Origin of the sequence: Micromonospora sp. NPDC005194 (assembly GCF_040608335.1) — a bacterium.
Taxonomy (GTDB): domain Bacteria; phylum Actinomycetota; class Actinomycetes; order Mycobacteriales; family Micromonosporaceae; genus Micromonospora.
The window spans coordinates 1-48,641 of the sequence record NZ_JBEXIA010000043.1 but is presented as its reverse complement, the minus strand read 5'-3'; the positions used below and the strand labels follow the sequence as shown (position 1 = coordinate 48,641).

The following is a 48,641-nucleotide window of genomic DNA, read 5'->3' as shown; positions in this document are numbered from 1 at the left end:
GGCGAGCAGCCGCGCCAGCGGGTCGGCCGCCGCCTGCGAGGCGGCGGGCGCGCGGGACCGCTCGCCCGCGTCGAGGTCGAGGGCCGCGTCGACGTGGAGTGCCGCGTCGGAGTCGACGGCTGCGTCGACGTGGAGTGCCCCGTCGGAGTCGACGGCTGCGTCGAAGTCCGCAGACGTGCCAGCGCGGAGGGACGCCTCGGGGTAGACGGCCGCGTCGATGCGGGTGGCGTCGAGCAGCCGTTCGGTCTCGGCACGGCCGGCGTGCCGGTCCGGCCGGTACGGGTTCATCCGGAATCCCCTCACGTCAGCCGTCCGCCTGCTCGGCGTGTGACGTCCGCCGGGATCGGCTGGTGCGTCCGCGAGGTGGCGGAACCACCTCAGCGCCGACCGACGGTGCGACGCCGTCGGCGCCGAGGGCCGGCGCCGCAGTCGCGCCCGGCGCGTTCGGCACGGACACCCCGCCCGGCGCGGACACCCCGCCCGGCGCGTTCGGCACGGACACCCCGCGCGGCGCGGCAGGCGCAGGCCGCGTGGTCGGCGCGGACACCCGGCCCGGCGTGCCGGGCGCCCCGGTCGTGACGGCACCGTCGGATGGCGGTGCGGTCACCGTCTGCCGGTCCAGCAGGGTGGCCAGCCGCCGCAGCCCACGGTGGGCGGCGGTCCGGACGGCCCCGGCCCGACGCCCCAGCACCCGACCGGCCGACTCCGCGTCCAACCCGATCACGGCCCGCAACAGCACCGCCTCGGCCTCGCGCGGAGGCAGCGTGGCGATCAGCGCCAGGGCGGCCTCGGTGCTGATCGTCTCGCCGGCCCGCTCGGCGGTGTCGCCGTCGCCGGCCAACTCGGTGAGCGCCTGCACCGGGACCGGCAGCGACGGTCGTCGACGCAGCCGGCGCAGATGGTCCATGGCCCGGTTACGGGCGATGGTGACCGTCCAGGCGCGGAACTCACCGCCGGTGAAGTTGGGCAGGTCCCGGGAGATCTGCAACCACGTCTCCGACGCCACGTCTTCGGCGTCCGCCCCGACCAGGGCGGTCAGGTAGCGCAGCAGGCCCGGCTGCAGGCTGCGGTACAGGAAGCGGAAGGCGTCCTCGTCCCCGGCCTGCGCGGCGGTGACCGCCTCGGACAGCTCGCCGGTCATCCGCGGCTCACGGGTGGCTCGGGACGGCGGCCCGGCCCGACGCGCCACGCCTGCGTCCGCGCGCGAACCGTCGACCCCGCCGGCTCCCGCACGCGCACCGCCCTCCACCGAATTCGCTTCGCGCCCGCGTCCGGGCCGGCCGGGGCGTCCGCACCGGCGCGATGGCTCTCGGCTCTCGACGCACGGCCGGCCGGGCGGCCCCGAGCCGGGCTAACGGTAAAAGGGGACCATCCGAGCGACAAGTCGGGGTCGCGTCACGGAAGAGTGACAATTATCAAGCCGCCAGACCGGCGTGCCGCCGTAACAGGTGTGAACCGCAGGACGCTCCCCGGGCCGGTAGGCGGCCCGGGGCGGTGATCCGGCAAGCGTACGCCGGGATGTGTCGGGTTTTGTCACCCGCCGTCGTCGAGCCGTCACAGATCCGACCGCGTCCATAGAGGTCAGACCGGACGGACCGGCGGGTACGACCACGCGGCCGATCAACCGCAGCGCGCCGTTGCCCGCCACTCTGGGTACGGTAATGCTGTGTTGTCATCGGAGGTCGTGCTCAGCGGGCGGTACCGCCTGGACGAACGTGTCGCCACCGGCGGCATGGGCGACGTCTGGCGTGCCTCGGACCTGGTCCTCGGCCGACAGGTCGCGGTCAAGGTCCTGCTGCCGGCGCTGGTCTCCGATCCGGACTTCATCGCCCGTTTCCGGGCCGAGGCACGGATCATGGCGGCTCTGCGGCACCCCGGCATCGTGCAGGTGTACGACTGCGGCGAGGACGACCTGCCCGACGGCGGTCGGGCGGACTACCTGGTCATGGAGTTCGTCGAGGGTGAGCCGCTGTCCAAGCGGATCGAGGCGGCCGGCCGGCTCGACGTGGCCGAGACGATGTCGATCGTGGCCCAGGCGGCGCACGCGCTGAGCGCGGCGCACCGGGGCGGCATCGTGCACCGCGACGTCAAGCCCAGCAACCTGCTGGTCCAGGAGGACGGCACGGTCGTCCTCGTCGACTTCGGCGTCGCCCGTTCCACAAACGTGACCAGCATCACCAGCACCAACGCGGTACCCGGCACCGCTCTCTACATGGCGCCCGAGCAGGCCGCCGGTCGTCCGGTCAGCGGTGCCACCGACATCTACGCGCTCGGCGCGGTCGCCTACTGCTGCCTCACCGGCGGTCCACCGTTCACCGGGGACAACCCCCTCCAGGTCGCCGTCCGGCACCTGGACGACGAGCCGCCGGAGCTGCCGCACGACATCCCGGAGGCGGTCCGCGCCCTGGTGTCGCGGGCCCTCGCCAAGGATCCGCTCGACCGCTTCACCAGCGGCTCGGCCATGGCCGAGGCCGCCCGCACCGCGGTCACCGGCGGCGAGCCGCCGACGGCGATGGCGGCGTCGGTTCCGCTGCGCGAGGCCGGACCGGGTACCCGCACCGACGTGCCGGTCGGCGCGGCGGTGGCGAGCACGGCGGATGCCGGGCGTCAGCGACGTCGCGGGCCACTGGTCGGCGCGGCGGCCGCGATGCTGGTCGCCCTGATCAGCCTCGGGGCGGCACTGGGTGCGGCGCGCAACACCGGCGACGACGAGCCGGCCGTCAACCTGCCGACGACCTCCGTGACGCAGGGGCCGACCCAGCAGGCGGAGCTGCCGGCGGCGAACGAGCAGAGCACGGACGACCCGGAGCGCCCGAACCGGCCGACCGTCCCGGACGCCACCGCGTCGGCGTCGGTCACCGCCACGCCGAGCGTGCAGCCCTCCCAGTCGTCCAGCCCGCCGTCGGCGACGCCGAGCGCGACCACCGCGCCCCCGCCCAGCGACCCGCCGAAGTCCGACCCGCCGCCGAGCAACCCGCCCCCGACCGAGCCGGTCCCCACCACGGCGCCGCCGACCGGCCCGGAGGACCCGGTGGGCGGCTGACCAGCCGTCGCACCAGCACCGATATCCCCAAAACGGACTTACACGGCCGAAGACCCCTCTAGGCTCTCCGCAGGTCATTTCCACCATCTGCCGCGGGAGCCCGGGTGAGCGCTGAGAAGCTGGTCGTGATCGGCCAGGGGTACGTCGGACTGCCGCTGGCCATGCGCGCCGTCGAGGCGGGCCTGGACGTCGTCGGCCTCGACGTCGACGCCGACCGGGTGAAGCGGCTCGCGTCCGGTGAGTCCTTCGTCGAGGACATCCCCACCGACCGGCTGGGCCGCGCGCTGGGCAGCGGTCGGTACCGCCCCAGCACGGAGTACACCGACGCCGAGGGTTTCGACATCTGCGTCATCACCGTGCCCACCCCGCTGCGCGACGGCACCCCGGACCTGAGCTTCGTCGAGCAGGCCGGCGTCGGCATCGGCCCGTACGTGCGGCCGGGCTGCACGGTGATCCTGGAGTCCACCACCTATCCGGGCACCACCGAGGAGCTGCTCCGACCGCTGCTGGAGTCGGCCAGCGGGCTGACCAGCCCCGGCGACTTCCACCTCGGCTACAGCCCCGAGCGGATCGACCCGGGCAACCCGACCTGGCGACTGGAGAACACCCCGAAGGTGGTCTCCGGTGTCGACTCGGTGTCGTTGGCCCGGGTGCAGGGGTTCTACCAGCGCCTCGTGGAGCGCACCGTCGCGGTGGACTCCACGAGGGTCGCCGAGCTGACCAAGCTGATCGAGAACACGTTCCGCCAGGTCAACATCGCGCTGATCAACGAGCTGACCATGCTCTCGCACCACCTGGACATCGACGTCTGGCAGGCGATCGACGCCGCCGAGACCAAGCCGTTCGGGTTCCTGCCGTTCCGGCCCGGCCCCGGTGTCGGCGGGCACTGCCTGCCGATCGACCCGTGCTACCTGTCCTGGCAGGTCAAACGGCGCCTCGGCCGGCAGTTCCGGTTCATCGAGCTGGCCAACGACGTCAACCACGAGATGCCCGAGCACGTCGCGCAGCGGATCATGGCGGGGCTGAACCGGGCTGGCCGGGCGGTGAGCGGCGCCCGACTGCTGCTGCTCGGGCTCGCGTACAAGAAGAACACCGGCGACATGCGGGACTCCCCCGCCGTCGACGTGGCCCGCCGGTTGCAGGCCCTCGGCGCCGAGGTCTACGCGGTGGAGCCGTACGCGGAGGCCCACCACATTCCCGCCGGGGTCACCATCGTCGAGCTCACCGAGCGGGAGGTGCGGGCCGCGGACGCGGTGGTGGTCGTCACCGACCACGACAGCTTCGACTACGACCTGGTGGTCCGGCACGCCCGCTACGTCTTCGACACCCGCAACCGGTGCGTCGGCGAGATGGTCGAGCGCCTCTAGACCCGGCACCGCTGGCCGGTCCCGCCGCCGGGGAAGACGGCGGGACCGGCCGGCGGATGTCCGCCCGAAGGCCGCGAGACGGAGACGGCCGAGATCACTGGCCGGCGAGCGCCTCGACGACGGGCCGCGACAGCGCCCGACGGGCCGGCAGCACCGACGCCAGCAGGGCGGCCAGCACTGCCACGCCGAGGATCAGGCCGAGCTGACCGAGCGGCAGCACCACGTGGAAGTCACCGCCGAGACGGGCCAGCAGCGCCATCGCGGCGGCGCTGACACCGGTGCCCAGCCCGATGCCGAGCACCGCGCCGACCAGCGCCATCAGGACCGCCTCCGCCGCGAGCATGGCCCGCATCCGGGCCCGGGTCAGCCCGACCGCCCGCAGCACCGCGTTCTCCCGGGTGCGCTCGACCACCGACAGGCTCAGCGTGTTCGCCACGCCGACCAGCGCGATCACCACGGCCAGGCCGAGCAGCGCGGTGACGAAGGCCAACAGCATGTCCACCGTGCCGGTGAGCATCTTCTTGTACGCGCCCTGGTCCATCAGGTTCACCGTCGGATAGCGGGCCAGCACCGCCTCGATCGCGTCGCGGGCCTCTTCGGCGCTCACGCCGCTGGCGGGGTCGATCTCGGCCAGGAAGCCCCGCTCGCGGGGAAAGAGCGCGGCGAAGTCCGCGTCGTCCACCTCGATGACATGCCCCTCGGGCGCCGCGCTGGCGACCATGGCCGGCGCGTCGTCGGCGACCACCGCTGCCACCCGGAACGGCCGCCCCGCGATGGTGACGGCGGAGCCGACCTGCCAGCCGCGCGCCTGCGCCAACTCCCGGTGCACCAGGACCTGCCCCGGCCCGAGCCGCCCGACATCGCCGGCCAGCACCCCGGTCAGCGTCCGCCCCACCAGCGCCGGGTGGGCGGCGCGGACCTCGATGTCGCCGGTGACGGTGCTGCGCTGCTCGTGCACCACGCCCAGCTCGGGGCGCGCGGCCAGCTCACCGGCGAGCGCGGCGGGCAGGTTCTGGCCGATGCCGCTGACCACGAAGTCCGTCCCGATCTCGGCGTCGACGCTGCGTTCGATGCCGTCCTTGGTGCTGCGCGCGCCGACCACGAACGCCGACACCAGTCCGATCCCGATCACCAGGGCGGTCGCCGTGGCGGCGATCCGGCGCGGATTGCGCACGGCGTTGGCCACCGCGAGGCCCACGGTCATCCCGAACAGCCGCCGGGCCGGCCAGCCGATCACCCGGACCAGCGCCGGGACGAGCACCGGCCCGAACAGGACGATCCCGAAGAACGCCAACACGCCGCCGACGGCCACGAGCAGCACCTGACCGGCGCTGGCAGCGCCGGCGAGGGCCGCCACGCCGGCACCGAGCACCACCGCGCCGAAGATCAGGCGCAGCCGACCGGCGCCCCGACTGGGCTGCACCGCGGCGTCGGTGAGCGCGGCCACCGGGGCGACAGTGGTCCCCCGCCAGGCGGGCAGCAGGGCGGACGCCACGGTGAGCGCGGTGCCGAGCAGCAGACTGGTCAGCACGGTCGAGCCGGCGACGGTCAGCCCACCGGAGATCGGCACGTCCAGCCGGGTCATCAGCAGCCGCATACCGGCGGCGAGAGCCACCCCGAGCAGCACCCCGAGCACGGACGCGACGAACCCGACCAGCGCCGACTCCAGCAGGGCGGCCCGGAAGACCTGCCCCCGGGTCGCGCCCACCAGGCGCAGCAGCGCGGTCCGCCGGGTGCGCTGCGCCAGCACGATCGCGAAGGTGTTGGCGATCACGAAGCCGGCCACCACCACCGCGACCCCGACGAAGATGAGCAGCAGCATCATGAACTGGTTCAGGTCCCGAACCGCGTCGTCGACGGCCTCGTCGAGGATCTGCTGACGGCCCTTCACGCTGGCGTCGGCACCCCCGACGACCGCGCGCAGCCGGTCGGCCAGCACCGTCTCGGACGTTCCCGGCCGTGCCGCCACCATGATCCGGCCATAGCCGCGCGCACCGCTGACCGCGAGCGCGTCCGGACCGACCAGGCCGATGAACGGCCCGCCGACGTCACGCACGCTGCCCGCCACGTCGACCGTACCGACCAGGGTGTACGGGCGGGCCGCCCCGCCGGTGCCGCCGATCTGGACCGGGGCGCCGAGGGTGAAGCCCTCCTCGGCCACGGTGGGCGCGTCGAGCACCACCTCGCCCGCGCGGTCGGGCAGGCGGCCGGACACCACGTCGTACGAGCGCAGGGCGGCCTCGGTGGGGATGGCGGCGAGCACGGCGTAGCCGAGCACCGGCCGGCCGTCGGCGCCGAGAAGCCCTCCGGCCCCGGTCAGCTCCCCGGCCGCGGCGGCCACGCCGTCGACGGCGCGGACCCTGTCGACCAGGCTCGCCGGCAGCGCCTTGTCGCCGCTCGGGTAGACGCCGAGGTCGGTGTGCCGGTCGAAGGTCCCGGCCCGCTCGTACGCGCCGGCGCGCATCCCGTCGACGAAGATCAGCGTGCCGGCGATGAACGCGACGCCGAGCACGACGGCCAGCGCGGAGAGCAGCATGCGCAGCGCCTCGGCGCGCAGCGAGCGCAGGGTCAATCGGATCATGTGCGGGCTCCCGGTGCAGGCGCGGATCGGACCCCTCCGACGCTATGGCCGGTCCGATCCGATCGATCTCCACCTGCGCGCTCGACCCGCGTACGCCCGAGGTAGCGCTCGGCCCGCCGGCCGTACGACCCGGGTCGTACGGCGGGTCACCGGCCGGGCGTGACCAGGCCGCTCTCGTACGCCAGCACGACCGCCTGGACCCGGTCGCGCAGGTGCAGCTTCGCCAGGATCCGCCCGACGTGGGTCTTCACCGTGGCCTCGGCCACGTGCACCTTGGCGGCGATCTCGGCGTTGGACAGGCCCTGCGCGACCAGCAGCAGCACCTCCCGCTCCCGCTCGGTGAGCTGGGCCAGCCGGGGGTCGGCGGTCGGGCCGGCGCCGAGCTGACCGGCGAAGCGGTCCAGCAGCCGCCGCGTGATCGACGGGGCGACCACCGAGTCGCCCCGCGCCACCACCCGGATCGCGTCCAGCAGCTCCTCCGGCGGGACGTTCTTGAGCAGGAAGCCGCTGGCGCCGGCCTGTAGCGCGGCGAACGCGTCCGCCTCGGTGTCGAAGGTGGTCAGCACCAGCACCCGGGGCGGGCCCGACGGCCGGTCGGCGCAGAGCCGGCGGGTCGCCTCCACCCCGTCCATGGTGGGCATCCGGATGTCCATCACCACCACGTCGGCATCGGTGCGGGCCAGCACCCGCAGGGCGTCCGCGCCGTCGATGGCCTCCCCGACCACCTCCAGGTCGGGCTGGGAGCTCAGCACCATCCGGAACCCGGCGCGCACCAGCGCCTGGTCGTCCACGATCACCACCCGGACCGTCATGCCGCGATCACCTCCGCCGAGGGTTCCGACGGTAGCGGTAGCCGGACCTGGACCTGCCAACCCCCGGTCGGCTGGGCGCCGGCGGTGAGGCTGCCGTCGTACACCGCCACCCGCTCGCGCATGCCGAGCAGACCGTGACCGCCGGACGGCGCCGGGCTGACCACCGGGCGGCCCCGGCCGTCGTCGACGACCCGGACCACGACGGCGTCGGCGGTGTACGTCAGGGTGACGTCGACGGCGGCCCCGACGCCGGCGTGTTTGAGTGCGTTGGTCAGCGCCTCCTGCACCACGCGGTAGACGGTCAGTTCCAGGCCCGGAGGCAGGGCCGGCGGCTGACCGGTGCCGCCGTCGCGGATGCGCAGCCCGGCGTCGCGGAAGCGGGCCAGCAGGTCGGGCAGCTCGGCCACGGCCAGCCGGCGGTGCTCCGGGTCGGCGGCCACCACCGACCCGCCCGCTCCGGACGGGCCCGCGTCGCGCAGGACCCCGACCAGCCGGCGCATCTCCTCCAGCGCCGAACGGCCGGTGTCGGCGACCACCTTCACGGCCGTGCGGGCCTGCTCGGGGTCACGGTCGAGCATGAACCGGGCCCCGTCCGCCTGGACGATCATCACCGCCATGCTGTGCGCCACCACGTCGTGCAACTCGCGGGCGATCCGGGTGCGCTCCTCGGCGACCGCCACCCGGGACTCGGCCTCCCGCTCGCGTTCCAGGGTGGCGGCCCGTTCCTCGAGGCTGAGCACGTAGAGGCGGCGGGTCCGCACGTTCAGCGCGACGAGCCAGACCGCGCCGGTGACCAGCGCGTACCACAGCGCGGTCACCCACCAGTCGATGACGCCGGGGGTCTGCGCGGCGGCGAGCAGCACGCCCACGGCGGCGACCGCGCCGGCCAGCACCCCGTCGCGCAGGCGCCTGCCATACTTCACGACGCTGTAGAGCGCGATGAGGACGGCGACGTCGAAGGCGAGCGGACCCCACCGGGCGATCACCTGGACCAGGGCGAGCGCCGCCACGACGACGGTCACCGCGCCCGGGTGGGTGCGGCGGAACAGCAGCGCCACCGCCATGCCCACGCCGACGCCGGTGGCGGCCCAACCGCCGGGCTGGGCCACCGCCGAGGCGAGGCCGACGAACGCCACCACGGCGGAGACGGCCACGTCGAAGGCGACGCCGCGCAGGGGGCGGCCGAACAGCGTGCGTCTCACGGTCACCCAGCGTACGTGTCGTGGCTGGTGGCGGCCGGCCGGCAGCCGGTCAGGGCGGGGTCAGCTCGCGCAGGCGGGTGATCTCGATGGCCTGCTCGGTGGCGAGTGAGGTGGCCAGCTCGTTGAGGGTCGCATCGACGCCGACCGACAGCAGGTCGGTGGCCATGGTGACGGCGCCCTGGTGGTGGTCGGTCATCATCGCGATGAAGAGCCTGTCGAACTCGACGCCCCGGGCGGCGGTCAGCTGCCTCATCGCCTCGGGTGACTGCATTCCCCGCATGCCGGCGTGGTCGTGACCGGGCGCCGTCTCGGGCAGCCCGCGGGTGGCGAGCCAGCCGCGCAGGACCTTGATCTCCGGGCCCTGGCCGGCGCGGATCCGGTCGGCGTAGGCGCGGATCCGAGGATCGGCAGCCCGCTCCTGGGCCAGCGTGCTCATCTCCAGCGCCTGCTCGTGGTGCGGGATCATCATCTGGACGAAGACGGTGTCCAGGCCGTTGTAGCGGGGTGGGCTGTCGTCGCGCAGCTCCTGGGCGGACCGGGCGACGGCCGGCTCCCCCGGGCGGCCGGGCACGAGCACCGGCGGGGGTGGCGGACCGGTCGGGCTGGTCGTCGGTGACGGTGACGCCGAACCGCGTTCGGCGGTCGGACGGCCGGGGTCGCCGGCGGCGCGGACAGCCAGCACCGTCAGCACCACAATGATGGCCGCCGATATGACGACGGCCAGTAACCGAGCACGTCGGACGGTCATGCCACACCCCCCTCAGGTCGAGGTCGCAGCGATCCTATCCATTGACGAGTCGAGTTAGATGTGACCCAGATCACATCGATGATCTCCGTGTCTCGGTAAGGTACCGACAACGTCATCCCCCCTTTCGAAGGGCGCCGCCGATGATCAAGTTGGCCACCGCACGGCTCCGACAACTCCGCATCGTCAGCCTGGCCGCAACGGGCCTGCTGCTGACCAGCGTCGCCGTGGCGACGCCGAGCAGCGCCCAGGAGGCAGCACCGGCCGCGGCACCACAGGCCGCCGCCGCCGACATCCCGGGCGTCGACGAGATCCGCAGCAGCCCCAACCTGCGGCAGATCGCCAACATCCCCAAGCAGGCGCCGTTCGACACGACGGCCGCGCTCAACAGCGACATGGCGTTCCAGGGCAGGTACGCCTTCGCCGGCAACTACAACGGGTTCGTCGTCTACGACATCTCCCGGCCCAGCGCCCCCAAGATCACCGCTCAGGTGTCCTGCCCGGGCTCGCAGAACGACATCTCCGTCTACGGTGACCTGCTCTTCGTCTCCACCGACTCGTCGCGCAGCGACGACTCGTGCGCGAGCGTCGCCCAGCCCGCCTCCGTGAAGGAGTCGTGGGAGGGCATCAAGGTCTTCGACATCAGCGACAAGGCCAACCCGCGCTACATCAAGTCCGTGGAGACCGCCTGCGGGTCGCACACCCACACGCTGGTGCCGGGCAAGGACCGCAAGAACGTCTACCTGTACGTCTCGTCGTACAGCCCGCGGGCCGAGTTCCCCGACTGCCAGCCGCCGCACGACTCCATCTCCATCATCAAGGTGCCGGTGAAGAAGCCGACCCAGGCGGCCGTCATCTCGACGCCGAACCTCTTCCCGGACGGCGGTTTCCCGGGCAGCGAGACCGGCTCGGCGACCACCGGCTGCCACGACATCACCGCGTACCCGTCGAAGGACATCGCCGCCGGCGCCTGCATGGGTGACGGCATCCTGCTCGACATCAAGAACCGCGAAGCGCCCCGGGTGATCACCCAGGTCCGCGACACGGTCAACTTCGCCTTCTGGCACTCGGCCACCTTCAACAACGCCGGCACCAAGGTCGTCTTCACCGACGAGCTGGGCGGCGGCGGGGCGGCCACCTGCAACGAGACCGTCGGCCCCAACCGGGGAGCGGACGCCATCTACGACATCACCGGCCGCGGTGACGCTCGGACGCTGGCGTTCCGCAGCTACTACAAGATCCCCCGGACGAACGCCGAGACCGAGAACTGCGTGGCGCACAACGGCTCGCTGATCCCGGTGCTCGGGCGGGACATCATGGTGCAGGCGTGGTACCAGGGCGGCATCTCCGTCTGGGACTTCACCGACTCGCGCCACCCCAAGGAGATCGCGTACTGGGAGCGGGGCCCGCTGTCCGCCACCCAGGCCGTCACGGGCGGCGCCTGGTCGACGTACTACTACAACGGCAACATCTACTCCAACGACATCCAGAAGGGCCTGGACGTCCTGGAGCTGAACGACTGGCGGACCTGGACGGCCAACCTGACCCGGTTCCAGGAGCTGAACGTGCAGACCCAGCCCGGTTACCTGAGCTGGTAGCACCGACCGCGCGACCCGGGCCCGGCCTCTCGTCGAGGGGCCGGGCCCGGCCACGTCAGCCGCGTGGATCAGGCGCCTGCCCGGCAGGCCGGCGCCCCGATCGGGGGCAGCCCGGTGGGGCCCGTCACCTGGGCGGGGGCGGCCGGCCGGGCCGGCGGGTGATGTGCCAACGTGGTCAGCTGTGAAGTCTGCCGCCGGCGCGCCGCCCGCCCCGCCCGAGCCGACCGCGCGCTGGCGCCCCCACCCGCTCGACCTGGTGGCGGTCGTCCTCGCGGTGGCCGGTGCGGCCTGCGCGCTGAGCGGGCTGCTGCCCCGCGCCGAGACCACGGCGACCCTGCACCGCATCCTGCCGCTGCTGCTCTTCCTCGGCACCGTGATCGTGCTGGCCGAGCTGACCGCCGTGGCCGGCGTCTTCGACGTGCTGGCCAGCCGGCTGGCCATCGCCGCCCGCGGCCGCTGGGCGGCGCTGTTCCTGCTCTGCGGTGGCCTCGCCACGGTGACCACCCTCGTGCTCAACCTCGACACCACAGCCGTGCTGCTCACCCCGGTGCTGCTGGCGCTGGCGCGCACCCTGCGGGTCCCGGCCGCGCCGCTCGCGGTCACCACGGTCTGGCTGGCGAACACCGCCAGCCTGCTGCTGCCGGTGTCCAACCTGACGAACCTGCTGGCCGCCGACCGGGTCGGCCTCACGCCACTGGCGTACGCCGAGCGGATGGCGCTGCCGCAGCTCGCCGCCGTGGCGGTCACGATGGTGCTGCTCTGGTACGGCTGGTGGCGGCGCGAACGGCCGGCCGGCGGACGCTTCGTCCCGCCGGAGCGGCACGTGCCGCCCGACCCGGTGCTGCACCGCACCGCGCTCGCCGGTTGCCTGCTCTTCGTCGCCGGCATCCTCGCCGGGGTGGAGATCGGGCTCGCCTCCAGCGTCGCGCTCGCGCTGGTGCTGGTGGGCTTCGTGGTCCGCTCCCCGGCGACGCTGCGCCCCGGGCTGGTGCCCGTACGGCTGCTGCTCTTCGTCGTCGGCCTGTTTTTGGTGGTGCAGACCCTCGGCCGGCACGGGCTGGACGACCTGGTGGCCGGCCTGGTCGGGGCCGACGGTGGAGCGGCCGGCGCGCTGCGTGCCGGCGGCACCGGGGCGCTGCTGGCCAACGCGGTGAACAACCTGCCGGCGTACCTGGCCGGTGAGTCGGTGCTGCCCGGCGCCGACCACACCCGCCTGCTGGCCCTGCTGATCGGCACGAACGTCGGCCCGCTGGCCGCGCCGTGGGCGTCGCTGGCCACCCTGCTGTGGTTCGAACGGTGTCGGGCGGCCGGTGTGGCGGTGCCGGTGAAGCGGTTCGTGCTGACCAGCACCCTGCTCGCCGTCGTGGGCACGCTCGCGGCGGTCGGCGCGCTGCTGCTGGTCAGCTGAGGACCGTCACCCGGCGGCCCGCTCCACCACGAACATGAAGCAGCCGTAGACCACGTTGCGGCTGTGCAGCTGGTGCACCTGCGGGTCGGCGAACAGCTCCGCGATCACCGCCTCCGGGTCCGTGCCGTCATGCAGCCGGCCGCCGCAGATCCGTCCCTGCCGGTCGTACGCCCGCAGGACCTGGGGACGTCTCCGCCAGGCCGACGGATGGCCGCCGCCGTGATCCGGACCGGAGCAGGCGGCGGCGTGCGCGAAGATCGGCCCGATCTCCCGGTATGCGACGGCGGCGATCGGCGGGGCGTAGCCGAAGAGCAGCAGCGCCTCCCCCGCCTCGGCGTCGCGCAGGCAACAGCGCAGCGGCTCCCCGCCGCCGGCCAGGCGCCCTTCGACGAGATGGCCGGCGGCGTCGCGGCCGGTCCGACGGACGAGGTCGAGCGCCGCGGCCGGCACGGCCTGGACGCGGAAGGTGGTGGTGGTGGTGGTCATGCGTCCAGCCTGGCCCGGCGGCGGCGCGGGTGCTGGCGGCGATCGGACCTGGCGCTGGGGACGGTCCGGGCTCCGGCCGCCGACGCGCCGCCGTCGGGACGGCAGCGCGACCGTCAGGCGCGGTAGACGGCGAGCTGAAGCTCGGTGACGCCCTGCTCCGGGGAGTCCTGGCAATAGTCCAGGTACACCTCACGGGCGAATCCGTCGGTGCGGTAGCCGTTCTCCTCGATCCACCGGGCAAGCACCTCGACGCTCTGCTCGACGTCGTCCATGGCGCCGTGATGGACGATCGTCGCGGCCGTGCCCACCGCGGGCAGATCACGTACCGCCAGGTCAGGACCTGCCGACACGCCGGCGCCGACGGTCACCCCGGCGTGCACGACGACCGCGTCGCCGTCGTCGTCGCCGGCGGGTTCGTACCAGGCGATGGCCGGGCCCGTCGGCGTGATCCCGGCCTCGGCCAGCCGGCGGAACAGCTCCGGGTAGAGCGGCTGGATCACCGGACCGATGTCCTGGCTCTCATAACTGGGCGCGACGGCGGTCAGCTCCGCGAGGCGAACCGGCGCGATGTCCTTGAGGACGACATCCTGGGCGGTCATTTGACCCTCCGACTCGATCATCCGGAGCCTCGCCTCGACGGCCGCGAGCCGGACGGTGTCGGCGGCCAGTTGCGCCGTCAGCTGGCCGCGACGCAACCGCAGCATGCCCCGCAGCTCGGCCACGTCGACGGCGTCGTCCAGGATCGCCCGCACCTGCTCGAGCGTGAGACCCAGGTCCTTGAGGGCGAGCACCCGGTTGAGCCGACGCAGCTGGTCCGCCCGGTAGAAGCGGTAGCCGGTGTGCGCGTCGACGCTGGCCGGGCGGAGCAGGCCGATGCTGTCGTAGTGGCGCAGCATCCGCACCGACACGCGGCCCAGTCGGGCGAAGTCTCCGATGGTGAACATGGTCCCCTCACGCTCGTCCCTGACACGGTGTCAGAGTCAAGCGTCGGGTGGGGTGCTCAGCCGACGGGTGAGCGGCGGGGCGGGCGGGGCCCGACCAGTCGGCGGACCATCGGCGCGGCGTTCCACCTCGCCGCCCCGACCAGGTCGCGGGCGTGTTCCAGGACCGTGTAGTCGGGCCGGTTCATCCCGTCGGCGATGGCCCGGTCCAGGTCGTTGCCGCAGCGGCTGAGCACGGTATCGAAGTCACGGCGGACCGGTTCCAGCAGGTCGTAGCCGAACGACCGGTGCATCCGCGCGAACAGCGGCTTGTAGAGCCGGACCCGCTCGTGCAGCCCGGAGGAGTACGACATGGGGTTCTTCGGCCGCCGCAGGACGTAGTCGGGCAGCACGTCGGCGAACGCCCGCCGCACGATCCACTTCTCCTGGCCGTCGCGCACCTTCAGGTCCAGGGGCAGACGCATCGCCAACTCCACCACGCTGAGGTCGAGGAACGGCACCCGCGCCTCCACCGCGTGCCCCATGGCGGTCCGGTCGACCCGCTGCAACTCGGTACGGCACAGGTTACGGATGCGGTGCAGGAACAGCCGACGCGACGCGATCGGGTCGACCTGGCGGTACATCGGGTACCCGCCGAACAGCTCGTCGGAGCCGTCGCCGGTGAGCACCACCTTCACGCCGAGGTCGCGCAGCCGCCGGAAGATCGGCACCGAGACGACGGCGTTGATGATGTCGCCGTACTCGGTCAGCTCGGAGATCCGGATGGCCTCGCGGACGTCGGCCAGCCGGATGTCGCGTGGGCGCAGCTCGACCACCACGTGCGGCACGTCGAGGTCGGCGGCGAGCCGCCGGGCGTACGCCACGTCGGGGCTGTCCGGCACGCCGACCGTCACCGCCACGCAGTCCGGGTGGATGTCCCGCACCTGCCGCAGCGTCAACGAGCTGTCCAGCCCGCCGGAGAGCACCACCCCGACGGTCAGATCGGTCTCCACCCGCATCCGGATGGCGTCGGTCAGGGCAGCCCGGACGAGCAGGGTGGCCTCGTCCGGGTCGTCGATGACCGGCAGACCCGCGCCGATGGTGAGCAGGTCGACGTACGGGCGCAGCCGCACGGGCCCGTCCGGCTCGGCCCAGCCGTGGTGTCCGGGCGGCACCTCGGCGACCGGGGCGTGGTGCCCGACGAGCGCCTTCACCTCGGAGGCGAGGTGCAGGCAGCCGGGTCGCCGGGACCAGTACAGCGGTTTCACCCCGAGCGGGTCGCGGGCCAGGTACGCCCGACCGCTGGCGCGTTCGACGACCGCGAAGGCGTACTCGCCGCGCAGCCGCGTCACCGCGGATTCGCCCCACTGTTGGAACGCGGCCAGCAGCACCTCGGTGTCGCTGTCGGTGCGGAACACCTGCCCGAGCCGGGTGAGCTGCGCGCGCAACTCCCGGTGGTTGAAGATCTCGCCGTTGAAGCAGAGCAGCCAGCGCTCGTCGGTCGACGTCCAGGGCTGCACGGCCCGGTCACGGTCGACGACGCGCAGTCGGCGGGTGCCGGCGAGCAGCCCGCGTTCCAAGCGGGTCTCGGTGACCTCGCCGCGCGGGGCGAGGACGGCGAGCATCCGCCGGAAGGTCGCGGGGTCGGCCTCGGGGCCGAGGCTCAACGCGATGCCACACACGGGCTCAGACCCCCATCTCGGCCTCGTACGCCCGGCGCAGACGACGCCGGGCGGAGGGTGCGAGACACAGGTGCCAGGCCTGTCCCTCGTCGATCACGTTCAGCTCGCCGGCGTCCTGGCGGGCCAACAGCAGCTCCGCGAGGGTGTCGCGTGCGCCGAACCGCTCGAACCAGGCCAGCTCGACGTCGGCCGAGTAGCCGAGGCAGTGCCCGCTGGGCAGCATGGCGGCGTAGCCCAGGCGACGCAGCCGGTACTGGTGCTCGGTGCTGCGCACGAGGCTGGTCACCCACAGCGGCGGGGTGGCCGGCGGTGTGGCGGCGGCGAACTCCCGGCCGAGTTCGTTGAGCAGGGCCACCACCTCCCGGCGGGCCCGACGGAACAGCAGCCCGGCGGTGCGCGGGCTCGCGTCGGGTAGCAGTCGCCGACGCAGTCCGCGCGCGGCGCGGCCCAGGACGGTGGTGGGCTGCTCCTGGTACCGGAAGCGCAGCAGGTCCCGGCGGCGCAGCCACTCCAGGTCGACAAGGTCGGCGCTGCCGTTGACCTGGTCGTCGGTGACGAAGATCGGGGCGTCCTGCCACCACAGCACGTCGATGCGGGAGAGCAGGTAGATCCGGACCAGCGCGGTGAGGTCCCGCGCCGAGGTGCGTTCGTTCGGCTGGTAGCGGGCCATCTCCAGCAGCAACGTCTCGCGCGCGCCGAGCAGACCCTGCGGGGTCGCGTCGAGCACGGCCGCCAGGGCCGGCTCGCGCAGCCGCTCGTCGATGAGCACCTGGCGGGCCCGGGTGCTGGTGGCGTCGGCCAGGGCGCCCACCTCGACCAGCAGGTCGGCCACCGCCGCCCGGTAGGCGGCGAGGTCGGGCGCGGCGGCGGGCAGCCGGCGGGCGGCGGCGCTGGGTGGCCGGCGGCGGGCGGGGGCGGCGGGCGACGCGGGCGGTCCGGGCTGCTGCCCCGGACTACGGCTGGGCACTCGCATGACGGGGTCCCTTTCTCCGGCCACGGCGCTGGGTAAATCACCCTGAAATACACCGTAATCATCGGGACCGGCAGAGACCGAACAATCCTCCGATTTACCCCTGAACGGACGCGACCACCATCGCAGGCCGGCGGGGCCCGTCAGTCGCCCGGCACCAGGTCCTGCACCTCGGCGTACGACGGCAGCCCCGGCGGTGCGGTGAACCCTCCGGCGCGGACGGCGTCGGCGGCGGTGACCGCGGCACCCAGCGCGGCCCGGAACAGCAGGGAGCCGGTGCTGACCCGGGCCACGCCGGCCCGGCCAAGCTCGGTCAGTCCGGGCCCGCCCGGCTGGTACAGCGCGTTGACCGGCGCGTCGAGCCGCTCGGTGAGCAGGCGCAGCGTCGCCTCGTCGACGACGCCCGGCACGAAGATGCCGTCCGCGCCGGCCGCCCGGTAGGCGCGAGCGCGGGCGAGGGCCTGCGGCAGCGGGTCGGCCACGTTCAGCCACCACGGGTCGGTGCGCGCGTTCACGAACAGGTCCGGCACCGCCGCCTTCACCGCCGCGATCCTCTCCGCGACGCACTCGGGATCGGCAAGCGTGCCGTCGGAGCGCCCGTCCTCCAGGTTGATCCCGACCACACCGAGGCCGGCCAACTCCGCCACGTACCCGGCGACCTGGGCCGGGTCGTCGCTGAACCCGGCCTCCACGTCGACGCTGAGCAGCACCGGCAACCGGGCCAGCCGGCGAGCCAGGGCCAGGGTCTCCTCGGCGGTGGCCGCCACGCCGTCGGGAAGGCCCGCGGTCGCGGCGACCCCGAGGCTGGTGGTGCCGACCGCCGGATGGCCACGCGCGGCGAGCGCCGCCGCCGAGGCGTGGTCCCAGGCGTTGGGCAACAGCAGGGGACGGCCGGTGTGGTGCAGGGCATGGAACGCGGCACGGCGCTCGATCATCGGACGCTCACCTCCACGGTGGTCGGGACGCGCAGGGTCGGGTGCGGCTCGTGGCGCAGCGGAGTCGGGGTGCGCCGACAGCGTTCCCGCAGCACGTCGAGCACCCCGCCGGCCAGCGCGAGGGCATGCCGGTCACCGGGGCAGCCGCGCTCCCCCGCGCCGAAGGTGAGCAGACCGGCGCCCGGCCGGCCGGGTCGGAACGTCTCCGGCTCGGCGAACGCCCGCGGGTCACGGTTGGCCGCGTCGAAGCGCAGCAGCACCGCGCTGCCGGCCGGCAGGTCGCGTCCGCCCAGTCGTACCGCGTCGACGGTGACCCGTCGGGTGGCCCGGACCGGGGGGTCGAGGCGCAGCACCTCGGTCAGCAGGTCGGCGGTCCTCGCCGTGATCGGGACGGCCGGGCTCAGCAGGTGGTGGGCGGCGGCGCCGATCAGGCCGGCGGTCGCGTCGCACGCCTGGACCAGCAGACCGATGAGGTTCGCCCGTACCTCCAGCGGGGCCGGCGGGCAGAGCGCCAGCAGCGCCGCCACCGCTCGGTCGGCCCGCTCGGCCAGCGCCGGATCAACCCCCGGGTGGTACGCCGCGGCGACGACCGCGACCGCCGTCCCGGCGGCTGCCGGATCGACGAGACCGAGCTGGACGGCCAGCACCCGCAGTGGCACCGGCCGGGCCAGTTCACGCATCACGTCAAGGTGGTCACCCGCCCGGTCGAGGAGGGCGACGGTCAGCCGGGCCGCCTCGTGCCGCAGCTCGTCCGGGTTCAGCTCGGCCAGCGCGGTCACCCCGATCGCGCGGCGCTCGGCGTGCCGCTGAGGCGGGCTGAACCTGCTCACCGAGGCGCGCAGCCAGGCGAGCGTGCCGGGCGGACCGCTGTCGACGGCTGGCACCCGGAACGCCGGGTCGGTCAGCGCCGCCCGGACGTCGGCGTGCCGGGTCACCCACCACCCGCTGCCCGGCTCGAAGGCGGGCGGGCCGCACGCCGGCGTTCCCGCAACGGGCGCGATGTCAGGCCAGACGTCGATCACCGCCCGACCGTAGAGCCCGAACCGTTCGCTCCCCACCGAACCGTCCCGCACCGCATCACACCGAACAGAATCGTGCGTGATCCGGGATGTGGTGCCGTGCCGGAGCGCGGCGGCCGGCGGGTCAGGCTCGGCCGCTGGACGGCGCCGGGGCCGTGCCGGGAACGAGGGTGCTGACGGGCACGCCCAGGCTCTCGGCCAGGGCTGCGCGGCCGACCGGGGTGAGGCGTACCGCCCGGCCGACGCCCTGGGTGATCCAGCCCAGATCGGAGAACTGGCGGCAAAGTGCCGCGCCGAGCGCTCCGGCGAGGTGCGGCCGACGCTCCGTCCAGTCCAGGCAGTCGCGGACCACCGGTCGGCGAGTGGCGCGCAGCACGTCCACCGGTACGCCCAACTCGGTCACCCAGGCCCACCCGTCACGCGTCAGCGCCAACCCACTGGACCGGTCCAGCCGGCCGGCGGCCAGCAGTGCGTCGTACATCAGCACGCCCAGCCGCCCGGCGAGGTGGTCGTAGCAGGTCCGGGCGTACGCCAGGGCGGCGGTGGCACGCGCCGCGCGCAGTGACGTGGTCGGCGCGGGCGGGGTCGACGCGTGCCCGGCAAGGTCCTCGATCAGCTGGGCCACCGACGGCCCGGCCAGGCGCAGGTAGCGGTGCCGGCCCTGCCGTTCCTCGACGAGCAGCCCACCCCGGACCAGGCGGGTGAGGTGGTCGCTGGCTGTCGACGGGGCGACGCCGGCACGTCGGGCCAGCTCGCCGGCCGTCCAGGCCCGCCCGTCGAGCAGCGCCACGCAGATGCCCGCTCGGGTGCCGTCGGCCAACAGGGCGGCCAGCTCGGCCATTCCCCGGCCGTCGGTGCCAGTACTCATCGACCCAGTCTAGGGAGACGCCACCGCAGACTCTTTACAACGTTGTATCCAACGTTGTAAGAACGGAGGGCACACCGCCCACTCCCCCGAGGCAGGTCCACATGCGACATCTCCGCCGCGGCGGCGCGCTCGCCGCCGTGCTCGGTCTGCTCCTGGCCGTGTCCCCGTCCACGTCGGCCGCCGGATCCGACGGCCCGTCCCGCTACCGCAATCCGATCTCCGCCGACGTCGGCGACACCTTCGCCGACCCCGTGATCGTCCGCGGCGACGACGGCTTCTGGTACGCCTACGGCACCACCGACCCGTTGCGCGAGGGCGAGGGCGTCTTCCACCGGGTGCCCACCGCCCGCTCGGCCGACCTGGTCGACTGGACGTACGTCGGTGACGCGTTCGGCCCCGACCAGCGCCCGCCCTACGCGGCGCCCGGCGCGGCGTACTGGGCGCCGGACGTCCGCCGCCTCGGCGACCGCTGGGTCATGTACGTGACGGTCACCGACACCACCGTCTCCACCGAGGGCAGCGACTACGCGATCGGGGCGGCCACCGCCCCCACCCCCGCCGGGCCGTGGACGTTCGCCGACCAGCCCGTCGTCGCCCCGCGCCCCGGCGGCGGTGGCGGCTGGCTGTGGACCATCGACCCGAGCCAGTTCACCGACGTCGACGGCCGCAGCTACCTCTACTACGGCAGCTACTACGGCGGCATCTCGGTCACCGAACTCAGCCCGGACGGCCTGCGCGCGGTCGGCGCACCGACGCTGGTGGCGATCGACAACAAGTTCGAGGGCAGCTACGTGCTGCGCCACGACGGCTGGTACTACCTGTTCGCCTCCACCGCGAACTGCTGCGCCGGCCCGGCCACCGGCTACTCCGTCCAGGTCGGACGCGCACGCAGCCCGCGCGGCCCGTTCACCGACCGCGACGGCGTCGCCCTGACCGCGTCCCGGGCCGGTGGCACGCCGGTGCTCACCCAGAATGGCAACCGCTGGATCGGCACCGGGCACAACGGGTTCCTCACCGACCTGTCCGGCCAGGACTGGATCGTCTACCACGCCATCGACCGGGCCGACCCGTACCTCGACGAGCCCTTCGGCATCAACGAGCGACCCATGCTGCTCGACCGGCTGGACTGGATCGACGGCTGGCCGACGGTCAACGCCGGCGCGGGCCCGTCCGAGGGCACCCGACCCGCACCGGTCACCACCGGCCGCTTCGACGAACGCTTCGACACCGCGGGCCTCGCCGGCTGGCAGCGCGCCGGCCAGTGGCGGGTCACCGACGGCCGGCTCAGCGGCAGCGGCGCGCTCACCAGCCGTACCACAGTCGGCGGGGACGTGCGCGCGGAGGCCGACCTGCGGCTCACCGGCGCGACCAGCGCCGGGGTCACCCTCGGCGATCGGGTCGAGGTCCGGGTGGACGCCGCCGCCGGCCGGCTGGTCGCCCGCGACGGCCGCCGCCAGGCCAGCGCGCCGCTGCCCGCCGGGCTCGACCTGGGCGATCGACACAACCTGGCCATCGAGGTACGCGGACAGCAGCTCACGGCCGAGCTGAGCCCTGCCCGCCTCGGTGACCAGCTCGCCGTGGTGTCCCTGCGGCTGGACCGCCCGGTCGCCGGCCGACCCGGGCTGACGGCCACCGGCGGCACGGCCGAGTTCGACAACGTCAGCGTGGCGCGGCTGTACCAGCCGGCCAGGCGGGCCGTGCCCGAGCCCCGGGTCGGTGCGCCGCTGCCGGCGTACTCCGACGAGTTCGGCGGCGGGCTCGACGGCGACTGGCAGTGGGTACGCGCGGACCCGGCGGCCACCGTCGCCGACGGGGCGCTGCGCTGGCCCGTGCAGGCCGCCGACCTGACCGGCACCGGCAACACGGCCGGCGTGCTGCTGCGCGACGCTCCGCAGGGTGACTACGTCGCCGAGACGAAGGTGACGCTGGACCTGGGCGAGGAGACGGTCCGCAACTACCAGCAGGCCGGGCTGGTCGCCTACGTCGACGACGACCGGTTCGCCCGGCTGACCCAGGTGGCGATCTGGAACACCCGGCAGGTCGAGTACGGCTACGAGCTGCCCTTCGCCGGCCAGCCGGTGTACGGCGGCAGCATCGTCGGCACACCGGCCACCACCACCTGGCTACGCCTCGCACACCACGTCGACCGGGCCACCGGGGAGCACGAGTTCCGGGCCGGCTCCAGCTCAGACGGGCGTACCTGGACGTGGGGCGCGGTGTGGACGTTCCCGGCCGACACCACCCCCCGGATCGGGCTGGTCGCGCACGGCGGCGCCGAGCCGGCCGTCACCGCCGAATTCGACTACCTGCGCTTCTACCGCTGACGCGACGGCCTGGTCGGCCGCACGCGGGAGCGCCGCGGCAATCGGTGGCAGTTCAGCAGTGCGACCCTCGGCGTGTCGTACTGCTCAGCTGCCACCGATCGCGCTCATCCGAGCGATGTCACCGTCCGGTCCGTACCGTCGTAGCTGCGGGCGGCGACGAACGCGCCCGTCGGGCGCTGCCCACCGGTCACGGCGCGGGCCATCCGCAGGTCCGCGTCGCGGAACCGCAGCGCCAGGCTGAGGTGCGGCACCCACGCTCCCGGGGCGTGCCAGGGGCGGTGCCCGTCGGCCTGGTCGAGGACGTCCCAGACGGCGGCGTGCAGCGCGGTCAACGCCGGCGTGGGCCGTACGAGCCAGACCAGCGGGGCGCTGCCGTCGAGGACGACGACCCGGTCGAGCGTCACCGGCACCGGCAGCGCGGCGTCGAACAACTCGGCCAGGCGGTGCTCGACACCGGGCGGGAACTCGTCCACGGCCGCCATGGTCAGATGCGGCCGGTTCGTCGGATGGATGTTGCGGGCCAGGCTGGGCAACCCGGCGGCCGCCAACCGCACCCAGACCGTCCGGATCGCGGCGTCCAACCCGGGCGAGCAGACCAATTCCACCGTACGCACGCAGACACGCTAGCCCGAACGCGTCACCGGCCCCGGCCGTACAGGTGACTGGCCCCGCCGGCGGCCGTCGGGTTGACCGCGCCCGTGAGCCGCGCTCGGATCGTCAGGTCGAACGCGGCGACGGCGGTGATGGTCGCCGCGCCCAGCAGACCCACCGCCAGTGGCGGGAGTTGTGCCGCCACCGGGCTCAGGATCAGGCAGCCCACCACGGCCGTGAGGCAGTACTTGGTCAGCTGGCCAAACACCCATGCCTCGAAGATCAGCCGCCCGACGAGGAAGAGCACCGGACCGACCAGGATCGCGACCACGTCACCGGCCGACATCTTCCCGCCGGGCGCCTTCAGCATCAACTCCCCGCCGATGCCGGTGAGCAGGATGCCCGCCACCATCAGCAGGTGGGTGTAGCCGGCCCGCAGGTTGACCCGGTACGGGTCGGCGGAATCGTTGATCTTCACGGCGAGGTTGCTCGTCGTTCGATAGAAGTAGGTCCACCAGAGGAAGACGACCGTCCAGAAGGCGAGCAGGAAGATCACGGCCTGCGCGGCGGCAACCCAGCTGGGCTCCTCGGCCAGGGTCGACGGCAGACGGCCGAGGGTGAAGATGAAGACGAGGTCGAAGAACAGTTCGACGGCGCTTGCCCGGACCGGGTTGACCAGGCCCGCCGCGACCTTCCTGGGCATCAAGCCATCATTGCATCCAATTCGGACACGAGGGCCTGACTTGTCCCATCGGTCAGCGCTGGGCCCGCGCGAAGGCCACGAAGCCCCGCCACACCTCCGGCGCGAAGGTCAACGTCCCACCGTCACGGTCCTTCGTATCCCGAACGAGAACGACCCCCGGCAGATTGTCGGCGACCTCCACGCATGAGCCGCCGTTGTTGCCGCTCTTGGTGCTCTTGCGCCACTGCGCACCGGTCAGGTCCATGATTCCGCCGTTCTGAGGCTCGACTCTGCGGACTAACGCTCTTGCCGCGCGAAGGCCACGAAGCCCCGCCACGCCTCCGGCGCGAAGGTCAACGTCCCACCGTCACGGTCCTTCGTATCCCGAACGAGAACGACCCCCGGCAGATTGTCGGCGACCTCCACGCAGGCCCCGCCGTTGTTGCCGCTCTTGGTGCTCTTACGCCACTGCGCACCGATCAGGTCCATGAGGATGCCGCTTCCCTGAGCAGGTCTAGGGACTGTCCGCGAGAGAGAGCCTCCCCACGAATGCGTTCCCATCGTCGGTCAAGGGTAGCAATTTCTGCCTGCTGCTCAGATATTTGCGCCTGCGCCTGTCCGTCGATGTGGGCGACGCGTCCGCCGCCTTCCAACTCGGCGAGGATGAACGGACCACCCAGGCCCGGGTACATGCCGACCACTGTCGGCACCACATAGACCTGCACCGACGGGAGTTGAGCGCACGCCACGAGATGCTCACACTGGTCGCGCATCAGATCCCGGTCGCCGTACGCCGACCGCCGCACAATGGCCTCGTCCAGCACTGCGATCAGAAGGGGTGGCCGGTCGCGGTGGAGGACGCCCTGTCGTCCGAGACGGGCCTGCACAAGATGATCGACGTCCTCGGTAGACAACGATTCTCCGGCCAGTGTCGCCCGTGCGTATGCCTCCGTCTGCAAGAGGCCGGGCACCCAGGCCAGCTCGTACCAGCGCAGAGCGACGGCCTCACGTTCAATGTCGGCCCATGGCCGGAACCAGGCTGGTTCGCGGCGCTTCAGGATGTCCGGCCACAGCTCGGTTACCTCTCGGCCGAGGATCGCCGCGACCTGGGCGCGGTGTCGGGTCTGCGGGATCCGTCCAGGGTTTGCCCAGCGGGCGGCGGTCTTCGGGTCGACGCCCGTTTGAGCGGCGAGGGAGTCGGCCGTCTCACCGCACTGGGTCATGGCCTCCACGACGGCGTGGTTCATCCGCTGTCCTCCCAGGATATCCCGAACGTCCTACCGCCATAGTGCAACGCAGTGTAGTTGGGCCGCAACAGTCGGCAGGGTGTTGGTGGAACGGCGCGGCCGGCAGGGACCCGAGACCCGGCGGACGCGTTCGCAACGGAGCCGTCCCTGGGGATGACGCTCAGGGGCGGCTCCCTCCACCTCGGAAGGAGCGCGACGTGTCAGAGGATGTCGCGGCGAATGCCCGCACGATCAGGGTCGGAGACGTTCTGTACCTGACCCGTGCCGCCAGTCCGCAGTTCGTCCGCCCGCTCACCCTGCGGGTCGTACGCGAGTTGACCGACCGCCACACCTATCACGGGTGGACGTGGGTCGAGGGGTACGAGCTGGGTCGCGGCGGCCTGGCCGTGGCGAAGCGGGAGGTGTTCGTCCTCCGCGACGGGCTGCGGTGGCTGTCCGTGGGGCCCGAGCGCCGCCCGGCTCGGCGGCCGGCACGGACGGGAGCGTCCGGGTGAGGCGGCGCGGTCTCCCCCACCTGCCGACCCGTCCCACCTGGCGGTGCCAGTCGTGCGGGATCGCCTGGCCCTGCTCGGCGGCGAAGCTGAGTCTCCTCGGCGAGTACCGCGAGAACCGAGCGGCCCTGCTGGTCCACCTGACAGCCCTGAGGGACGAGGCCGCCGAGCATCATTCCGGCATGTCCACGCCAGACCTCGACGATCGGTTCGTCGCCTGGGCGCGTTGCCGGTAGCCGAGCCTTTCGAAGGCCCGGTGTTGCGTGGGGTGAAGCAGAGCAAAGGGGTGACGACAGGTCAGAGCCAGCCGTTGTCCCGGGCGGTCCGCACCGCCTCGGCACGGTCGGTCGCGCCGAGCTTCTGCACGGCGGCGGAGAGATGGTTGCGCACGGTGCCGGTGGACAGGTGCACCCGGCGGGCGATCACGGCGACCGGTGCGCCGAACTCGGCCAGCCGCAGCGTCTCCAGTTCGCGGGGTGTCAGCGGGCAGGCCGGCAGCGTCAACGCGTCGGCGGCCAGGGACGGGTCGACGTACCGGCCGCCGGCATGCACCCGGCGGATCACGTCGGCGAGCGCGCCACCGGGCGAGCCCTTGGGCAGGAAGCCTCGGGCGCCGGCGGTCAGCGCCTGCCGCAGGTGACCCGGCCGGCCGTGCCCGGTGAGGACCACCACCGCACACTCGGGCCGCGCTCGGGCCAGTTCGGCGGCCACCGCGATGCCGTCCAGGCCGGGCATCTCCAGGTCCACGACGGCCACGTCCGGGCGGTGCGCGAGCGTCGCCGTGACCGCCGTCGGCCCGTCGGCGGCGTCTGCCACCACCTCGATGTCCGGCTCCAGACCGAGCAGCGCGCCGACGGCGACCCGGATCAGGTCCTCGTCGTCGGCGAGCAGGACGCGGATCACGTCACCACCGGCACGGTGGCCTCGAGCGTGAACACGGCGTCCTCCCGGCGTACCCGCAGATCGCCGCCGGCGGCGGCGAGCCGGTCGGCCAGGCCGCGCAGGCCGTGGCTGTGCGCGTCCGGGCCCCGGTCGTCGGCGCCGTCGTTGACCACAGTCATCCTGGCCACGTCGTCCTCCCGGTCGATGTGGATCCGGCACCAGTCGGCCCGGCTGTGCCGCAGCACGTTCGTGCCGGCCTCGCGCAGCACCGCCGCCAGTTCGGTGGCGGCGGACTGCGGCAGGTCCGCCGGCGGCGGCCCGACCGTGCACCGTACGCCGCAGGACCGCAGCACCCCCACGATCGCGGTGAGCTGTTCGTCGAGGTCGACGACGCGGTAGCCGTGCACGGTCTCGCGTACCTCGGTCAGCGCCGACGCGGCGAGTCGCTGCACCTCGGCGGCCTCCCGGCCGGCCCGTTGTGGGTCGACCGGGGCGAGCCGGGCGGCGAGTTCGGCCTTCAGGGCGATCACCGTGAGGCGGTGGCCCAGCACGTCGTGCACGTCGCGGGCGAAGCGCAGCCGCTCCTCGGCGGCGGCCAGCCGGGCCTGCGCCGCCTGGCCCTGCCGGGCGTCCACCAGGAGGTCCCAGAACCAGACCTGCAAGCCGTTGACTGCCGCGACGGCCACCCCGATCCCGCCGGTCACCGCCAGGTGGCGGGCGACGGAACCACCGGTCCACCCGGCGACGGCCACCGACACCAGCAGGACGGCTGCCGCCACCGCGAGCGCGGCCGGTGGCCGGACGAGCAGCGGCGCCATGCCGATCAGCGCCGCCCCGAGCCAGGCCCAGGTCGGCCAGGCGCCGGCCGCCACCGGCCCCACCAGCGGAACGGTCAGCACCGCCGCCCCGGCCAGACCCAGGTGGGCGCGGCGACGCCAGCGCCTGTCGAGCCACGGCGTCACGGCCGCGTACAGCACGGCGGTCTGGGCGATCACGAAGGCGAGAACGCCGACCGCGCCGAGCACCGCCCTGCCCGCATCGGGCTCGCGGGCCAGGCCGACCGCGGGCAGCAGAACACTCGCCCAGACGCCGGTGACGAGCGACAGCAGCGTCGCCTGGCGGGCCCGGCGCAACCGGCGGTCCGCCCGGGGAGTCCCCGCCTCGCTCAGCACGCACCGATCCTAGGACCGCCCCGCGCACGGTCCACCCCTGCGAGATGTCACGGTCGAACCGTGCGGCCCGCACGATCTTCCGATGACGGACGCATCTGCCCTTGCCGCCGCGCCGCCGGCAGGGTCGAGGCATGAACAAGACACAGATGTACGCGGACACCGCACCCGTCGTACCGTCGGCCGCGCCCGTGCCGACCGGTCAGCCGGCGCCCCCGGTCCCGGCGGCGACCGGCGGCAGGCGGGGGTGGTGGTGGCACCTCGGCGAGATGGCGATCGCGATGCTCGTCGGGATGCTGCTGCTCGGCCCGTTGTGGGACGCGGCCGGCACGCTGCTCGGGGTGAACGCGACGTTGGCTCGCCCGGAGGTGGCCGCGCTGGTGATGGCCACGAACATGACCGTCGGCATGACCGTGTGGATGCGTCACCGGGGGCACCACTGGCGTGGGGTCGGCGAGATGGCGGCCGCGATGTACGTTCCGTTCCTGCTGCTGCTCGTGCCGTTTCGGGCCGGTCTGGTGGACGGCGACGCCCTGCTGCTCGGCGGGCACCTGCTGATGGTGCCGGCCATGGTGCTGGTGGCGGTCCGCCACCGGCACCACACACCGACGGCGGTACGCCGGCACCCGGCCGTGGTGGCGCTCGCCCGTCGCTGGCCGACCGGGCTCGCGCTGCTGATGACAGTCGACATGTGGGTCGACCCGGGGGTGCTCAGCCCGTGGACGATGCTGGTGCTGCCCGGCGGCTACCTGGTGATCGGCGTGGCCCGGCGGACGCTGCGCGGGCCGGGCGTGCTCGCCACTCAACTCGCCGGTCTGGCGGCCTGGGTCGCCCTGACGCTGGTCGCCGTCGCGGCGGGCGGACGGACCGCCGCGTGGCTGGTGGCGTTCGGGTGGCTGACGCACGCAGGCTGGGACCTGGTGCACCACCGCACCGGCCGGGTGGTGCCACGCGCCTACGCCGAGTGGTGCGGGGTGCTCGACGCGGCCCTCGCGGCGGTGATGGTGCTGGCGATCCTGACCGCCGCCGGCTGACCCGGGTGCGCTCTTGTGCCGGTCGGCGCAGCGGCCCGGACGGCGGAATGAAAGGCTTGGCACATGAGTTCCGCACCTGCACAGCACGATGCACCGACTGACGCACCGACTGACGCCACCCCCGCCGGCACCGAAGAGGTGTACGCCTTCACCGAGCTGGGGCTGCGACCCGAGCTGCTGGGCGCGTTGGCCGCCCTCGGCTACGAGGAGCCGACCCCCATCCAGCGGGAGGCTATCCCACCGCTGCTGGAGGGTCGGGATCTGCTGGGTCAGGCCGCCACCGGCACCGGCAAGACGGCGGCGTTCGCGCTGCCACTGTTGAACCTCATGACGGCCCACCGCGACGGCGGGGACCCGGTGGCGCTGGTGCTGGTGCCGACGCGGGAGCTGGCGGTGCAGGTGTCCGAGGCGTTCCACCGCTACGGCAAGGACCTGGGCGCGCGAGTGCTGCCGATCTACGGTGGGCAGCCAATCGGGCGGCAGCTACGGGCCCTGGACATGGGCGTCGACGTGGTGGTGGCCACCCCGGGTCGTGCCCTCGACCACATCGCCCGGGGCACCCTGCGCCTCGGTGGCCTGGCCACCGTCGTGCTCGACGAGGCCGACGAGATGCTCGACATGGGCTTCGCCGAGGACATCGAGGCGATCCTGGAACACGCCCCCGCGCAGCGCCAGACGGTGCTGTTCTCGGCCACCATGCCGTCCCGGATCGACGGGATGGCCCGCCAGCACCTGCGCGAGCCGGTCCGCATCGAGATCGGCCGGGAGCCGACGGTGGCCGGCGAGGCGCCCCGGGTGCGGCAGAGCGCGTACATCGTGACGCGCGCGCACAAGCCGGCCGCGCTGGGCCGGGTCCTGGACGTCGAGTCGCCCACGGCGGCGATCGTGTTCTGCCGCAGCCGCGAGGAGGTGGACCGGCTGACCGAGACGATGAACGGCCGGGGCTACCGCTCCGAGGCGCTGCACGGCGGGATGAGCCAGGAGCAGCGCGACCGGGTGATGGGCCGGCTGCGGGCCGGCACCGCCGACCTGCTGGTCGCCACCGACGTGGCCGCCCGTGGGCTGGACGTCGAGCAGCTCACCCACGTGGTCAACTACGACGTGCCGTCGGCGCCGGAGTCGTACGTGCACCGGATCGGTCGGGTGGGCCGGGCCGGTCGGGAGGGCGTGGCGATCACCCTCGCCGAGCCGCGTGAGCACCGGATGCTCAAGACCATCGAGCGGGTGACCGGCCAGCGGATCACCATCGACAAGATCCCCACCGTGGCCGACATGCGGACCCGCCGGCTGGAGCTGACCCAGGCGGCGCTGCGGGAGAGCCTGCTGGAGGACGACCTGGACCCGTTCCGGGTGATCGTGGAGACGCTGACCGACGAGTTCGACCTGATGGAGGTCGCGCTCGCCGCGGTGAAACTGGCGCACGAGGTGACGTCCCCCGGCTCCGACGACGAGGAGGAGATCCCGCAGGCGCCGGTGCGCGGCCCGCGCGAGGGTCGGCCGGAGGCCGGTGGCCGGGGCGGCGACCGGCGCGGCGGGGGTCGGCCCCGCTCGGGCGGTGGCAACACCGTCCAGGTCTTCGTCGGCCTGGGCCGGCGCGCGGGCGTGCGCCCGCAGGATCTGGTCGGCGCGATCACCGGCGAGACCGGGATCCGCGGCCGGGACATCGGCTCGATCGAGATCGCCGACCGTTTCTCCCTGGTGGAGGTGCCGCAGGGGGTGGCCGACGAGGTGATCTCCGGGCTGCGCTCCAGCACCATCAAGGGCCGCAAGGCCACGGTTCGCCGCGACCGCGGCGGCGAGGGGCGCTGAGCGCGCCGCCGGCGACCGCCGGGGTACGACGGTCGCCGGCGAAAGGCTCAGAAGGAGTACGGCCCGAATCGGCCCCACGCCACCAGGGCGGCGAGGACGAGCAGCACGACGCAGGTGATCGCGCCCTGGATCTCCAGCTTGCGTCGGTCGCCGGTGCGCGTCTTCATGTCGCGCAGGTGCACCAGGATGCCGCCGACCATGACGATGACCAGCCCGACGGCGGCGAGCGGGGTGAGCACGGTGGCGATGCCGGTGAGGGCGGGCAGCACGAGCCCGATGGCGGCCAGCAGCTCGACGGCGCCGAGGGCCTTGACCTGGGTCGGCGGGACCGGGTCGACCCAGCCCATCCGGTCGCGCAGCTTCTCCTTGGGTTGGGTCAGCTTGGCCAGGCCGGCGCCGGCGAAGACGACGGCGAGCAGGATCTGGATGATCCAGAGCACCAGGTTCACGGGGTTTCCTCCGGGGGAACCGCCTCGCGGCGGAGAGGTGATTGAGGGTTCAAGCGAGACAGTAGACCCCTGTGCGCGTACATCAATGGCCCCCGCCGTCAGAAGACGGCGGGGGCCATTGGTTCGGAGCGTCAGACCTTGAAGAGCGCCGGACCGTCCAACGCCTCGACGTCGGCCGGGCGCAGCGCCAGGGCGAGCACGTCGGCCACGTCGGCCAGGGTGTGCACGGTCAGCGCCTCGCGCACCTCGGTCGGCAGGTCGTCCAGGTCCGGCTCGTTGCGCGCCGGGATGATCACCTCGGTGAGGCCGGCCCGGTGCGCGGCGAGCAGCTTCTGCTTCACCCCGCCGATCGGCAGCACCCGACCGGAGAGCGTCACCTCACCGGTCATCCCGAACTCAGGGCGGACCGGGCGGCCGGTGACCAGCGACGCCAGGGCCGTGACCATGGTGATGCCGGCGCTCGGACCGTCCTTGGGCACCGCGCCCGCCGGGAAGTGGACGTGGATCCGGCGCCCGGCCAGGACGTTCGGGTCGATGCCGAACCGCCGCCCGTTGGAGCGCAGGTAGGAGAGCGCGATGTGCGCCGACTCCTTCATCACGTCACCGAGCTGGCCGGTCAGGGTCAGCCCCGGCTCGCCCTCCATGCTCGTCGCCTCGATGAAGAGCACGTCCCCGCCGGCGCCCGTGACGGCGAGGCCGGTGGCCACGCCGGGCACCGCGGTGCGCTCGGCCGACTCCGGGGTGAACTTCGGCCGCCCCAGGTAGCCGGTGAGGTTGTCGGTGTCGACGCGTACCGGCGACGGGTCGGTCGCCAGCGTCACCGCCACCTTGCGCAGGATCTTGGCCAGCGCCCGTTCGAGCTGCCGGACGCCCGCCTCCCGGGTGTACTCCCCCGCGATCAGCGCCAACGCCTCGTCGGCGACGCTGACCTCGTCGGCGGTCAGACCGGCCCGCTCCCGCTGCCGGGGCAGCAGGTGGTCGCGGGCGATGGCGACCTTCTCGTCCTCGGTGTAGCCGTCCAGGGTGACCAGCTCCATCCGGTCCAGCAGGGGGCCGGGGATGGACTCCACCACGTTGGCGGTGGCCAGGAACAGCACGTCGGACAGGTCCAGGTCGACCTCCAGGTAGTGATCCCGGAAGGTGTGGTTCTGCGCCGGGTCGAGCACCTCCAGCAGGGCGGCGGCCGGGTCGCCGGCGTAGCCGGCGGCCAGCTTGTCCACCTCGTCGAGAAGCACGACCGGGTTCATCGAGCCGGCCTCGCGCAGCGCGCGCACGATCCGGCCGGGCAGCGCGCCCACGTAGGTACGCCGGTGACCGCGGATCTCCGCCTCGTCGCGGACGCCGCCGAGCGACACCCGGACGAAGTTGCGCCCGAGCGCCCGGGCCACGGACTCGCCGAGGCTGGTCTTGCCGACCCCGGGAGGACCGGCGAGGGCGAGCACCGCGCCGGAGCCGCGACCGCCGACCACGCCGAGGTTGCGCTCGGCCCGGCGGTTGCGCACCGCGAGGTACTCCAGGATGCGGTCCTTCACGTCGGCCAGGCCGGCGTGGTCGGCGTCGAGCACCGCCCGGGCCGCGGCCAGGTCGGTGTTGTCCTGGGTACGCGTACCCCACGGCATTTCCAGCACGGTGTCCAGCCAGGTGCGGATCCAGCCCGCCTCCGGGGAGGCGTCACTGGCCCGCTCCAGCTTGCCGACCTCGCGCATCGCCGCCTCGCGGACCTTGTCCGGCAGGTCGGCGCTCTCCACCCGGGAGCGGTAGTCGGCCGAGCCGTCGGGCTCGTCCTCGCCCAGCTCCTTGCGGATCGCGGCGAGCTGCTGGCGCAGCAGGAACTCCCGCTGCGACTTCTCCAGGCCCTCGCGGACGTCGCTGTTGATCTGCTCGGTGACCTCCTGCTCGGCCAGGTACGCCTTGACCCAGCCGACCAGCAGCTCCAGCCGGGCGGTGACGTCCGGCGCGGCGAGCAGCTCGGTCTTCTGGTCCAGGGTCAACCAGGGCGCGTAGCCGGCCGAGTCGGCCAGCTCGGACAGGTCGGTCATCCGCTCCACCGCGTCGATGACCTGCCAGGCGCCTCGCTGCTGGAGCACGGAGGTCACCAGGGCGCGGTACTCGCGGGCGAGTTCCCGGGCACGGCCGGCGGGAGCGGGTTCGTCGAGTTCGGTCGCCTCGACCCAGAGGGCCGCGCCGGGGCCGGGCACGCCGGAGCCGATCCGGGCCCGGGAAAGGCCACGGACCACGGCGGCAGGCTCACCGTCGGGCAGCCGGCCGACCTTCTCGATGGTGGCGACCACGCCGACCGGGCCGTACTCGCCGTCGATACGCGGCACGGCCAGCAGCTTGCGGTCGCCGGTCGTCCGGGCCGCGTCGATGGCGGCCTGGGTGGTCGGGTCGAGGGTCACCGGGATGACCATGCCGGGCAGCAGCACGGCGTCGGTCAGGGGAAGTACCGGAAGAGTTGCCATCGAACACCTGCTATCGCGTTGAGTTGAGCGTGTCTCACTCAAGTAACAAAGCGTTCCCCTTGTTCCGAGGTGTGACCCAGACCACTGCCCGGCGCCGGCGGGCGAACCGGCAGCACCAGCTCCCGGACCGCCCGGACGCCGCCGGCAAGCGCCACGGCGACGGGAATGGCCAGGCTGGTCAACGACAGGGCGAGCACCACCCGGGCGGGCAGCCCGACGCCGACGGCGAGCGCGGTCAACACCGTGCAGACCACAAGCTTCACCCGGGTACGCGACAGCGGGACGACGGCGGTGTCCCGGACGGGCGCGACGACGGACATGCGCTTCTCCTCCTCGTTTCCTGGGTGGGCCGGTCCCGTCCCGTGCGGGGCGGGCGACCCGACGAGACGATCTCAGGTGAGCTTGCTCGTGACGGTGTCCACGGCGCTGCCGGCCATGCCCGGGTTGGTGCCGTACAGCCGCGGGTCACCGGGCGGCAGCACCGGCTCGGGGGCGTTCGCGCGCGGATTGTCGTCGTAGCGGAACTCGCCCCTGCCGTCCGGCGCGGGCCCGGACGCCCAGCGCCCCTGGGCGGCGTCGGTGCCGGAGGAGAAGCCCAGGTAGGTGTAGCCGAACTCGTCGGTGAACTCCCCGGAATCCGGGAAGGCGTCGGGCACCGGCATGTCCTCCAGGCCGTCCTCCTTGAGCTGCTCGATGGCGGCCAGCCACATGAGCACCGTCGACGTCGCCGAGGAACTGCACGTCTCGGAACGGACGGTGAAACGGATGACCGCCGCGCTGCTGCGCAAGCTGCGGGTCTCCAACCGCGCGCAGGCGGCGGCCATCGCCGGCCACGCCGGCCTGCTTACCGATTGACGCGGCGGCAACGCCCGCGATTCCGCGTCGGTTCGCGGTTTTGTGCGCCACTCAATCGCGACGCGCCGAATGAATGGGACGCATATTGTTGCGGATTCCCCGGGTGGTAGGTCAGACTTTGGACACATCCCGCCACACACAGGGAGTAATCGGCAATGGCGAGAAAAGTAATCACGGTCCTGACCGACGACCTCGACGGCGGGAAGGCCGACCGGACGGTCGAGTTCAGTCTCGACGGCGTGGCCTACACGATCGACGTCTCGGACGAGAATGCCGGCGTCCTGCGTAAGGCGCTGGACCCGTACATCAATGCGGGTCGGCGGATCGGTCGGGGCCCGGCGGAGAACACACGGACAGTTCGGCGGCCGGGGCGACCCAGCGGCGCCGGAATGGACCGCGAGCAGAACCGGGCGATCCGGGAATGGGCCGTCAAGAACGGCTACAAGATTTCCGAGCGGGGCCGGATCCCGGTCGAGGTCGTCGAGGCGTACAAGAGCCGCTGACACACGGCAACAGCGACGGGGTCCCGCCGGAAACGGCAGGACCCCGTCGCTGTGTGCGTGGCCGGCCACCCGGGGCTGTCCACCCCGACTGGCCGGCCGACTGTCGAATCAGTTCACGTTGATGCGGATCGAGTCGAAGGCGGGGGTCTGGTTCGCCCGCTCCATCATCGGCAGACGGTGCGAGCCGTCACCGGCCCAGACCGAGCACTGCGCCGTACCCGATTCCGGCAGGCCCGGAATCTGAATGGTCACGTCGTCCGGCTGGGCGCCACCGCGACCGTCCTCGGTCGCGACGAAGAACGCCGGCACCTCCTGCGGCTCCGGCGGCGCGGTCAGGCTGTCCAGCATCCGGCAGGCGGTGTGGAAGTGACCCCGGACCAGGCCCTGGGCGTTGAGCAGCGAGCTCTCCACGTAGTAGCCGCCCTGACCGGCCGCGAGGAAGCGGTCACGGACCAGGTTCTTGGTGCTGACCCGCAGGGTGAAGGGCTGGTTGCGGCCGACCTGCTGCGGGAACTGGGTGATCAGCAGCGACGGGTTGTTGGCGGCGGCGCCGACCTCACCGAACTCGGTGCTCACGCACCGGTTGCCGTTCTGGAAACCGTTGTGCGGCTGCAACTGGCTCTCGTCGCAGTTGTTGGCCAGCACGCCGAGCCCCGCGCCCGGGGCGGTGCCGCCATTGTTCCCGCCGTTGTTGTTGCCGCCGCCGGTGTTTCCGCCACCGCCGGTGTTTCCGCCACCGGTGTTCCCACCGTTGTTGTTGCCACCGCCGGTGTTCCCACCGTTGTTGTTCCCGCCACCGGTGCTGCCGCCGTTGTTGTTACCGGTCGGCTGCACCTGGCACTCGGCGAGCTGCGCCAAACCCTGCGGACGCGGTCCGACCCGGTCGATAGCGGTCGTGATCCGGTCCAGCACCGCCTTACGCTTTCCGGCCAGCGGCTGCAGGATCGCACTGCGGATGAAATCGGCGCCCTTGTTGCCCTCGGCGGCCAGCCGTCGATCGGCCTCGGCGATCTGGGTCTGCAACTGTGCGAGATTACGGTCGACCTCGGCTCGCGCCCGATCCGGCACCTGCGGCAGCTTGGCCGCCACATCGGGACAGGCGACGGCCGAGCCGCTGCCCACCGTGCCGTCCTTGGCGTCCTCGCACTCCGCCACCGACTCCTGACCGTCACCCCAGTGGTTACGCACCCACCGACCGTTCTGCCAGGTGCGGCTGGTCGAGGCGCCACTCGGCGCGGTCGAGCCCGGGCTCGGCTCCACGCACTGCCCGGCGGCTGGCCGGGGCTTGTTCGTCCGCCGGTCCTGGGCCGACGAGATCTGGGTGACGGCGACTACTCCGCCGAAGACCACGAGCGTGCCGACAACGGCCAGCAGACGCTTGCTCCGCGCGATGCCGGGTGACCGGCGCGCCCGAGTGGACCTGCGCATCGAATTGCTCTCCTTCTCGATCCGGTAGTGGATTCCTGCCCTCGGCGGACCGACGGATGTGAGATGGCACGCCACGGCGGCGACCACCGCGACCTACCCGGTAACGTGTCGATGGCCGACGATGCCCTTTCCGCACCGTCTCCCGCGTCCGGTCGACGCGGTTGGGGAGATCCTCTTCATTCGCGCAGGAGTACGGGACGGCGACGGGGAAGGTTCAACCCGCGCACAGGAAAATTTGCTCCGCCCCCCGAGCGGATCGGGTGCGGAGCAGGGTTCAGCAGGGAAAGTGGCCGGTCAATCCGCGCAGAGGTGGTCGAACGCGAAACCGCCCACCAGCTCGTCCCGCCGCCGGCTCAACGCGACGATCTCCGTGGTGAGGTCCGCGCGCGCCAGCAGGTCCGGGCCGTCCGGCCGCACGGCGCGCAGCCGTTCGCCGACCGCGACGGTCGCCAGGTCCTCGGCCAGCCGGGCCGCGTCGACGCCGCAGGAGAAGCGCTGCGCGGTCACCGAGACCCGCTCGACCAGGCAGGCGTCCGGGCGCACCTGGACCCAGCTCCAGCCCTCCGCCGGGCCCTCGGCCCAGTGCACGTGCAGCCCGCGCACGATCGGGTCGGCCAGGCGCCCGGCCACGTACGCCTCGACCGCCGCCGCGCGGGTCAACGTGCCGAGGTCGTTCACCGGGCCGGTCCGGCCGTCCGGAAGCCGTCCGAGGATGTCGCGGAAGCCCACCGGAGCGGGCTCGTCCCCGGTGCCGCCCGCCGCGTAGGCGCGCGCGTCGACCACGTACTCGACGAGGCGCCGGCCGTGCTCGGCGGCCCGCAGCGTCGGTGACCCGATGCGCAGCACGGGCAGTCCGACGGCCGCGCTCACGGCGTCGGTGAGGCGCTCGACGCGCTGCTCGGTCGACCCGGCAGGCGGGACCGGACCGATCGCCACGGCGACGACCGACCGCCCGGTGTCGGCGGCGCTGACCACGAGGTCGAACGCCGCCCGGCTGGCCGAACCCCACTGGCTGCCCGTGACGCCGGGCGGACGCCCCTGCACCAGCTCGCTGAGCCGGCACGTCCCGTACACCCGGTGGCCGGCGCGGTCGAACAGCGCGTCGCGTCCACCATCGGCGGGCATCGCCCGCAGCCAGCCGCGATCACCGCTGCTCGTCATCTGCCTGATCCATCCGCCGGTCGGTCGAACCGCGCCGAGTCTAGGCGGTCGATCACCCGTCCCGGTGGAGCGGCCCGGCCGGCTGCGGAGCGCCGAGCCCGCTGCCCTAGCGGCAGACCGCCGTGACGACGACGGGGGCCTGCGGCAGGGTCGGCGGACGGCAGTTCCCCGGCGCTGCCGGCCGCCAGGCCGCCGCGACGTTGTGGACCGGATCCTCCGGCCGGTACGCGGCCCACCGGGACAGGTCGTTGCCGCCGTTCAGGCCACTGGCCAGCAGCACACTGGGGGAACCAATCCGGAGCGCGGCCAGCAGCAGCCGCATGCCGACCGTCGGATAGCCGAGCGCGGAGCATGCCTCGTCACCCTCACGCCAGCACGTCCAGGCGAGGGTCGGGTCGGCGATCGCCCGATCCGGGTACGGCGCCGAGAAGAGGTCGAATACCACCGTCTCGCCGAAGATGGTCCGACCGACGCTCTCCCAGAAGTCCATGGCGTACGCGGCGTCGGGCATCGGCTTGGCGCAGACGGCACGTTCGTCCCGGCAGGTCGCCTCCGGCCCGGTGTAACGGCCGTGGCTCCAGCCGAGAGCGACGATGGGCGTGATGCCGGCGGCCGTCAAGCGTTGCGTGTACGCGACGATCTCCTGTCGGTACGGCTGAGCGCCGTAGCGGGGGTCCACGTACGACAGGCCGAGCCAGCAGGCCTCGTTGAGCGGGACGTACGCCGCCTGGACGCCGCGTGCGACGAGCCCGGCCACGGCGGTGGCGTCGACCGGGCCGTCCCAGATGCCGCGCCCCTGCACGCAGCGGGCCTCCGCACCGGTGCGGACGAGCGGCGTCAGGCGTCGAGGGGCGGCCGCGTCAATGACCGGGGAGATGCCCCAGAGCTGGTCGCGCACCACGCTGACGTACGGCGCCTGCCGCTCCTCGCCCGGTGTCAACACGCGGACGAGCGACATCCCGTTGATCTGCGTAGCGCCCTGGTCGTCGTACGCTCGGGCGTAAAAGCTGTAGTAGCCGGCCGGCAGGTCACGCCACCGGGCGGTGTACGGCGCGGTCGTGTCGGTGCCGAGCGGGGCGAGATCCGCCTGGCTGCTCGAGCCGAAGAACTCGACGCGGGTGATCCGCCGGCCGGGCGCGGGCGTGGCGGCGGCTTCCACGGTGATGGTGGCCGGGGCGAAGAAGTGGTCCCCGCCTTCCGGCCTCGTGATCTGGACGGACGGCCGGTTCGGGTCGGGGCCGGGGCTGGGTGATCCGCTCGGCTGCGGACTCGGCGAGACCGGCGGCGGGCTCGACGGGGGCGTCGGCGTGGGCCTGGGCAGCACGGTCGTGCAGGTGACGCCGTTGAGCCTAAAGGTCTGCGGCCCGCCGATCCGCACCCCGTGCGTCATGACGAATGGAAAGGACACCTGCTGGTCCGCCGGCAACGTGACACCGGGCAGGTTGCGGATCGTGACCTGCCCGCCGTGCTGTTCCCAGCGCACACCGTCGACGTTCTTGATCTGCTCGGTCGGGTAGCGCAGCGGGAAGCTCAACGTCCACTTCGTGAGTGGCTGACCGACGCTCAGCACCGTGAGGTCGCCGCGCAGCATCGACGGGTACTGGTAGCGAACCTGGAGCTGCGCCGCACACCCGCTGGCGGCGGACGCCGGGAGGACCACGGCGAGAACACCCGAGGCGGCAGCGAGCGCGGCGACGGCCAGACAGACGACCCGGTGCCTCATCAACGACCCCCGTCATCGACATTCGTCACTAGGATCGTCGTCCTGACCGGCGCCGGACGTCAAGGCCGGCGCCGCCGCGCGCCCAGGCGGCACGCGGAGCGGGGTCGCCGGTCCGCCTACTCGGCGGCGCCCATGACCAGGCCCTCGACAGGCTCCTGTGACCTGGATCACATGCGGGTCGTGTTCCAGGACGCCCGGCGAGGTGTATCCAGCGAGGTCGCCCGTAGCGGACCGGCTGGGAGGTCAGCGCATGTCGCGTCAGCAGTTCGGCACCCTCGCCGCGCGCGGGCCGGGTCCTCGCCGACCCCGGGGGGAGCGCCCGCGTCGACCTCGCCAGCCGCGCCCCGCCGGTGATCCGACCATCCGCCGCCGACCGAACGCCGACCGAACGGGACGACACCACAGACTTCCCCCGCGCCCCACCCCCACCCGTTCCACCCCGAACGCCGACCCGACCGGCGGCGGGCCGCGCCCCGCCGCGCACCGACCGGCCGGCGAAAACGGCGCGGCCCAGGTCGGGCGGATCGCGGCCGACGCGGCCGGACGGGTGCCGGGCGTGTCCGACGTCCGCCCGGCCACCGTCCGCGTGGGCGACCGGTCCGTGGGCCTCGACCTGAACCTCATCATCGAGTACGGCCACCGCGTGCCCGCCGTCGCCGACGCGGTCCGCCGGGCGGTCGCCGAGCAGGTGCTCGCCGGCACCGGCCGCGCGGTGGCCGCGGTGACGATCACGGTGCGGGACCTGGTGGTGACCGGCTCGGACGACGACGCCGCGCCACGCCCACCGGTCGCACGCCCCGAGCTGACCACGGCGACCGCCAACCGGGTGGCGTCCGCGCTGCTGGCTGTCGCCCTGCTCGTCGGCGGCGTCCTGCTGGCCGCGCAGGCGCTGCTGGTCACGCTGGGTCGCCCGACGCTGCTGCTCATCCGCCCCGGGTGGTACGGCGCGCTGACCACCACCCGGTGGCACGATCCCGGCGTACGGGCAGCGGCCGCCGCCGCCGCACTGCTGGGCCTGCTCGTCCTGACCGCCCAACTGCGCCGGTGGACGCCGGTCCGACTGCGAGTCGACCCGCGCGACGGCTGGCACCTGCACCGGCGGTGCGTGGAACGCCGGCTGACCGACGCGGCGGACACCGTGCCGGGCGTACGCGGAACCCGGGTGCGGGTCCGGCGCCACGGCGACCGGTGGCGACCCCGGTTGCGCGCCACCGGCGACCCGGCGGCCCGTGCCGAGGTCGAATTCGCCGTGCGCCAGGAGCTGCGTCAGCTCGCCTCGCCACGCGCCGACCACGTCGACGTCCGGCTGCTGCCCCGCCGGCGGCCGGCATGACCGATGCCGCGCACCGCCTGCTGTGGACGATCGTCGCGCTGCTGCTGGTCGCCGGCGGTGCGACCGCGCTGGCAGCCAGTTCCGGCACGCTGCCGTTCGGCGACCCCGACGCGGTCCTGCTCGGCGGCGGGCTGGTCGACGCGTGGCGGCTCGCGACGCCCTGGAGCACCCTGGCCGCGGCGGTCGGCGGGCTGCTGACCGCCGTCGCCGGCCAGCGCCTGCTGCACCGGGCGCTACGCCGACCCGACCGGGCCCTGCGGGGCACGCTGAGCCGCCCCGGACGCCTGCCCGGTCGCACCCGAATGGCCAGTGAGGTGCTCGTACGCGCGCTGGAACGGGACCTGCTGCGCGCGCCCGGGGTGCACCGGGCCCGGGTGGTGCTCACCGGCACGCCACCGCGCCCCGACGTGTGGGTCCGGGTGGACCTGACCAGCGACGCCCGCGCCGCCGGAGTCCGCGAGCACGTCCACGAGTCGGTCCGCCGATTCGCCACGACGGCCGGCTGCCAACCCGCACACCTCGACGTGACGGCCCGGATCGCGCCGGCCCGCCCCTGAGCCGGTCGCCGCCGAGGCCCCACCAGACGACCACCCCGAACAGCAGGGCCGTTGGGGGTCCAAGGTCCCGGGCCGGTGCGGTCCGTCGGCCCTGCCGAGGGCGCCGCCGCGAGCGTCTGATGGAGATGCCACCGGGAAGCGCGGTGCGAGGCAGAGAAGGGACGTGGACACCATGACCGCGACGATCGAGCGGACCACCGCCGAGACCACCGCTCCGGCGACCGGCACCACCCGAGAGAAGGCCACCCGGTACGTCCTGGCCGGCACCCGGATGGCGCTCGGCTGGATCTTCCTCTGGGCCTTCCTCGACAAGCTGTTCGGCCTCGGCCACGAGACCGGGTCGAAGAACGCCTGGATCAACGGGGGCAGCCCCACCAAGGGCTTCCTCACCTTCGGGGTCGCCGGCCCGTTCAAGGACGTCTACACCGGCATCGCCGGCGCCGCCTGGGCCGACTGGCTGTTCATGGCCGGCCTCGCCGGGATCGGCATCGCGCTCCTGCTCGGCGTCGGCATGCGGGTCGCGGCCGTGGCCGGTGGGCTGCTGCTGGTCCTCATGTGGACCGCCGTCCTGCCTCCGGAGAACAACCTCTTCATGGACGACCACCTGATCTACGCCGCGGTGCTCGCGGTCCTGGCGCTGGTCGACGCCGGCGACACCTGGGGCCTCGGGAAGCTCTGGGCGAAGCTGCCGATCGTCGCGCGGGCGCCCTGGCTGCGGTGAGCACCACCGCACCGTCGCACGGCGGGCGTCACCCCCGGTGACGCCCGCCGGGACGCGTACCCCAGGTCGGTGATCCGGGGTCGGGTCCGGGCGCGTCGGGGCAGGTGGCGGGTCCGCCGCACATCGGTGACGCGCTATCCGGCAGGATCGACGGTGACCGGACACATCACCCAACACGGCAGGAGGTCCGCGCATGAACCAGGCAGCAGGCGCCCGATCGGGCAAGCCCGAGGTGGGTCCGATCGAGGGTGCGCCGCCGGCCGACCTCGTGATCGAGGACATCATCGTGGGCGACGGCCCGCAGGCCGAGCCGGGTCAGTTGGTCAGCGTTCACTACGTCGGCGTGTCCCACTCCACCGGCGGCGAGTTCGACTCGTCCTGGAACCGGGGCGAGGCGTTCGAGTTCCCGCTCGGCGGCGGTCAGGTCATCGCCGGCTGGGACCAGGGCGTGGCGGGGATGCGCGTCGGCGGCCGTCGCCGCCTCACCATCCCGCCGCACCTGGGGTACGGCGACCGCGGCGCTGCCGGCGTCATCAAGCCGGGCGAGACGCTGATCTTCGTCGTCGACCTGCTCGGCGTGGGCTGATCGAACGTGGCAGGGGTCGTTCGGCTCGATGCCGGGCGGCCCCTGAGCGCGCCCGCTGCCGGCGTCAGACCGCTGGTCGGCGTGCGCACGTCCGCGTTTCGGACGGGGCCCCTGCTCACACCGCGGTCAGCGTCAGGCGGCCAGCACCAGGCCGCCGGCCGCGGCCGGCGGACGACGGGCGGCCTCGACCAGATCGGCTGGCACCGGACGACGGGCGGCCTCGACCACCCGGCCGGGCTCGAGGATCGGCATCACCCGGTGCAGGCCGGTGGCGCGCAGCACCCGGGCCACCACCGGGGTGGGATCGACCAGGACCAGCTCGCCGCCCCGGGCCCGGACGCGCAGGTGCGCGGCGAGCAACGCGCGCACCCCGGCCGCGGAGAGCAGGCGCAGCCCGGACATCTCCAGCTGCACGACCGGCCGTGCCGGCGCGGACCACAGAGCGGACCGGAAGGCGGCAACGGTGGCGATGTCGACCTCGCCGGCCACCCGCACCTGGACCACCTGGTCACCGACGCTGACCTGCACGTCGATCCGGTCGCTGCGCTCTTCCATGAGGTGAAATCTAGCCCCCACCACCGACAGTTTCGCCCCTCCGCGGAGTGATCCCGGGTACGCCCAGGGTCATCCCCCGATGTGCCCCTCATCCCGCTAGGGGTGGAGGCCAGGGCCCTCGCGGTCGGCCGAACGGCCAGGTGCCGCGCCGCGTGCACGGCGCTCCAGGCCGACAGGGCATCGGCGGTGGAGAATGACCCGATGGTGATCCCCCGGCCCCGGCCGCCACGGCTGATCCGTCCCGTCCGCGAACCGGCCACCGTCCCGCCTCCGCTCAACGGCGTGTGGGCGGCCACGGACCGCCGGCTCGACCAGGTCGACCTCCTGCCCCTCCCCCCGGGGGCCGTCGGGCCGGAGGACGTGCTTGTCGACCCGAGCGGCCGGGTCATCAGCGGCGACGAGGACGGCAACATCTGGTGGTGGCCGGCCGACGCGCCGGCCGGCACCCGACCCCGGCTGCTGGCCGAGACCGGCGGCCGGCCGCTCGGCATCGAGGCGGATCCGTCCGGGGAGGCGCTCATCGTGTGCGACGCGTACCGCGGGTTGCTGCGGGTCACGCCGGACGGGGCGGTCCGCGAGCTGACCGGCACGGCGCCGCCGGTGCACCTGGCCAACAACGCGACGGTGGCCCGCGACGGCACCGTCTACTTCACCGACTCGTCGGACCGGTTCCCGGTCTCGCACTGGAAGCGGGACCTGCTGGAGCACCGCCCCAACGGCCGTGTGCTGGCCCACCACCCGGGCAGTGGACGCACCGAGGTGGTGGCCGACGGGCTGTACTTCCCCAACGGGATCGCGCTGACCCCCGACGAGTCGGCGCTGATGCTGGTCGAGACCACCACCCACCGGCTGCTCCGCGTGGAGTTGCGCGGCGGGGTGCGGGTGCTCGCCGACCTGCCCGCGTACCCGGACAATCTCTCCGCGGTGGGCGACGGGACGTACTGGATCGCCCTGCCCAGCCCCCGGGTGCCCATCGCCGAACGGCTGCTGCCGCACCCGCGGCTGCGCCAGCTCGCCGCTCTGCTGCCCGACGCGATGCAGCCGCAGCCGCGCCGCTACGGGCTGGTCGCGCTGGTCGACGGCGAGGGCACGGTCCGTCGTACGCTGCACGGCCCGGCCGGGAACTACTGGATGATCACCGGGGTACGACAGCACGGCGACCAGCTCTGGCTGGGCAGCCTCATCGGGCCCGGCGTGGCCCGCGTACCCCTGGGATGACCGCCTGGCTCGCGCCCGGCGTGTCGGGCGGTGGCCGACCCGGACGCGGCCGGGGTGCCTGCACGGCGAACGGGCCGACCCACCGCGACGGTGGGTCGGCCCGGTGCCTCAGCGCCCGCTGATCGAGGGCGCCGGCGCGGGTGACCCGCCGGCCACCGCGCCCGGGTGCGCCGGGGCGACCGGCGCGGGCTTGAGCCCGGACGGCACCGGCAGGGCGCTGCCCTTGACGAACTCGTCCCAACTCACGTTCCACGCCGTCCAGCCGTTGCCGGGTTGCAGGTCGACCTCGGTGCCCTTGACGGTGACCAGGTCGCCGACCTGGGTCACCCCCATCAGCCAGTCCGCGGCCGTGGCGGAGACGTTCGCGCAGCCGTGCGAGGTGTTGGTGTAGCCCTGCTCGCCCTCCGACCAGGGGGCCGAGTGGATGAACTCACCACCCCAGGTGAGCCGCTGGGCGTCGTCGACGTCGACCACGTAGCCGCCGTTCGGCTCACCCCGGGTGTCGAAGGTGGTCCGCTCGTGCTTCTCCATGATCACCATCTTGCCGCTGGAACTGGGCGTGCTCGGCTTGCCCAGGCTCACCGGGATGCGGCGCACCAGCTTGCCGTCGCGCAGCACCGTCATCTGCTTCGTGGCGTTGTCGATCTCCAGCGAGACCTGTTTCCCGATCTTCGAGGTCGCGGTCCGCTCGGCGTCCCCGACCAGGTTCTTGCCGATCGGCAAGCCCTCCAGCCCCGCACGGACACTGATCGTCGTCCCCGGCCGCCAGAAATCGGGCGCCCGGTAATAGACCTGACTTCCGTCGTCCAGCCACGACCAGGTACCCGGCTGCGGCGGATTCGTCTTCACGAACAACCGGCGCTGCACATCCGCCCTGGCCTCTTTCGGAATTCCCGGGTCGAACGCCACGGTTACCGGCATTGCCGTGCCGTACGTCCGGTTGCCGACGAAATAGAGGGTGCTGGTGATCTGCGGCTTCGTGGACTTCGCCATCGTGGTGAACGTGGTCGTCCGCGTCGTGGTCGCACCCGAGTCACCGGTCGCGGTCACCTCCGCGGTGTACGTACGCCGAGCTGCCAGCGGCGCGCTCGGCACCCAACCGGAGCCGTCCTCGCGCGGCTCCGCCTTGACCTGCGCGCCCTTGTCGTCGGTGAGCCGGACAGCGGTGACCCGTCCACCCTTGACCACCGCGCCGACCTCGGCGCTGATCGGAACGTCCCGGGTCTTGTCCCCCGGTGTCACGGTGAGCTCCGGCGCCGCGACGTGTCCCTTGGCCGGCCCGTCCCGGTCGGCGGTACATCCGGCCAGCACGAGCGGTGCGGCCGCGATAGCTACCGCCAACAGCGTCAATCGCCGCCTAGATGTCATGTTCAGTCCCCCCGTTTTCGACTGCCCTCCGCCACATTCTGTCGGCCCCGACAGGAGTATCCAGGGCCTTCGGAAATAATCGGCGGCGCATTTATCGGCGCATTTTCCGACCCTGCGCCGGTTGGCGAGAAAAACGCACGAGTGCCGCCTTGAGGCACGTCCGCACTCCCGCACGTCACCCGACCCGCAACGTCCGGTCCCACCCCGACCCCGCCACGCCCGCACCTATCGCCGTCGTTGCACGACTCGCGCCCCGCGCCCCGCGCCCCGCGCCATCGGGGATGGATCTCCGCGACGGACCGACCAATCGGCGAGCGGGGCTTCGGACGGTGCGCCCCTCAGGTCGCGCTCGGCCCGGAGAGCGTGCGAGGCGGGCATGACGGGTCGGGGCGGCTGCCGCACCTGCTGGGAGGACTTTTGTCATTTGAAGCGAAACTTCTGCTCGTCGAGACGAAGCTTTGCCTTTGTCCGGAGGCAAGGGTAAGGTCGGCTTTCAGATAGAAGGTTGCCCATTCGTCAATCAGCCTGCCTGCCTCCCTTGCCGGGTCGGCCGCGGTCCCCCTCAGGGGCGCCGACCGCCCCGAAGCGTCGTCCTCACCGTCCAGCCGGAGCGCGCCTCCGGCCGGTTCGGCGCGCCCCGGCAAAGGCAGCCGGTCGACAGCTGCCGACGGCACACCAGCCGTCAGGAAGGGACCACCACCATGGATCACCAGACCAACCGCTCGGAGCCGACAGCGACCTCCGAGTCGGTCAGTCGGCGCGGACTGCTGCGCGCCGCGACCGTCTCCGCCGCCGCCGTCGGCGCCGCCGGGCTCCTCGCCGGCCCGGCGAACGCCGCGCCCGCCGGCGACACCGCCGCCCGGGGCCAGTCCCACGGCCGGCGTCGGGTGCCGGTGGACCGCATCAGCATCCAGCTCTACACGGTGCGCGACCAGCTCGCCGCCGACCTGCCGGGCACCCTGACCGCCCTGCGGCACATCGGTTACCGGCGGGTGGAGCACGCCGGCTTCGTGGGGCGTACGGCGGCGGAGTTCCGGGCCGCGCTCGACGCGGCCGGGCTGCGCGCCACGTCCGGGCACACCGGCATCCCGCAGCCGTTCGACGCCGCCACCTGGGAACGTGCCCTCGCGGACGCCAACACGGTGGGCTGCAAGAAGATCGTCCACCCGTACTTCGGTCGGGACGCCCAGGGGCGTCCGTACCGGGACCCCGCCGTCTACCGTGCCCTGGCCCGGGATCTCAACCAGGCGGGCCGGCTGGCCGAGCGCGCCGGGCTCGATTTCGGCTACCACAACCACCAGTTGGAGTTCGTGCCGCTGACCGACGGCTCGACCGGCTTCGAGATCCTCACCGGGCAGACCGATCCCCGGCTGGTCCACTTCGAACTCGACCTGTACTGGACCTGGCGGGGCGCACACGACCCGGTCGACGTGATCCGGGCCAACCGCGGCCGGATCCGCCAGGTGCACGTCAAGGACCTGGACGTCGAGGGCGGCTTCGCGGACCTGGGCGACGGCGTCATCGACTTCAGCCGGATCTTCGACCACGAGCGGGAGGCGGGCATCGAGGAGTACATCGTGGAGCGCGACGACGCGGGCACCCCGCCGCGCGCCCCCGCCGACGCCCTTGACACCGCCCGGGTCGGCTTCGACTACCTCGCCGCACTCCGGTACTGACCACCTCGGGGGACTACCTGATGATGAACCGGACCGCTTTCCTGTCCGCCCTGCTCCTGGTGTCGGCCGGCCTGGTCGCGCCGACGACGGCGGCAGCCGCCGCGCCGGCGGCCCCGCCGCCGGACAGCAGCTTCCAGAAGGTGACGCTCAACGACTTCCCCGGCGAGCCGATGAGCCTCGCCGTCCTGCCCGACCTGCGGGTGCTGCACACCTCCCGGACCGGCGAGGTCCGCATCCACGACCCGCGCACCGGGCTGAACACCATCGCCGCCGACATCCCGGTTTACGAGCACGACGAGGAGGGGTTGCAGGGCGTCGCCATCGACCCGAACTTCGCCCAGAACAAGTGGGTGTACCTCTACTACTCGCCGCCGCTGGACACGCCGGTGGACGACCCGGCGACCCCCGACGTCAACGAGGGGGACGCGCCGGCGGTCGGCACCGAGGCCGACTGGCAGCGGTTCCGGGGCGCGCTGCGGCTGTCCCGGTTCAAGCTGGACGGGATGAAGCTGAACCTCGCCAGCGAGCAGCAGATCATCGACGTGCCGACCGATCGGGGCATCTGCTGCCACGTCGGCGGCCAGATCGACTTCGACAGCAAGGGCAACCTGTACCTGTCGACCGGTGACGACACCAACCCGTTCGCCTCCGACGGCTACGTCCCGATCGACGAGCGGGCCGACCGCAACCCGGCGTACGACGCCCAGCGCACCGCGGCCAACACCAACGACCTGCGCGGCAAGCTGCTGCGCATCAAGGTGAAGGCCGGTGGCGGTTACACGGTGCCGGCCGGCAACCTGTTCAAGCCGGGCACGGCGCAGACCCGCCCGGAGATCTACGCGATGGGGCTGCGCAACGCGTTCCGGTTCGCCGTCGACCGGCGTACGGACAACGTGTACCTGGGCGACTACTCCCCCGACGCCTCCACCGCGAACCCGGCGCGCGGGCCGGCCGGACACGGCCGGTGGATGCTGATCGACAAGCCGGCGAACTACGGCTGGCCGTACTGCGTGACGCCGACGATCGCCTACCGCGACTACGACTTCGCCACCGGCGAGTCCGGTCCGAAGTTCAACTGCAAGCGACCGGTCAACGACTCACCGCACAACACCGGCAAGCGGCAACTGCCGCCGGTCCAGGCCCCGCAGGTCTGGTACGCGGCCGCCGCCTCGGCCGAGTTCCCGCAGCTGGGCACCGGCGGCATCGCCCCGATGGGCGGCCCAGCGTACGACTACGACGGGACCAGCACGTCGCGTACCCGGTGGCCGGCCTACTACGACGGGGTGCCGCTGTTCTACGAGTGGACCCGGGACTACATCAAGGAGTTCCGCCTCGACTCCGACGGGGACGTGCAGGACATCCGGCCGGTGGCGCCGTCGCTGGTGGTGGACAACCCGATGGACATGGAGTTCGGTCCGGACGGCGCGCTCTACGTGCTGGAGTACGGGGACGGCTACTTCGCCGAGAACCCGGACGCCCAGCTGTCCCGGATCGACTTCGTCCGCGGCAACCGGACGCCGATCCCGAAGATCAGCGGTACCCCGACCGTCGGGCAGGCCCCGCTGACCGTCGCGTTCTCCAGCGCCGGCACCACCGACCCGGACGGTGACAAGCTGAGCTACGCGTGGGACTTCAACGCGGACGGCTCGGTGGACAGCACCGACGCCAACCCGACCTGGACGTTCCAGGAGAACGGCTCGTACACGCCGACGCTGAAGGTGACCGACCGCACCGGGCGGTCCGCCTCGGCGACCCTGCCGCTGCTGGTCGGACCGACCGCGCCGATCATCGAGTTCGTCGCCCCGGTGGCCGGGCAGCCGTTTGAGTTCGGGCAGACCGTCGCGTACGAGGTGAAGGTCACCGACGACCTGCCGGTGGACTGCTCCCGGGTGAAGGTCACCTACGTGCTCGGGCACGACCAGCACGGGCACCCGCTCTCCACGGCGACGGGGTGCTCCGGGACGATCCCCACCTTCGTGGATGGTGGGCACAGCGGCGCGGACAATCTCACCGCGGTCTTCGTCGCCGAGTACACCGACGCGCCGACGGAGCCCGGTGTGCCGCCGCAGACCGCCACGGCGACGGTCGTGCTGGATCCCACCCCGGTGGCCGGCCTGGCCGGCTGACCCACGCACGACGAGCGGCGGCGGCCGGGGGGCACACCCGCCGCCCCCCCGTCGC

At 73.2% G+C, this 48,641-nt stretch carries 45 protein-coding genes and 1 pseudogene; 17 read left to right on the top strand and 29 right to left on the bottom strand.

The window, feature by feature from the left end:
* Both ABZU53_RS27560 and ABZU53_RS27555 read right to left on the bottom strand, forming a co-directional pair.
* A partial coding sequence (locus ABZU53_RS27560) for a hypothetical protein (RefSeq protein WP_355068400.1) occupies positions 1–288 on the bottom strand: 288 nt, incomplete at its 3' end.
* A gap of 325 nt (positions 289–613) precedes the next feature.
* Positions 614–1,141 (bottom strand): annotated as a pseudogene (locus ABZU53_RS27555) (RNA polymerase sigma factor); the annotation flags it as partial.
* 525 nt (positions 1,142–1,666) lie between these two features.
* Between ABZU53_RS27555 and ABZU53_RS27550 the strand changes: the two are divergent.
* The gene (locus ABZU53_RS27550) at positions 1,667–3,043 is read left to right on the top strand and encodes a serine/threonine-protein kinase (RefSeq protein ID WP_355068398.1); all 1,377 of its coding nucleotides are present in this window, start codon (positions 1,667–1,669) and stop codon (positions 3,041–3,043) included.
* 104 nt (positions 3,044–3,147) lie between these two features.
* Positions 3,148–4,410 (top strand): nucleotide sugar dehydrogenase, encoded by a 1,263-nt coding sequence (locus ABZU53_RS27545; RefSeq protein WP_355068396.1) that lies wholly within the window; start codon positions 3,148–3,150, stop codon positions 4,408–4,410.
* Positions 4,411–4,504: 94 nt separating this feature from the next.
* Here the strand turns inward: ABZU53_RS27545 and ABZU53_RS27540 are convergent, their stop codons facing one another.
* The 4 genes from ABZU53_RS27540 to ABZU53_RS27525 all read right to left on the bottom strand — a co-directional run bounded on the left by ABZU53_RS27540 (position 4,505) and on the right by ABZU53_RS27525 (position 9,753).
* The gene (locus ABZU53_RS27540; protein ID WP_355068394.1) at positions 4,505–6,991 is read right to left on the bottom strand and encodes an ABC transporter permease; all 2,487 of its coding nucleotides are present in this window, start codon (positions 6,989–6,991) and stop codon (positions 4,505–4,507) included.
* Positions 6,992–7,137: 146 nt separating this feature from the next.
* Positions 7,138–7,803, bottom strand: coding sequence for a response regulator transcription factor (locus ABZU53_RS27535; protein ID WP_355068392.1), 666 nt, complete (start codon positions 7,801–7,803; stop codon positions 7,138–7,140).
* The gene (locus ABZU53_RS27530) at positions 7,800–9,011 is read right to left on the bottom strand and encodes a histidine kinase (protein ID WP_355068390.1); all 1,212 of its coding nucleotides are present in this window, start codon (positions 9,009–9,011) and stop codon (positions 7,800–7,802) included. Before ABZU53_RS27530 ends, ABZU53_RS27535 begins: the two co-directional genes overlap by 4 nt.
* A 43-nt stretch (positions 9,012–9,054) precedes the next feature.
* A complete protein-coding gene (locus ABZU53_RS27525; RefSeq protein WP_355068388.1) occupies positions 9,055–9,753 on the bottom strand; it encodes a DUF305 domain-containing protein in 699 nt (232 codons plus the stop codon).
* A gap of 140 nt (positions 9,754–9,893) precedes the next feature.
* Between ABZU53_RS27525 and ABZU53_RS27520 the strand changes: the two genes are divergently transcribed.
* Positions 9,894–11,348 (top strand): hypothetical protein, encoded by a 1,455-nt coding sequence (locus tag ABZU53_RS27520; RefSeq protein WP_355068386.1) that lies wholly within the window; start codon positions 9,894–9,896, stop codon positions 11,346–11,348.
* 181 nt (positions 11,349–11,529) lie between these two features.
* The gene (locus ABZU53_RS27515; protein ID WP_355068384.1) at positions 11,530–12,756 is read left to right on the top strand and encodes an SLC13 family permease; all 1,227 of its coding nucleotides are present in this window, start codon (positions 11,530–11,532) and stop codon (positions 12,754–12,756) included.
* A gap of 6 nt (positions 12,757–12,762) precedes the next feature.
* On the opposite strand, the gene ABZU53_RS27510 is transcribed toward ABZU53_RS27515, so the two are convergent.
* The 7 genes from ABZU53_RS27510 to ABZU53_RS27480 form a co-directional block, all read right to left on the bottom strand.
* Positions 12,763–13,242 carry a DUF1203 domain-containing protein gene (locus ABZU53_RS27510; protein WP_355068382.1) on the bottom strand — a complete coding sequence of 160 codons (480 nt, stop codon included), beginning with the start codon at positions 13,240–13,242 and terminating at the stop codon, positions 12,763–12,765.
* Between the two features lie 113 nt (positions 13,243–13,355).
* Positions 13,356–14,186, bottom strand: coding sequence for a MerR family transcriptional regulator (locus tag ABZU53_RS27505; protein WP_355068380.1), 831 nt, complete (start codon positions 14,184–14,186; stop codon positions 13,356–13,358).
* 56 nt (positions 14,187–14,242) lie between these two features.
* Positions 14,243–15,844 carry an asparagine synthase-related protein gene (locus tag ABZU53_RS27500; protein ID WP_354858943.1) on the bottom strand — a complete coding sequence of 534 codons (1,602 nt, stop codon included), beginning with the start codon at positions 15,842–15,844 and terminating at the stop codon, positions 14,243–14,245.
* Between the two features lie 4 nt (positions 15,845–15,848).
* Positions 15,849–16,817 carry a hypothetical protein gene (locus tag ABZU53_RS27495; RefSeq protein ID WP_354858945.1) on the bottom strand — a complete coding sequence of 323 codons (969 nt, stop codon included), beginning with the start codon at positions 16,815–16,817 and terminating at the stop codon, positions 15,849–15,851.
* A gap of 140 nt (positions 16,818–16,957) precedes the next feature.
* The gene (locus tag ABZU53_RS27490; protein WP_355068378.1) at positions 16,958–17,749 is read right to left on the bottom strand and encodes an isocitrate lyase/phosphoenolpyruvate mutase family protein; all 792 of its coding nucleotides are present in this window, start codon (positions 17,747–17,749) and stop codon (positions 16,958–16,960) included.
* On the bottom strand, positions 17,746–18,807 hold the full coding sequence (locus ABZU53_RS27485) for a cytochrome P450 (protein ID WP_355068376.1): 1,062 nt from the start codon (positions 18,805–18,807) through the stop codon (positions 17,746–17,748). Before ABZU53_RS27485 ends, ABZU53_RS27490 begins: the two co-directional genes overlap by 4 nt.
* 85 nt (positions 18,808–18,892) lie before the next feature.
* Positions 18,893–19,636: a winged helix-turn-helix domain-containing protein gene (locus tag ABZU53_RS27480; protein WP_355068374.1), complete on the bottom strand. Its 744-nt coding sequence runs from the start codon at positions 19,634–19,636 to the stop codon at positions 18,893–18,895.
* Between the two features lie 101 nt (positions 19,637–19,737).
* On the opposite strand from ABZU53_RS27480, the gene ABZU53_RS27475 reads away from it, so the two are divergent.
* A complete protein-coding gene (locus ABZU53_RS27475; protein ID WP_355068372.1) occupies positions 19,738–21,960 on the top strand; it encodes a family 43 glycosylhydrolase in 2,223 nt (740 codons plus the stop codon).
* 104 nt (positions 21,961–22,064) lie between these two features.
* On the opposite strand, the gene ABZU53_RS27470 is transcribed toward ABZU53_RS27475, so the two are convergent.
* Genes ABZU53_RS27470 through ABZU53_RS27450 form a run of 5 tightly spaced genes read right to left on the bottom strand, consistent with a single transcriptional unit; the run spans position 22,065 to position 24,480 of the window.
* Positions 22,065–22,574 (bottom strand): 2'-5' RNA ligase family protein, encoded by a 510-nt coding sequence (locus tag ABZU53_RS27470; RefSeq protein ID WP_355068370.1) that lies wholly within the window; start codon positions 22,572–22,574, stop codon positions 22,065–22,067.
* A gap of 23 nt (positions 22,575–22,597) precedes the next feature.
* Positions 22,598–23,254 (bottom strand): low temperature requirement protein A, encoded by a 657-nt coding sequence (locus tag ABZU53_RS27465; RefSeq protein ID WP_355068368.1) that lies wholly within the window; start codon positions 23,252–23,254, stop codon positions 22,598–22,600.
* Between the two features lie 52 nt (positions 23,255–23,306).
* Positions 23,307–23,492 (bottom strand): DUF397 domain-containing protein, encoded by a 186-nt coding sequence (locus ABZU53_RS27460; protein WP_355068402.1) that lies wholly within the window; start codon positions 23,490–23,492, stop codon positions 23,307–23,309.
* A gap of 38 nt (positions 23,493–23,530) precedes the next feature.
* Entirely contained in the window at positions 23,531–23,722 is a 192-nt protein-coding gene (locus ABZU53_RS27455) for a DUF397 domain-containing protein (protein ID WP_355068366.1), read from the bottom strand.
* Positions 23,713–24,480 carry a DUF5753 domain-containing protein gene (locus ABZU53_RS27450; RefSeq protein WP_354858962.1) on the bottom strand — a complete coding sequence of 256 codons (768 nt, stop codon included), beginning with the start codon at positions 24,478–24,480 and terminating at the stop codon, positions 23,713–23,715. Before ABZU53_RS27450 ends, ABZU53_RS27455 begins: the two co-directional genes overlap by 10 nt.
* Before the next feature lie 197 nt (positions 24,481–24,677).
* Here ABZU53_RS27450 and ABZU53_RS27445 point away from each other — a divergent pair, with 197 nt between their 5' ends.
* A complete protein-coding gene (locus ABZU53_RS27445) occupies positions 24,678–24,974 on the top strand; it encodes a hypothetical protein (protein ID WP_355068364.1) in 297 nt (98 codons plus the stop codon).
* Positions 24,975–25,268: 294 nt separating this feature from the next.
* Here ABZU53_RS27445 and ABZU53_RS27440 read toward each other — a convergent pair whose 3' ends face one another.
* Both ABZU53_RS27440 and ABZU53_RS27435 read right to left on the bottom strand, forming a co-directional pair.
* The gene (locus tag ABZU53_RS27440; RefSeq protein ID WP_355068362.1) at positions 25,269–25,874 is read right to left on the bottom strand and encodes a response regulator transcription factor; all 606 of its coding nucleotides are present in this window, start codon (positions 25,872–25,874) and stop codon (positions 25,269–25,271) included.
* Positions 25,871–27,025, bottom strand: a complete 1,155-nt coding sequence (locus ABZU53_RS27435; RefSeq protein WP_354858970.1) for a histidine kinase — start codon at positions 27,023–27,025, stop codon at positions 25,871–25,873. The genes ABZU53_RS27440 and ABZU53_RS27435 overlap by 4 nt, the downstream gene beginning before the upstream one ends.
* 131 nt (positions 27,026–27,156) lie before the next feature.
* Between ABZU53_RS27435 and ABZU53_RS27430 the strand changes: the two genes are divergently transcribed.
* Positions 27,157–28,056 carry a hypothetical protein gene (locus ABZU53_RS27430; protein WP_355068360.1) on the top strand — a complete coding sequence of 300 codons (900 nt, stop codon included), beginning with the start codon at positions 27,157–27,159 and terminating at the stop codon, positions 28,054–28,056.
* A 63-nt stretch (positions 28,057–28,119) separates the two neighbouring features.
* Positions 28,120–29,865 (top strand): DEAD/DEAH box helicase, encoded by a 1,746-nt coding sequence (locus ABZU53_RS27425; protein WP_354858976.1) that lies wholly within the window; start codon positions 28,120–28,122, stop codon positions 29,863–29,865.
* 47 nt (positions 29,866–29,912) lie between these two features.
* Here ABZU53_RS27425 and ABZU53_RS27420 read toward each other — a convergent pair whose 3' ends face one another.
* The 4 genes from ABZU53_RS27420 to ABZU53_RS27405 form a co-directional block, all read right to left on the bottom strand.
* Positions 29,913–30,314, bottom strand: a complete 402-nt coding sequence (locus tag ABZU53_RS27420; RefSeq protein ID WP_354858978.1) for a DoxX family protein — start codon at positions 30,312–30,314, stop codon at positions 29,913–29,915.
* A 131-nt stretch (positions 30,315–30,445) separates the two neighbouring features.
* Positions 30,446–32,776: an endopeptidase La gene (gene lon / locus ABZU53_RS27415; RefSeq protein ID WP_355068358.1), complete on the bottom strand. Its 2,331-nt coding sequence runs from the start codon at positions 32,774–32,776 to the stop codon at positions 30,446–30,448.
* A gap of 38 nt (positions 32,777–32,814) precedes the next feature.
* On the bottom strand, positions 32,815–33,096 hold the full coding sequence (locus ABZU53_RS27410; protein ID WP_355068357.1) for a hypothetical protein: 282 nt from the start codon (positions 33,094–33,096) through the stop codon (positions 32,815–32,817).
* A gap of 72 nt (positions 33,097–33,168) precedes the next feature.
* Positions 33,169–33,486, bottom strand: coding sequence for a manganese catalase family protein (locus tag ABZU53_RS27405; protein ID WP_355068355.1), 318 nt, complete (start codon positions 33,484–33,486; stop codon positions 33,169–33,171).
* On the opposite strand from ABZU53_RS27405, the gene ABZU53_RS27400 reads away from it, so the two are divergent.
* On the top strand, positions 33,485–33,631 hold the full coding sequence (locus ABZU53_RS27400) for a LuxR C-terminal-related transcriptional regulator (RefSeq protein ID WP_354858985.1): 147 nt from the start codon (positions 33,485–33,487) through the stop codon (positions 33,629–33,631). The two genes, ABZU53_RS27405 and ABZU53_RS27400, sit on opposite strands and share 2 nt — an antisense overlap.
* A gap of 155 nt (positions 33,632–33,786) precedes the next feature.
* Entirely contained in the window at positions 33,787–34,134 is a 348-nt protein-coding gene (locus ABZU53_RS27395; RefSeq protein ID WP_007460530.1) for an Lsr2 family protein, read from the top strand.
* Positions 34,135–34,242: 108 nt separating this feature from the next.
* On the opposite strand, the gene ABZU53_RS27390 is transcribed toward ABZU53_RS27395, so the two are convergent.
* The 3 genes from ABZU53_RS27390 to ABZU53_RS27380 all read right to left on the bottom strand — a co-directional run bounded on the left by ABZU53_RS27390 (position 34,243) and on the right by ABZU53_RS27380 (position 38,446).
* Complete coding sequence (locus ABZU53_RS27390) at positions 34,243–35,562, bottom strand: hypothetical protein (RefSeq protein WP_355068353.1); 1,320 nt, start codon at positions 35,560–35,562, stop codon at positions 34,243–34,245.
* A gap of 294 nt (positions 35,563–35,856) precedes the next feature.
* Complete coding sequence (locus ABZU53_RS27385) at positions 35,857–36,723, bottom strand: hypothetical protein (protein ID WP_355068352.1); 867 nt, start codon at positions 36,721–36,723, stop codon at positions 35,857–35,859.
* 106 nt (positions 36,724–36,829) lie between these two features.
* Positions 36,830–38,446: an Ig-like domain-containing protein gene (locus ABZU53_RS27380; protein WP_355068351.1), complete on the bottom strand. Its 1,617-nt coding sequence runs from the start codon at positions 38,444–38,446 to the stop codon at positions 36,830–36,832.
* A 250-nt stretch (positions 38,447–38,696) separates the two neighbouring features.
* Between ABZU53_RS27380 and ABZU53_RS27375 the strand changes: the two genes are divergently transcribed.
* The 4 genes from ABZU53_RS27375 (at position 38,697) to ABZU53_RS27360 (ending at position 41,643) form a co-directional block, all read left to right on the top strand.
* The gene (locus tag ABZU53_RS27375) at positions 38,697–39,779 is read left to right on the top strand and encodes an Asp23/Gls24 family envelope stress response protein (protein WP_355068349.1); all 1,083 of its coding nucleotides are present in this window, start codon (positions 38,697–38,699) and stop codon (positions 39,777–39,779) included.
* The gene (locus ABZU53_RS27370; RefSeq protein WP_355068347.1) at positions 39,776–40,336 is read left to right on the top strand and encodes a hypothetical protein; all 561 of its coding nucleotides are present in this window, start codon (positions 39,776–39,778) and stop codon (positions 40,334–40,336) included. Before ABZU53_RS27375 ends, ABZU53_RS27370 begins: the two co-directional genes overlap by 4 nt.
* Positions 40,337–40,499: 163 nt before the next feature.
* On the top strand, positions 40,500–41,057 hold the full coding sequence (locus tag ABZU53_RS27365; protein WP_355068345.1) for a hypothetical protein: 558 nt from the start codon (positions 40,500–40,502) through the stop codon (positions 41,055–41,057).
* A 193-nt stretch (positions 41,058–41,250) separates the two neighbouring features.
* The gene (locus tag ABZU53_RS27360) at positions 41,251–41,643 is read left to right on the top strand and encodes an FKBP-type peptidyl-prolyl cis-trans isomerase (protein WP_355068343.1); all 393 of its coding nucleotides are present in this window, start codon (positions 41,251–41,253) and stop codon (positions 41,641–41,643) included.
* Between the two features lie 132 nt (positions 41,644–41,775).
* On the opposite strand, the gene ABZU53_RS27355 is transcribed toward ABZU53_RS27360, so the two are convergent.
* Positions 41,776–42,198 carry an STAS domain-containing protein gene (locus ABZU53_RS27355; protein WP_355068341.1) on the bottom strand — a complete coding sequence of 141 codons (423 nt, stop codon included), beginning with the start codon at positions 42,196–42,198 and terminating at the stop codon, positions 41,776–41,778.
* Positions 42,199–42,399: 201 nt separating this feature from the next.
* Here ABZU53_RS27355 and ABZU53_RS27350 point away from each other — a divergent pair, with 201 nt between their 5' ends.
* Entirely contained in the window at positions 42,400–43,416 is a 1,017-nt protein-coding gene (locus ABZU53_RS27350) for an SMP-30/gluconolactonase/LRE family protein (RefSeq protein WP_355068339.1), read from the top strand.
* Between the two features lie 108 nt (positions 43,417–43,524).
* Here the strand turns inward: ABZU53_RS27350 and ABZU53_RS27345 are convergent, their stop codons facing one another.
* Positions 43,525–44,784 (bottom strand): Ig-like domain-containing protein, encoded by a 1,260-nt coding sequence (locus tag ABZU53_RS27345; protein ID WP_355068337.1) that lies wholly within the window; start codon positions 44,782–44,784, stop codon positions 43,525–43,527.
* A gap of 701 nt (positions 44,785–45,485) precedes the next feature.
* Here ABZU53_RS27345 and ABZU53_RS27340 point away from each other — a divergent pair.
* Positions 45,486–46,460 (top strand): sugar phosphate isomerase/epimerase, encoded by a 975-nt coding sequence (locus tag ABZU53_RS27340; RefSeq protein ID WP_355068335.1) that lies wholly within the window; start codon positions 45,486–45,488, stop codon positions 46,458–46,460.
* A gap of 20 nt (positions 46,461–46,480) precedes the next feature.
* On the top strand, positions 46,481–48,586 hold the full coding sequence (locus ABZU53_RS27335) for a PQQ-dependent sugar dehydrogenase (protein WP_355068333.1): 2,106 nt from the start codon (positions 46,481–46,483) through the stop codon (positions 48,584–48,586).
* The last annotated feature ends 55 nt before the right edge of the window (positions 48,587–48,641 follow it).

Excerpts from the sequence above, each read along its gene's own strand:
- ABZU53_RS27370 (WP_355068347.1), top strand. The coding sequence starts at position 39,776 with ATGACCGATGCCGCGCACCGCCTGCTGTGGACGATCGTCGCGCTGCTG.
- lon (WP_355068358.1), bottom strand. The coding sequence starts at position 32,776 with ATGGCAACTCTTCCGGTACTTCCCCTGACCGACGCCGTGCTGCTGCCC.
- ABZU53_RS27540 (WP_355068394.1), bottom strand. The coding sequence starts at position 6,991 with ATGATCCGATTGACCCTGCGCTCGCTGCGCGCCGAGGCGCTGCGCATG.
- ABZU53_RS27350 (WP_355068339.1), top strand. The coding sequence starts at position 42,400 with ATGGTGATCCCCCGGCCCCGGCCGCCACGGCTGATCCGTCCCGTCCGC.
- ABZU53_RS27360 (WP_355068343.1), top strand. The coding sequence starts at position 41,251 with ATGAACCAGGCAGCAGGCGCCCGATCGGGCAAGCCCGAGGTGGGTCCG.
- ABZU53_RS27375 (WP_355068349.1), top strand. The coding sequence starts at position 38,697 with ATGTCGCGTCAGCAGTTCGGCACCCTCGCCGCGCGCGGGCCGGGTCCT.
- ABZU53_RS27490 (WP_355068378.1), bottom strand. The coding sequence starts at position 17,749 with ATGATCGAGCGCCGTGCCGCGTTCCATGCCCTGCACCACACCGGCCGT.
- ABZU53_RS27425 (WP_354858976.1), top strand. The coding sequence starts at position 28,120 with ATGAGTTCCGCACCTGCACAGCACGATGCACCGACTGACGCACCGACT.
- ABZU53_RS27410 (WP_355068357.1), bottom strand. The coding sequence starts at position 33,096 with ATGTCCGTCGTCGCGCCCGTCCGGGACACCGCCGTCGTCCCGCTGTCG.
- ABZU53_RS27480 (WP_355068374.1), bottom strand. The coding sequence starts at position 19,636 with ATGAGTACTGGCACCGACGGCCGGGGAATGGCCGAGCTGGCCGCCCTG.
- ABZU53_RS27405 (WP_355068355.1), bottom strand. The coding sequence starts at position 33,486 with ATGTGGCTGGCCGCCATCGAGCAGCTCAAGGAGGACGGCCTGGAGGAC.
- ABZU53_RS27475 (WP_355068372.1), top strand. The coding sequence starts at position 19,738 with ATGCGACATCTCCGCCGCGGCGGCGCGCTCGCCGCCGTGCTCGGTCTG.
- ABZU53_RS27385 (WP_355068352.1), bottom strand. The coding sequence starts at position 36,723 with ATGACGAGCAGCGGTGATCGCGGCTGGCTGCGGGCGATGCCCGCCGAT.
- ABZU53_RS27520 (WP_355068386.1), top strand. The coding sequence starts at position 9,894 with ATGATCAAGTTGGCCACCGCACGGCTCCGACAACTCCGCATCGTCAGC.
- ABZU53_RS27390 (WP_355068353.1), bottom strand. The coding sequence starts at position 35,562 with ATGCGCAGGTCCACTCGGGCGCGCCGGTCACCCGGCATCGCGCGGAGC.
- ABZU53_RS27335 (WP_355068333.1), top strand. The coding sequence starts at position 46,481 with ATGATGAACCGGACCGCTTTCCTGTCCGCCCTGCTCCTGGTGTCGGCC.
- ABZU53_RS27340 (WP_355068335.1), top strand. The coding sequence starts at position 45,486 with ATGGATCACCAGACCAACCGCTCGGAGCCGACAGCGACCTCCGAGTCG.
- ABZU53_RS27505 (WP_355068380.1), bottom strand. The coding sequence starts at position 14,186 with ATGTTCACCATCGGAGACTTCGCCCGACTGGGCCGCGTGTCGGTGCGG.
- ABZU53_RS27455 (WP_355068366.1), bottom strand. The coding sequence starts at position 23,722 with ATGGACCTGATCGGTGCGCAGTGGCGTAAGAGCACCAAGAGCGGCAAC.
- ABZU53_RS27400 (WP_354858985.1), top strand. The coding sequence starts at position 33,485 with ATGAGCACCGTCGACGTCGCCGAGGAACTGCACGTCTCGGAACGGACG.
- ABZU53_RS27525 (WP_355068388.1), bottom strand. The coding sequence starts at position 9,753 with ATGACCGTCCGACGTGCTCGGTTACTGGCCGTCGTCATATCGGCGGCC.
- ABZU53_RS27345 (WP_355068337.1), bottom strand. The coding sequence starts at position 44,784 with ATGACATCTAGGCGGCGATTGACGCTGTTGGCGGTAGCTATCGCGGCC.
- ABZU53_RS27355 (WP_355068341.1), bottom strand. The coding sequence starts at position 42,198 with ATGGAAGAGCGCAGCGACCGGATCGACGTGCAGGTCAGCGTCGGTGAC.
- ABZU53_RS27535 (WP_355068392.1), bottom strand. The coding sequence starts at position 7,803 with ATGACGGTCCGGGTGGTGATCGTGGACGACCAGGCGCTGGTGCGCGCC.
- ABZU53_RS27510 (WP_355068382.1), bottom strand. The coding sequence starts at position 13,242 with ATGACCACCACCACCACCACCTTCCGCGTCCAGGCCGTGCCGGCCGCG.
- ABZU53_RS27380 (WP_355068351.1), bottom strand. The coding sequence starts at position 38,446 with ATGAGGCACCGGGTCGTCTGTCTGGCCGTCGCCGCGCTCGCTGCCGCC.
- ABZU53_RS27465 (WP_355068368.1), bottom strand. The coding sequence starts at position 23,254 with ATGCCCAGGAAGGTCGCGGCGGGCCTGGTCAACCCGGTCCGGGCAAGC.
- ABZU53_RS27395 (WP_007460530.1), top strand. The coding sequence starts at position 33,787 with ATGGCGAGAAAAGTAATCACGGTCCTGACCGACGACCTCGACGGCGGG.
- ABZU53_RS27430 (WP_355068360.1), top strand. The coding sequence starts at position 27,157 with ATGAACAAGACACAGATGTACGCGGACACCGCACCCGTCGTACCGTCG.
- ABZU53_RS27450 (WP_354858962.1), bottom strand. The coding sequence starts at position 24,480 with ATGAACCACGCCGTCGTGGAGGCCATGACCCAGTGCGGTGAGACGGCC.
- ABZU53_RS27495 (WP_354858945.1), bottom strand. The coding sequence starts at position 16,817 with ATGCGAGTGCCCAGCCGTAGTCCGGGGCAGCAGCCCGGACCGCCCGCG.